This is a genomic window from Paludisphaera borealis (genome assembly GCF_001956985.1).
Lineage (GTDB): Bacteria > Planctomycetota > Planctomycetia > Isosphaerales > Isosphaeraceae > Paludisphaera > Paludisphaera borealis.
This window is the reverse complement of record NZ_CP019082.1, coordinates 2,649,226-2,706,896: the sequence shown is the minus strand read 5'-3', so window position 1 is coordinate 2,706,896 and position 57,671 is coordinate 2,649,226. Positions and strand designations below refer to the sequence as shown.

Genomic DNA, 57,671 nt, shown 5'->3' with positions numbered 1-57,671 from the left:
GCGCGTCGACCACGACGGCGCTTCCGATCCGCCGCCGGAACTCAAGCAGTCGGTCGTTTCGGACTTCGAATGCGAGACGACCGAGGTAGGCATGCACGTGGCCGAGGGGCGGCTGTTCTCGCACTACTCTCTGAGGGACGACGAGGGGAAGGAGCTTCTCCGGGTGATGTACGGCCGGTCGGGCCGGGTGGTCGTCACGTGGGGCGAGAGCTTTCCCGTCAAAGCGGCCTGCTCAGCCACGCCGGGTGGTCATTACTCCATGGACGTCGTGAGCGGTGAATCTTGCTACCGGCTCGTGGTCCGACCTCACGCCGCGTCCGGCTTCACGGTCTCCGGTGGTCCCGACGGCATTCGCGACGGCCTCGGGGTCACCCCGGAAGGCAAGCTCGTTCACGGCCCGACGGTCCTTGATTGACCATGAACGCAATCGGAGTCGCGATGGACTCGGAACCGTTTGCAGATCTTCTGGACCGCCACGCCGACGCTCTGGTGCTCTTCGCACGCCAGTTTTGCGACGCGCCGGAGGACGTGGTCCAGGAAGCCTTTTTGAAGCTCGCGGGCCTGAGCCGGATGCCGGACAACCCGGCCGCCTGGCTGTTTCGAGTGGTTCGCAACGGGGCCGTCGACGCGTCGTTGGCGGCCGGCAGGCGACGGCGGTATGAGCGGGAAGCCGCGGTTCGCTCGACCCCCTGGTTCGATCCGGCGGCCGATTCCGGGCCGGACGACGTCGACCCGGCGCGCGCCGAGCGCGAGCTGGCCGCCTTGCCGATCGAGGACCGCGAAGTGATCGTCGCCCATCTCTGGGGCGGATTGACGTTCGAGCAGATCGCCGAGGTCCTGGGGACGTCGTCGAGTTCGGCCCATCGCCTTTACGCCCGGGGGCTGTCGGCCTTGAGAGAACGATTGGGGGTAACATGCCGGAAGACGCGCGCGATCCCGAAATGACCGATCTCGAGCGCGCCCTCTCGGCGCTCCAACCGACGAAGGGGCGGCTCGACCGAGATCGCCTGATGTTCGAGGCGGGCCGGCGGTCGGCGATCGTCCCGAGCCGCCCGCGCTGGGCGTGGCCGGCGGTCGCGGCGTCGCTGGCGGCGGTGGTCCTGGGCCAGACGGTCGCCCTTGGGCGTCGTCCCGAGCCGCGCGTCGTCGACCGCCTGGTGTACATTCCGCGGCCCGCCGTCGCGCCGGTGGACGTGGCTGAGCCGGTGGTGATCCTGACTCGGAACCCGGGCGCGGCGTCGAGCGCTCTTCTCGACCCGCCCGCGAGCAGCCCGCTCCTGCAGCTTAGCCGCCAGGTCGAGCGGTTCGGGCTCGAAGGTCTGCCCGACCCGCCCCCGTTGTTGACCCTTTCCGTGGGGCGTGAGGCCAACTCGGGATTCGTCCCGAACGCGCCCGACGTGCTTCGACGTTACGAGCTGGACAAGGTCCTTGATCTGGGAGGCCCGTTATGACGAGACGTTTGGTTTTGATCGTGACCACCCTCGCCGCCGCGCTCGGCGCGCGAGCGAGGGCTCAGGAGGAACAACCGCCAACGGTTCTCTCCGTCCGGCCGGCGAAGGCGCCCGTTCCGGCGCTTCGATACCGACTGCTACCCGACGCGAGCAAGCTAATCCCGGGCAACGCCGCGATCTTCTACCATCGCGCGATCGAGGGCCTGCTTCGCGCGGACTTGGCTAGCCGGACACAAAAGCTGTCGGCCACGCCGCCGCCGCCCGACGAGATGGGCGAAGTCCGGGTGATTCTGAACTCGCAGCGCTCGATTCTCCACGAGATCGAGCAAGGGGCGCTTCGCGAGGCCTGCGATTGGGAGTTTCGCCGCCGCGAGGAGGGTTTCTCGCTCGACATCAGCGAGATCCAGCAGACCCGCTCGCTGGCGCGCCTGGTCGCGCTCCAGGTCCAGTTCGACATCGCGGAAGGGCGGATCGATTCCGCGATCCACTGGATCCAGACGGGCCTCTCCCTGGCCCGGCACGTCGGCGAGAGCCAGTTCTACATCCAATCGCTGGTGGCGGCGGCGATCACCGAGGAAATGGCGAAATCGATCGAAGCGCTGATCCAGGCGCCGGGGTGTCCGAACCTGTACTGGGCGCTCGCGGCCCTGCCGCGGCCGTTCCTCGACCTGACGTCCGCGACCGAGGGTGAGCGTTACTTCCTCGAACGCGAGTTCCCCCGGCTCCGAGGAGCCGACGAGGCCGTCTGGTCGCTCGAACAGGCGCGAGCGTTCGGCGACGAGCTGGAGCGGAAAGGAGGTTTGCTCCTGGGCAGGTGGACCTTCCCCAAGAGCACGTTGACGCAGCCGACGGTCGACGACCTCGCTCAGCATCTGATTATCGCCGGCCTTGTGGCTCGGGCTTATCCCGAAGCCAAGCGGGCGCTCGTCGCGTCGGGGATGACTTCCGAGCGGGTCGAGGCCATGCCGGCGATCCAGGCCGTCGCGATCCATTCGTATCGGAACTTCGAAGAAAAGCGCGACGACCTGTTCAAATGGGCGAATCTGCCGTATTCACAGGGGCATCGGGGGATGGCGGAGGCCGAGAAGAACGCCTTCGCCGGCGCGCCGATCGGCATTCCGTTCGTCTCGATCCTGCCGGGCATTCGATCCGTTTTCAACGTGCCGGTGCGGATCGATCGGCGGTTCGCAGCGATCCAGACCATCGAGGCCGTCCGCCAGTACGCGGCGTCCCACGACGGCTCGCCGCCGCCGTCTCTGGCAGCCCTGACCGAAACTCCCGCGCCGCTCGATCCGGTGACGGGAAGGGTCTTCGACTACGCGGTGAACGGCCCAACCGTCAGCCTCACCGCCCCACCGCCGCCGGGCCTGGAACGGGTTTCGCAATACGTCGTCCACTATGAAATCAAGCTCGCTCGCTAGTTGAACGCCTTTCTCGCGAAGTCACCCTCTCAGGAGATTGCGATGTTTCGGAAGTTCGTATCGATCGGTTTCCTGCTTGCATTCGGAGTCTTCGACGCCCGGGCGGCCGACTCGCGGGCCGAGGCGATCGCGCCGTTCCTCGACGCCGACGTGGTGGTGGTCTGTCGGATCAACATCGAGAAGTTCGACGTTGATACGTTCGCCGGACGACTGGTGGAAGATCAGGCGTCGGCCGCGCTGCTCACGAAGAATTTCGGCCCGTGGCTGGCGGCGTTGCGGAAGGCGGGGGCGCGGGATCTGTATCTGCTCGCGACCCTGGAGGACCTGCCGCCGGCCGGGTCGTCGCCCCCCTCGGCCGTGGTGCCGCTCCCGCCCGGAGTCGACGCCGCGGCGGTGGGCAAGCTGCTCTGCGGCGGGGGCGACGTGGCGGCCCCGTACGCCTGGCCGACCTGCGCCACGGTCGGTCAGGCCGTCTTCGCCGGTTCGAACGAGGCGGTCGAGCGCGTGGGCCGGTTGAAGCCGGTCGCCCGGCCGGAGCTGGCTGAGGCGCTGGCCGCGGCTAAGGGCTCGGCGGCCGAGATCGTCCTGATGCCGTCGGCCGACGCGCGGCGGGTGCTCGAGGAGATGGTCCCGAACCTGCCGGCGGAGTTGGGCGGCGGCCCCGTGACCTCGCTCACGAAGGGGATTCGGTGGGGCGTTCTCAGTCTCAACGACGAGCCGCAGCCTGGACTTCGGCTGATGGTCCAGGCCCACGACGCCGCGGCGGCGAAGACGCTCGCGCAACTGGCCAAGAGCCTCGATCAAATGCTTCGTCAGTCGCCCGCCGTCGCCCGCTTCATCCCCGACATCGGGAAGATATCCGACCGCTTCGCCTCCGAGGTGAATGAAGACCGCATCACGGTCTCGGCCGACGCCAAGGCGGTCGGGATGTGGGCGGGCGCGATGTTGAAGTCCGCAAGGCAAGGGGCGACGAGCGCGCAGTGCAAGAACAACCTCAAGCAGATCGGCCTGGCCATGCATAATTACGTCGCGGCGCATGGAACCTTCCCGCCGGCGTTCGTCGCCGACAAGGAGGGCAAACCACTGTTGAGCTGGCGCGTGTTGATCCTTCCCTATCTTGATGAGAACGAACTCTACAAGGAGTTCCACCTCGACGAAGCCTGGGACAGCCCGCACAACAAGACGCTGATCGGCCGGATGCCGAAGGTCTACTCATGCCCCAGCGAACTCGGGAAGAAGCTCGAAGCCGGCAAGACGACTTACGCCACGCCCCGGGGGCCCAGGACGATCTTCCCCGGTTCGAGCGGGGTGAAGCTCAGCGCGATCACCGACGGCACCTCATTGACGATCCTGACGATCGACCTGCCCGCCGACCAGGCCGTGACGTGGACCAAGCCCGACGACTGGGAGGTGCCGGCCAAAATCGACCCCAAGGCCCTGCTCAGCCGTCACCTGCGAGGGTCGAACGTCGGTTTCGCCGACGGCTCGGTGCGCTTCCTGGTCGAGACGATCAGCCCACTGATCTTGCAGGCGGTGTTCACGATGAACGGCGGCGAGGTCGTCGGCAACGAGGCGTTCTGACCGGGAGCGGAGACGTCCTCACTCGTTCAGGTAGGCTTCATGTTCGAGGCCCTTGATGTACGCCAGGGCCTCGTCCAGATTCTCGACGACGACGCCGGTCGCGCGGCCGGCGTCGTCCAGTTCGCGCAAGAGCTTGAGGTCTTCGAGGAATTCGGAGGCGTCAAGCTCTTTGCGCTGGCGGGCGTTCAGCGCGCGCCCGGTCCCCGCGCCAAGGTCCATGTGGTGCTCGACCAGCCAGAGCGTCCGCTCGGTGACGGCGCCTCGGAGGGCCTCGACGGCCGCGGCGACGTGGTTGCGCGGGTCGATCGCCTTGCCGACGTCGTGGAGCAGGGCGGCCAGCAGGAACTCCTCGTCGTACGGCCGGGCCTCGCGGGCGAGGTGGAACACCTGGAGGCTGTGGTAGAGGGCGTCCCCCTCGGGATGGAGCTTGGGGTTCTGCTTGACCGCCTCCAGCGGGGCGAGTCGCAGCCGGTACACCGCGAACCGATCCAGGCTTGCCGCCAGGGCGACGGGTTCTTCCTCGTCGTCGGGCTCGGGCTGTTCGTCCTCGGATTCGTCGTCGTCGGCCTGGGCGGCTCGCACCTTGCCGACCACGACGACTTGCTCGCGGACCTCGTCGTCGGACGGGAGGTCGCCGGGCCGGACGCTATGGCCGAGCACGGCCGCCGCCTTGCGCTTGGCGGAGTAATAGTCGCTCTCGGTCGCGGCCTCAAGCCGGCCGAGCGGGTTGGCCGCGTCGTCGCCGGGGAAGACGTCGAGGAGCCGTTTCGCCGCTTCCAGGGCGATCTGCTGGCGGAGCCGCGGGGAGCCGGCGCCGGCCTTGAACTTCTTGCGGAACTTGTCGTGCATGGGGTTCGGTCGTCGAGCGATCGGTTGGGCGAGCGGAATCAAACGGGTCTAGCGTACAGCTCTTTGAATTCTAGCCGTTCCGCTCGAATCGACGCCAGGCGGGAACTGCGACCGCGCCCGTCGGGCTCGCGACGAGCTTGTGGGGACGCGGTCGTCAGAGTTGGAAGGTTCGCGATTACGCGCTGAAGGCGGTCAGCTTGGCGATCAAGGCGTCGAGGATCGCCTTGAGCTTCTCACCGACGCCCGGCAGTTCGAGGGTCTTGTCGACCAGGGTTTTGAACGTCCCCAGGTTTTCGGCCGTCGCTTTCTTGACGGCGTCCTTGGCGGCGTCGGGGAGCTTCTCCCAGACGGCCTTGGCGGCGTCGATCTTGGCGTCGAGGCCGGTGAGCGTCGGCGCGGCGGCCTCGGCGGTTGCTGCGTCCTTGACGGACGCCAACGCCTGTGTGGCCGACGTGTAGACGTTGCCCAGGCTCTTGGTCACCTCGTCGGCGGTCGGAATGGCGACCTCCACGTCCGCCGGGGCGGGTATTTTGGGCTCGATCGGCGTGGGGACCGGGGCCGCCTTCTTGGCCTCGGGCTCACCGACCGGAGGTGCCTCGGCCGCCTGGTTGCCAAGGAAGTACCAGGCGCCGATGCCGAGCAGGACGAGGCCCGCCAGCGGCAGCAGCCAGTTGGGAATTCCCGGCGCTTCGGCATGAGGCGCCGACGCCGGGACGGCGGCCAGCGAGAAGCCCGGCGGCAGCGCGCCGGAGATGTTCGCCTTCTGGTCGGCGAAGAAGCCGCTCAGGCTCGCCGGCGTGAGGGCTTTACCCTTCAATTGCGCCGCGATCACGCTCAGGATCAACGGCGCCAGGTAGCTCAAGAGGCCCTTGAGGGCCACGGCGCCGACGCCCGAGAACTTGGTCAGCACGTTGATGAGCGCCGGAAGGTTGCCGCCGACGAGCGAGCCGAGGATGTCGCCCCCCTGGTCCCGGATTTTGCCGTGGTCGCCCTGGGTGACTTCCGTCCGCAGCCTTGTGAGTGAGTCGGCGTCGAAGTTACGCAGCGCCGAGATCAGTTTGTCGGCCCCTTGCCCGCTCGACACCAGGCCGGCCAGGACCGAGAGCAGCGAGGGGACCGCGACGGCGGCCGCGGCTCGCGTCTTCTCCTCGCTCTCGCCGATCGACGCGCCCAGCTTGCCGAGCACGTCGCCAGTCAATTGGTCTTTGATCAGATTGACGATGTTCACCGTTGATGACTCCTGATCGAAGGTCGAACTGTGGATCGTCCGCAGAGTCGCAGAAACCGCGCCGAAACTCCCGATCTTTTCGTATTTGCGACCTCAATAGAATGATCCGAAATCATCGGGGGTCAAGCCGGCGCCCGCGTTACGACCAGGAAGAATGGGTGAAGCCCGTGCACGTCGGCGAGGATGCGTGATGTGCTCACGAATTGACGAGCTGACGTTCCGAGAGCGATTCCTCGGCCAGACGATGGACCGCGCGGAGGTCGAGTTTGCCGCTGCCGAGCATCGGAATGGCCGAGACCTTGAAGAAGTGGTCGCGTCTCGGGATGAAGAGGTTGGGGAGCCCTAGCTCGCCGAGCTTGCGGAGCGCCTCGTCGACTTTCGCTTCGTCGAGCGTGTGCAGGACGGCGAGCTTCTCGCCTTTCTTGAGGTCGCCGACGGCGGTCACGGCGAAGACCTGAGTGTCGGCCTTCACGGCGTCCTGAAGGGCCTCTTCGATGCGTCCATGGGGCACCATCTCGCCGCCGATCTTCGAGAACCGCGAGAGCCGGCCGGTGATCTTCAAGAAGCCGTCCTCGCTCAGGAGGCCGAGATCGCCGCTGTTGTACCAGCCGTCGTGGAAGGCCTGTTGGGTCAGGTCGTCACGGCCGAGGTAGCCCCGCATGACGTTCGGCCCTTTGACAAGGATCAGTCCCTCCGTATCGGCGCCGAGGGGCTCGAACGTCGCGGGCGAAACGATCTGGATCGACACGCCGGGGAGCGGCTGGCCGACGAACCCCCGTTTCGAACCCGGCTGGAACGTTCCGGGGGCGCGGTAGTCGAACGTGTTGACCGCCACCACCGGCGCGCATTCCGTGAGTCCGTAGCCTTCCATCGGTCGGACTCCGAAGGCGTCCTCGAACGCGACGTACAGCGAATCCGGCAGCTTCTCGGCCCCGGCGAGCACCAACCGCAGTGAACCGAACTGCGCAGGCGTGCAGCGACGCAGATACAGGTGCAAGAACGTGGGGGTGGCCATCAGGACCGTGACCGAGTACCGCTCGACCAGAGCGCCGACGCCGTTGGCGTCGAGGGGGCTGGGGTGGAACGCCGAGCCCATGCCGGTGTCGGCGGCGAACCAGAACATGGTGTAACCGAACGAGTGGAAGAACGGCAGGATTGCGGCCAGGCGGTCGTTGGGCAGGACGCGGTACGCCTGGCGGATCGACTCGATGTCGGCGACGATGTTGTAGTGCGTGAGCACGACCCCTTGGGATCGCCGGTGCTTCCGCTGCTGAAGATGATCGTCGCCGCGTCGTCGATCGACGGCGCCCGGTCCGCGCCGGCGTAGCGTTCGAGGAGCCGGATCGGAGCCAGGATCGCGAGGGCCAGGGCTTTCAGCTTGTCGACTCGCGTGATCCCGGCCGATTCGTCCTCGGCGTAGATCAGCTCGACTCCCTCGGGGGCCTCGATCTTGGCCTTATCAAGAAACTTGCGGCTGGTGACGATCGTCTTCAGTCCAGCCTGACGGGCGGCCGATTCCATGCCCGCGCGGCCGGTGGTGAAGTTGAGGTTCACCGCCGTCTTGCCCGCCATCGACGCCGCCAGGTTGACGATCGCCCCGCCCATGCTGGCCGGAAGCATGATCCCGACGTTCGTCTGTCCCTGCCATCGCCCTCGGAGCCGCCGCGCCATGGCCAGGGTGGCGACGAGCGCCTTGCCGAACGAGAGCGACGGCTTCTGAAGCTCGGCCAGGGCGAGCCGCCCGGAGTTGCGGCGCGCCTGGCGGATGAACTCGTGATGGAGCGGTCGCGATTCCCCTTTGCGAAGGCTTCTGGCGTCGGTATCGAGCCCTCGAATCGCCTGCCGCATGTCGAAGAGGGTCGCGGTCGAGGGCAGGGGGGGCCGATCGAGACGGTGACCGGGAACGGAATCCGCTCAGGGAGCCGCCGGCCGCTGACCGGGGCGAAGATGCTGCGGCCGATCCGGTCGAGATGGACCGGAATGATCGGCGTCGTGCGCCCCTTGACGATCCGCTGAAGCCCGCGCTGAAAGGGCGCCATCAGCCCCGTCCGGGTGAGCTGCCCCTCGGGGAAGATGCAGACCAGCTCTCCCGCGTCGAGCGCCTTGCCGGCCTCGCGAAACGCCTGGAGGATCATCCGCGGGCCGTCGGTCGACGTGATCGGGATCGCCCGCATGGCGCGAAGGACCCACCCCATGAACGGCTTCTGGAAGTATTCGGCATAGATCACGAACCGGACCGGCCGATCGGTCGACGCCATGATGAACAGGCCGTCGACGAACGAGACGTGGTTGGGGACGAGCAGGGCGTGGCCCTCGCGGGGGATGTTCTCGCGTCCGATCACCCGGACCCGGTAGATCGTGTTCCCCAGCGTGAGGATCACGAACCGGAGGAAGGCCTCGGGGACGAGGGAAAGCGCCCAGACGAAGCCGACGGCGAGCCCGGCCCCCATCGCGAAAACACGCCTTGGGCCGAGACCTCGGCCTTGGCCAGCCCGAGCGCGACCACCGAGCCGATGAGCATCCCCGTGTAAACCAGCACGTTCGTGAAGGCGATCACCGCCCCTCGGCGGTCGGCCGGCGCGCGCCACTGGATGATCGCGTTCAGCGGCACCAGCAAGAGCCCGGCGAACAGGCCGAGCACGCCGAGCACGAGCATCGTGCCTGCCAATCCCGGCCCCCAGGCGGCGAAGACCAAGGCGCTCAGGGCCATCCCGAACGCCCCCAGCGGGATCAGACCGTACTCGACGTTCGCGGCCGACAGCCTGGCGGCCAGCAGGCAGCCGGCGCCGATGCCGATCCCCAGTGCGGCCAGCGGCAGGCCCGACATCCAGCCTTCGAGTTCCAGGACGATCGTCGCATAAGGCATGATCGGGACCGGAACCAGGCTGGCTATGCTCCAGACGATCACCTGGCCGATCACGGCCAGCCGCAACACGCGGTCGGCGCGAATGGCGTCGTAGGCCATCCGCACCGTGGCCGCCAATCCTCCCTCGGCTCGGGCGGGGGGCACGTCGGGGATCGCCAAGCTCGCCGCAATCCCGGCGACGGAGCAGAGGATCAGAAGCATTCCCGCGTGCCACGGCTCGCTTTTGGTCATCCAGAACAAGACGCCGCCCCCTACGATCCCGCCTATGATCGCCAGGTTCGTACAGGTTTCGAGGAAGCCATTGCCCTTCGAGAGCTGGTCGTGGGGCAGAAGTTCCGGCAGGATGCCGTACTTGGCCGGGCTGAAAAGCGCGGCCTGGACCCCGAGCAGGCTCAGGACCGCGAGCGCCGTCATCCCCCCGGCCGGGTGCCATTTCAGGGCCGCGGTGCCGAGCACCATCAAGGCCAGTTCGAACGCCTTCATCGAGACGATCACCGACTTCTTGCTGACCCGGTCGGCCAGGAGTCCCGCCGGCAGCGAGATCGCCATGAGCGGGATCATCAGCACGATCTGCGCGATCGCGGTCTTCCGCTGGGCGGCGGCCTCCTTCGCGCTCGCCCCGTCGGCCTCGCCGGCCGCCGCCGCGATGGCGAGCATGATCACGAGTTGCTTCCAGGCGTTGTCGTTGAACGCGCCGAGGAACTGCGCTGTCAGCAGGCCGCCCAGGGCGCGAAACCCGCCCGGTTTCTCCGGGCCGCCTGCTTCAATTCGAGTTTCTGCGGCGGCATTCATCGACGCGGCTCCTGGTGGATGATATGCGACGGCGACGCGGCGAGGCGTCGTTCACGACCGAACGGATCGGCAGAGGATGCCCGACGCCCGGATTATGATCAAGTCCGAGTCGGAAGTGACAGGCCAGGGCCGAATTCCGGGCGGACCGGGTGTGTTCCCGTGTTTCTTCGCGGGCCGTCCGGCGATACGCTGGTCTATCGTAGCGAGGCGTAAGTCCGCGACGGCGGTCCAGGGTGGCACGGGTTCGTACTCGACCCCGTGGACGCTCGCCACGGCTTGCCCCTCGGGTTCGGACGAGCCGAACCCGTGCCACCCATCGGTTCGCCTTCTGGATCTGGCTTCTGCGGGGATCATCGTTCAATGCGAGTGCTCATCACCGGGGGCGCCGGGTTCATCGGATCGCACCTGGCCGACGCGTATGTGGAACGGGGCGACGAGGTCTTCATCCTCGACGACCTCTCAACCGGAAGCATCGACAACATCCGCCACCTCCGCGCGCATCCGCGGTTCCACTACACGATCGAGAGCGTCCACCACGCCCCCACGGTCGCCGAGCTGGTCGACCAGTGCGACGTCGTTTTCCACCTCGCTGCGGCCGTCGGCGTGAAGCTGATCGTCGAGAGCCCGGTGCGGACCATCGAAACCAACGTCCACGGCACCGAAGTCGTCCTGGCCCAGGCGAACAAGAAGAAGAAAAAGGTGCTCATCGCCTCGACTTCCGAGGTGTACGGACTCAGCGAGGACGTCCCGTTTCGCGAGGACGGCAACCTTGTTCTTGGCGCAACCACCAAGGGTCGTTGGAGTTACGCTTGTTCGAAGGCGATCGACGAGTTCCTGGCGCTCGCCTACTGGAAGGAGCGCAAGCTGCCGACGGTGCTGGTCCGGTTGTTCAACACCGTGGGACCGCGTCAGACGGGGCAGTACGGCATGGTCGTGCCGACGTTCGTCAAGCAGGCCCTGAGCGGCCGGCCGCTCACGATCCACGGCGACGGCTCGCAGTCGCGCTGCTTCACCGACGTCGGCGACGTGGTCTCGGCCCTGATCGGCCTGATGGATCATCCCGGCGCGGTCGGCGAGGTCTTCAACGTCGGGTCGAGCGAGGAAGTCACCATCCAGCGGCTGGCCGAGCGAGTTCGGAGCCTGACCGGGTCGGCCTCCGAGATCGTCCATATTCCTTATGAGAAGGCGTACGGCGAAGGGTTCGAGGACATGCCGCGGCGGGTCCCTTGCCTGGACAAGATCCACGCCCTGATCGGCTACCGGCCGCGGAAGTCGCTCGACCAGATCCTCGCCGGGGTGATCGATTTCTTCCGCGATGCGCCGACCTGCTCGACCCGTTCCGAGCCGCTCCCGGAGTGACTCGGAATTTCGGCGGGCGCTCCGTCGACAAGGGGTTTCGGAAGATCCGCGCGACCGGCACAATGGATTCCGACGGCGACGTGAGGCGTTCGCCGCGGCCGATCGCGGCTTGCGTCGCGGGGCCGAAGGTTTTACAACGTGTCGAACGCGTCGTGCGAGGGTCTGGACGAGCCCGGTTCGCGAGGGCTGCGTCCGAAGTCCGCCGAGACGGCCCTGGCGCGGGGACAGGCGAGCTCCATTTGGATTTGAGGAAGGATCGGATGAGCGATCAGAATCTGGCCGCGCGCACGCGCTCGGCCCTCGAAGCCGGCGAAGGCATTCTGCGGCTGGCCCCCACGTGGGTTCCCCGATCGTTCTTGATGCCGGGCGGCCGGCTCAAGCTTTCGCGCGAGGATCTGTACGCGCTGGGCACCCACCGGGGCGGTATCGACGAGCGCTGGTTCTCCTCGACGACGGCCGCCGCCAACGAAGGCGCGCCGCCCGATGAAGGCATGAGCTACGTCGTCCACGAGGGCGAGAAGTTCACGCTCAAGGACGCGATCGGCCACCACGGCGCCGAGTCGATCGGCGCCAAGATGTGGGACAAGTACAAGCGGTGGCCGGTCTACAGCAAGTTCTTCGACAACCTCGGCCCGATCCCGCACCACATGCACCAGAGCCAGAAGCAGGCCGAGCTGCTCGGCCTCGAAGGCAAGCCCGAGAGCTACTACTTCCCCCCCCAGCTCAACTGGACCGGCAACAACTTCCCGTACACGTTCTTCGGCCTTGAGCCGGGGACGAAGAAGGAAGACCTCCGCAAGTGCCTGGAGCGCTGGAACCAGGGCGACAACGGCATCCTCGACCTCTCCAAGGCTTACCGCTTGAAGCCCGGCACCGGCTGGCTCGTCCCCCCGACGTGCTCCACGCCCCCGGGTCGCTCGTGACGTACGAGCCGCAGTGGGGCTCCGACGTCTTCGGCATGTACCAGTCGATGGTCGAAGGCCGGCGCGTTCCCTGGGAGCTGCTGGTCAAGGACGTTCCCGAGCAGTACCACCACGACCTCGACTACCTGGTCGAACAGCTCGACTGGGAGAAGAACGTCGACCCCGAGTTCAAGAACAACAACTACCTGGAGCCGATCGTCCGCACCGGCGGCGCCCAGGAAGGCTTCTTCGACAAGTGGATCGTCTACGGCACGGTCGACGGCCAGCAGTTGTTCTCCGCCTGCGAGCTGACGGTCCTCCCCGGCAAGTCGGCGACGATCAAGGACCCCGGCGCGTACGGCCTGATCGTCACGCAGGGCAGCGGCTCGATCGGCAAGCTCGACCTCGATAGCCCGAACTTCATCCGCTTCGGTGAAATCACGAAGGACGAAGTCTTCGTCACCCACAAGCGGGCCAACGAGGGCGTGACCTTCAAGAACACCGGCAGCGAGCCGTTCGTCAGCCTCCGCTACTTCGGCCCCGACACCCATCCCGACCTGCCCAAGGTGGGCGCTCACCGGAAGTCCGGCTGAGCGAGGGCGCGAAGGCGTATCCGCAATCCGGCGGGGACCGGCCGCAACTTCGAGGCCGGTCCCTCGCCCGATGCCCCTGCCGAGGGTCGTAAGATGCCGTGTTCCTGGACTCTTCACACACTCGACGTGCCCTTCGCCGCGTTCATGGAGTTCCCGAATTTCTGGACCTGGATGACGTTCACGAATTTGCTCGTCCTCGTCGTGAGCGTCGACAAACTGGGGCGGAAGCTCGACCGGATCATGAAGCACCTGGGCCTCGAAGAGGAGCCGCCTAAGCCCGCTCCCGCGCCCACCGCCTTGCAAAGCTGGGCGAAACCGCGGAACGAGGCGTTCCAGATGCACGCGAGGGCATGGGGAGCCGAAACGAGGCGAGTCGCCTTGCAAGTTTGGGCCCATCCCAGGCTGAGGCCGTTGAGCAGGCTCGTCGAGGCGGGAATCGTCAGGACCGGGCGGTTCATTGACCGCCTCCTGTATCGGACCCCTCCCGGCAAGAGCCCGGCGCAAGACGAAGTGTGAATGGGCTCCCTCGCAGCAGACCGCCGTCGACCCCCGAAGGACTCTTCGCCATGCACTCACAAGGCTGGTACGAGCCGGACGACTTCGATGACGAGTTCGACGGCGACGACTTTCGAGGCGGCCTCAAGTCGGCGCTTTCGCCGGGGGAAGACTTGCTCTGGTCGGCCCGGCCCGGCCTGCCGAGGATTCGCAAGATCGCGGTGATCCCCGCCCTTTTCGTGGCCGTCATTACGGGCCTCTCGGGGGTGTCGCTGGCGGCGATGCTGGGGATCTTCGAGCAGCCGCTCGCCAGCCCGCTCGTGTTGATCACGGCCTTGTGCCTGGCGCCCGCTGTTCTGGGAGGGTTCATCCTCTTCGACCTGGTCCGGAGGATGATCGCCTGGGCCGGTTCGCGATGGCGGCTCGCCCGGACGATCTACGCCGTGACCGACCAGCGCGCCATCATCGCCCAAGTGGGCTCGACGGCCGGCGAGCTGCAGTTGTTCTCGTTCCTGCCCGGCATGCTCGACGGCACGACGCGGTTCGAGTATCCCGACGGCTCGGGCGACGTCTATTTCGAGGGCCTCGGGAGGCTCGCGCGCGGCCCCGTCGGCTTCTTCGGAATTCGAGCCGTCCGCCGGGTCGACGAACTGGTCCGCGAGACCCTGATCGACCCGTTTCCGCACTGGTAAGGTAAGCAACCGGCGTCAACGTCGACGCCGTACCCGATTTCTTCTCTCACGATCCCGACACCCGAGGTGGATTCGATGACCGCAAGCCATACACATAATTTTCCGAAGCTGCACAACGCGGCGTGGCCGGGCGTGGTTGGGAAGGGGAGCGACGGCGGCGATCCCTGCATCGAGCTCGACACGATGCTCGACCTGACCGCGGCGGCCGAGTTCGACGGCGTCAAGTTCGACGGCTTCGACCTGTTCCTGTTCGCCCCCCACGTCGACATCGACGCCGACGACGACGCGATCAAGACCCTCGCCGACAAGGCGTCGAAGCGCGGGCTGGCGATCGGTTCGGTCGTCGCGCCGGTCTGGCCGCCGACCGGCGGCGGGTCGGCGATGGACGAGGGCGAGGGGCGGAAGAAGTTCCTCGAACAGGTGCGCAAAGGCTGTCGGATTGCCAAGCGGCTCCGCGAGCTGGGCGTCCGACCCAACGGCGTGGTCCGGATCGACTCGGCGTGCAGCCCCGCCGACTGGTCGGCCGACCCGATCGGCAATCAGAAGAAGATCGCCGAGACCTTCAAGCAGGCCGGCGCGATCGCCCGCGACCACGGCGAGAAGCTCGCCGCCGAAGGGGAAATCTGCTGGGCCGGGATGCATTCGTGGAAGCGGATGGTCGACCTGCTGGAGCGCGTCGGCGAGCCCGACACCGTTGGCTTTCAGGCGGACATGGCCCACACGCTGCTCTACACGCTCGGCGAGAACGCTCCGGAGGACCGCATCCTTCCCGAGAATTTCGACTGGAAGGACCGGCACACGCTCGACGAAGCCCTCCGCACGCTGACCGACGCGCTCCGGCCGTGGACGCTCGATTTCCACGTCGCCCAGAACGACGCCACCGTCTTCGGCTCGGGCTCGCACGACCACACCGGCCGGCATTGCCTGGCGAACGACCCCAACGGCAAGCTCGACATCCCACACCACGCCGGATTCTGGCTCCGCGACGACTCGGGACGGCTCACCAAGGCGTTCCGGCACATCTGCTGGGACGGCTGCATGTTCCCCAACGCCGTGATGATGGAGCCCCAGACTTGGACCGACATCCTCGCCGCGATGGTCGGCGTCCGCGACGCCCACGGCTGGACCGAATAACATAAGCAACGCGATCGAAGATCAACAAAAACAATAGGTGAGAACATGGCGCAGAAGAAACCGCTGAACATCGGATTGATCGGTTACGGCTTCATGGGCCGGACGCACTCGAACGCGTACAAGCGCGTGAACGACTTCTTCGACCTCGAATACCGGCCGGTGCTGAAGGCGGTCTGCGGTCGCGACCCGGCCGGCGTGCAAGCGTTCGCCGACAACTGGGGGTACGAGTCGGTCGAGACCGACTGGCGGAAGGTGATCGAGCGCAAGGATATCGACGCGGTCGACATTTGCACGCCCAACAACACGCATGCCGAGATCGCGATCGCGGCAGCCAAGGCGGGCAAGACGATCCTCTGTGAGAAGCCGCTGGCGATGGACCTGGTGCAGGGGCAGGCGATGGTCGACGCCGTCGAGAAGGCCGGCGTCGCCAACACGGTCTGGTACAACTACCGTCGCGTGCCGGCCGTGTCGCTGGCCAAGAAACTGATCGACGAGGGCCGGCTGGGGCGGATCTTCCACTACCGGGCCGAGTTCCTCCAGGACTGGACGATCTCGTCGGACCTCCCCCAAGGGGGCGCGGGACTGTGGCGGCTCGACGCCGCGGCGGCCGGATCGGGCGTCACCGGCGACCTGCTGGCCCATTGCATCGACACGGCTCTCTGGCTCAACGGCACCATCAACACGGTCTCGGCGATGACCGAGACGTTCATCAAGGAGCGGAAGCACAACCTGACCGGCAAGGTGGAGCCGGTGGGGATCGACGACGCGTGCGCGTTCCTCTGCCGGTTCGACAACGGCTCGCTCGGCCTGTTCGAATCGACCCGCTACGCGCGCGGCCACAAGGCCCTCTACACCTTCGAGATCAACGGCGAGAAGGCCTCGATCAAGTGGGACCTTCACGACCTGCACCGGCTGGAGTTCTTCGACCACGCCGACGACTCGCTGATCCGGGGCTGGCACTCGGTCCACGTCACCGACGGCGACATGCCGTACATGAAGAACTGGTGGGTGCCGGGCCTTCAGATCGGCTATGAGCACACGTTCGTGCATCAGGTCGCCGACTTCCTCGCGGATCTCGCCGCGGGGCGTTCGACCGCGCCGACGTTCCGCGACGCCCTGGTCACGCAGGCCGTCTGTGACGCGGTGCTCGATTCGGCCGAGCACAAGAAGTGGGAGACGGTCGTGCCGGTTTGAACACGAGACGAACTGAGACGCCGCCGCGCCGATCTCCCCGGCCGGCGGTTTTCTAGCATCGAATCAAGGATCAACGAAGATGAAAATCGGCATGAACCTGCTGCTCTGGACCGACCACGTCAGCGCGGCCCAGGACGCGATCCTCGACACGATCAAGGAACTCGGCTACGACGCCGTCGAGATCCCGATCTTCAACACGAGTGATCTGAAAGACTACGCCCGGCTCGGCAAGCGGCTGCAAAGCCTCGGGCTCTCGGCCACGGCCGTGACCGTGATGGGGCCCGACATCAACCCGATCTCGCCCGACGCCAAGATCCGCGCCGCGGCCGTCGCTTACCTCGACCGGGTCCTCGAATGCGGCCAGCAGTTCGGTTGTGAAATCCTCTGCGGTCCGCTGCACTCGACCATCGGCGTCTTCTCCGGGACCGGCCCGACCGAGACCGAATTCCAGCACGGCGTCGAGACCCTCCAAGAGGCCGCCCAGAAGGCGGAGGCTCGGGGGATCAAGCTGGCGATCGAGTACCTGAATCGGTTCGAGAACTACTTCCTGACGACGGCCGCCCAGACCTCGCGGTTCATCAAGGCGGTGAACCACCCGTCGTGCAAGATGATGTACGACAGCTTCCACGCGCACATCGAGGAGAAGGACCAGGCCAAGGCGATCGCCTCGTGCGCGGCCGACACGATCCACGTCCACATCTCCGAGAACGACCGCGGCACGCCGGGCACCGGACAGGTCCACTGGGACTCGTTCTTCGGCGGCCTCAAGCAGTCGGGCTACGACGGCTACATGACGATTGAAGCCTTCGGCACGGCCTTGCCGGCCCTCGCCGCCGCCACCCGCGTCTGGCGCGATCTGTTCCCGGACGCCTCGGGCCTCTGCCGCGAGGGCCTGGGCTTCATCAAGAAGAGCATCCGGTAAGACTCACGAAACTGCTCATCCCAGGGAGTCTCCACGAATGGGTTTGCGATCTCGGCAGCGTCTCGTCACATCGCTTTCGGCTTTCGCCGTCCTCGCCCTCGCGGCCCACGGCACCGCCTGGAGAGCCCCGGGCGGCCCGCCGCCCCAGACGCCGCAAACGCCGCGCGTGGGGACTCCCACTTCGAACCCGCAGGTTCGGCCCAATGGTCATGCCGTGGCGGTCGATCCCTCGATCATCGTCGTCGACGACGGCGACACGGTTGTCATTCGCTGGCCAGGCGGGGACGTGGAAACCGTGCGCATCCTAGGCATCGACTCGCCCGAGACCCGCCACGTCGAGCACAACATCCCGTTTGATCAGCCGTTCGGCCTCGAAGCGAGGGCCTTCGCGCAGGGGGCGTTCGCGACCGCGACGACCGTCGAACTCGTCCGGGCAAGCATGCTCGACTCATACGAACGTACGCTCGGCTACTTGATCCTCAACGGCAAGAACTACTCGACCTTGATCGTCAAGGCGCGGCTGGCCGAGGAATCGGTGACGCATTACGGCGACAATGGGCTCCCGCAGCAGGCCGCCGAGGTGCTAGCGGCTGCGAAGGCCGCGGGACCGCTGCCGTTCGAACCTCCGTACGTCTTCCGAAAGCGGATGCGAATCCTCTCGGAATCACAGAAGGCCGCTCCCGGCGAACCTCATCCCTGACCGCCGAGGTCCGTTGGCGACGGCACGCGAACCTCGTCGCTGAGGGCCGCCTCCAGTAGTAGGGGAGACCTCACGGGAGGAACGGACGATGAGCGTCGCAATCGTGGGATGGAAAGGCGAGCGGGTTCGACTGACGCCGCTCGACCGCTCGCTTCATCTTGAGAATGCACTTCGATGGCTCAACGACCCAGTCGTAACAGCGGCGCTCAAATTTCACTTCGGATTCACCCGGAAGCAGGAAGAGGCGTTCTTCGACAGGGCCGAGCTGCCGGGCGATCGTGACTTTCACTGGGCGATTCTCGACGAGTCCGAAACGCACATCGGGTTCATCGGGCTGCACGGGGTCCACTGGACGAACCGATGCGCCCTCGGCGGTCTGATGCTGGGTGAACAATCAGCCTGAGGGCGGGGCTATGGGACGGATGCGGTCCGGGTTCGCACCCGGTTCGCTTTCGACCAACTCGGCCTTCAGCGGATCGACGGCCACACCATCAATCCGGCCATGAGGCGCGTTTACGAGAAGTGCGGCTATCGTCATGAAGGCACGGCGCGGCGGAGGATCTACCGCGACGGGACCTGGCACGACATGGAGCACTATGGCATTCTCAGGGAAGACTGGGATGCGCTCCACTCGCCTTGATCCGGGCCGATCGAGAGAGCGTGACCCGTCCCGAGCCCAGAGCCCCGAAAGCTTCGATCCATGCCCGTGATTCCCGACACGTACACGACGCTCTCGGCCATGATCACCCCCGCACTCTTCATGACCGCGAATGGGTCGCTGATCATCTCGACCTCGAACCGGATGTCGCGGGTCGTCGACCGCATCCGCCAGCTCAATCTCGAGGCCGACGAGCTGTGCCGGGGGGCGTCAGGGCTCGACTTCCTCGACGATCGGCTCGAACACGTCACGGTCCAGCTCAACCGGATGATGACGCGCAGCGATCTGATCCGGCTCGCCCTCACGCTGCTGTACTTGGCGATGGCGATGTATGTCGGCACCAGCCTGACGATGGCCCTCGACGCGCTCGTCGGCGGCTACTTAATCGCCGTGCCGACGAGTTTGGCGATTATCGGCGTCAGCCTGATGCTCGCCGCCTGCGTGCAACTGACCCGCGAGGCGCGCGTCGCCTTGCGCAACAACCGCCTCGAAATTCTCTTTTACCAGAAGCTCCGCAACCAGCGCGGCTGCCCGCCGGCGTCTGAGAAACAGACGCCGGGCGGTTGACCGGTTCCGTCAGACGCCGACCTTCTTGCCGCTCCGCTCGGAGCGTTTGCGGCCGTCCTCGCTGAGCACCTTCTTGCGGAGTCGGATCTTCGAGGGGGTGATCTCGACCAGCTCGTCGGTCTCGATGTACTCGAGGGCGATTTCGAGGGTGAGCACGCGGGGGGGCTTGAGCAGGACGTTCTTGTCGGAGCCCGAGGCCCGCATGTTGGTCAGCTTCTTCTCCTTGCAGGGGTTGACGACCATATCATCGCTACGGGCGTTCTCGGCGATGATCATGCCTTCGTAGATGTCGTCGCCGGGAGCGACGAACATGGTCCCGCGCTGCTGGAGGTTGTCGAGGGAGAAGGCGACGGCTGGGCCGCGCGCCATGCTGATCATGACGCCGTTGCTGCGCGACGGAATGTCGCCTCTGAGCACCCGGTACTCAAGGTAGCTGTGGTGCATGATCGCCTCGCCCTGGGTGGCGCTCATGAGCCGGTTTCGGAGACCGATGAGGCCACGCGCGGGGATCGCGAATTCGATGTGCGCGTAGGCCCCCTTCATGTCCATCTTGCTCATTTCGCCGCGACGCGCGCCGACCAGTTCCATGACTGGTCCGATGTGGCTGTGGGGCACGTCGACCACCAGGAACTCGTACGGCTCGTGATCGACGCCGTCGATCTTCTTGACGATGACCTCGGGCTTTCCGACGGCCAGTTCGAACCCTTCGCGGCGCATGGTCTCGATCAGCACCGAGAGATGCAAAAGACCGCGGCCCGAGACCTTGTAGGCGTCGAGGTCCTCAGCCGGTTCGACCCTCAGCGCGACGTTCGATTCCAGCTCGCGATCGAAGCGGTCCTTGAGGTGGCGAGTGGTGAGGAATTTGCCCTCGCCGGTGAGCGGCGAGTCGTTGACGGTGAACAGCATGCTCAGAGTCGGCTCGCCGACTTCGATGCGGGGCAGGGGATCGGTCCGCTCGATCGCGGCGATGGTGTCGCCGATCTCGACGGTGGAGAGCCCGACGATCGCGACGATGTCGCCGGCCTCGGCCTCCTCGACGTCGACGCGGCCCAGCTTGTCGAACACCAGGACGCCGTCGATCGAGCCCGGAACCACGACCCCGCCGGCTTTCAGCAGGTTCGCCCGCTGCCCGCGCCGGACCGTCCCGGAGAAGATCCGGCCGATGGCGATCCGGCCGACGTACTCGGAAAAGTCGAGCGTGGTGCAGAGCATCGCGAACGGCGCGTCGGGATCGACCACCGGCCCCGGCACCTTTTCGAGGATCAGATCGAACAGGGGCCGCATGTCCCCCTCGGTGGCCTTCGGGTCGTTCGAGGCGAAGCCGCTCCGCCCGGAGGCGAAGATGTACGAGAAGTCGGACTGCTCGTCGCTGGCACCGAGTTCGACGAAGGTGTCGAAGATCTCGTTCAGAACCTCGTCGGGCCGCGCGTCGGGGCGGTCGACCTTGTTGATCACGACGATCGGGCTGATGTGGCACTCGAACGCCTTGCGGAGCACGAACTTGGTCTGGGGCATCGGCCCCTCGAACGCGTCGACCAGCACGAGCGCGCCGTCGGCCATCTGGAGCGTCCGCTCGACCTCGCCGCCGAAGTCGGCGTGACCCGGCGTGTCGATCAGGTTAATCTTCGAGTGGCCGTAGTTGATCGCGATGTTCTTTGCGAGGATCGTGATCCCGCGCTCGCGCTCGATGTCGTTGGAGTCGAGAATCCGCTCGCCCACGAGCTGCGAGGCGCGAAACTGGCCCGACTGACGGAGCATCGAGTCGACCAACGTGGTTTTGCCATGGTCGACGTGGGCGATGATTGCCACGTTCCGGATGTCGTCCCGTCTCTTCATCTTAGGTTGATCTCGTCTCGCACAAATTCCAGGCGCGGATATTGCGTCCGCATGGTTCTCGTGGCGATTTGGGTCCATAATCCGGTCGCGGAATAAATACGTAGGTACAGGATTCTATACCGGCGCGACCGAAATCGGCAAGTCCGGATGACGTGTTGGATTGCCTGCCCGAGTCGGGTGAGGCCCGGAATTGGGAGTTGGATCGTTGCATCATCTCGAAGTCTCCGAACTGTTTGCGATGTTGGTCGTGATGCTGGTCGCCGCCAAGATCGTCGGCGAGTTGGCTCAACGAATCGGCCAGCCGGCAGTCCTGGGCGAATTGATCGCGGGAATCCTCGTCGGCCGGTCGGTCCTGGGCCTGGTCGACCCGCACGTCGAGACTATCCACATGCTTTCCGAGCTGGGGGTGGTGATCCTGCTGCTGGCGATCGGCCTGGAAACCGACTTGCGGGCGATGATGCGTGTGGGCGGCACGTCATTGGCGGTCGCCGTGATCGGCGTCGTGCTGCCGTTCGGGCTGGGCTACGCCGCCTGTCGGCTGCTGGGGCTCGACGGCCTGACGTCGATCATGGCGGGGGCGACCCTGACCGCGACGAGCGTGGGGATCACCGCGCGAGTGCTCTCGGATCTCGGCCGGCTTCGCGACGTCGAGGGCCAGATCATACTCGGCGCGGCGGTGATCGACGACATCCTCGGCCTGGTGATCCTGACGGTCGTCGGCGGTATGGTCGGGGGGGGCAGCGTCAGCGTCGGGGCCGTCGCCTGGACCACCGGAGCGGCTTTCGGTTTTCTGGCTGTTACGCTCGTCGTGGGACATCTGGTCTTGCCCTGGCTCGTTCGCCTGGCGAGCCGGATCAACCTTCCCGGCACGCCGACGATCTTCGCGCTGACGTTGGCCCTGGGCCTGGCTTGGCTGGCCGAAAAGTCGGGCTCGGCGCTCATCATCGGCGCGTTCGCCGCCGGGGTGCTGCTGGCGAAGACTCCTCGGGCGCACGAGATCGAGAAGGGGATCACGACTCTCGGTCATTTCTTCGTCCCACTGTTCTTCGTGGCCGTGGGCGCTTCGGTCGATCTGTCTGCCCTGAACCCGCTTGACTCCGACAGCCGGTGGGCGCTGGTCGTGGGCGGGGCGTTGATCGTCTGCGGCGTGGTCGGCAAGCTGGCGGCGGGCTATGCGCCGTTCTGGTTCCGAGGCGACAAACGCGTCGTCGGCGTCGGCATGATCCCGCGCGGCGAGGTGGGCCTGATCTTCGCCCAGATGGGGCTCGACCAGGGGGTTTTCGACGCCGGAATGTTCGGCGGCGTCACCCTGATGGTGATCGTCACGACGTTCCTCGCCCCGCCGCTGCTGAAGCTGCTTTTGACCAGCAAGAACGGTGGGCGTATCCACGAGGAACCCGAGGGCATCGAAGACCTCGTAACCGAAGCCTGAGGCATCGGGGCAGCCTGCGATCGATCAGAGCAGGGGCGAGACCAGTCGCAAGACGCTCTCGGCGATCTCGCGGCTCGCCCCTCGCTTGGGTTCGTAGACCGTGCTGCCCGCCATGAGGCGCTCGGCCCACCGCGCGGTCTCGCCGACGCTCTCGGCCGAGAAGATGTACAGGGCCACCTCGTAGTTCAAGAACAGGCTGCGGTTGTCCATGTTAGGCGAGCCGATCGCGACCAGCTTGTCGTCGAAGATCACAGCCTTGGCGTGGAGCATGGTCGGGCGATAAAGCAAGACGCTCGCGCCCGCCTCGTGCAGCTCGCGAAGATACCCTTCGCGGGCCACGTCGGTGATCGGGTGGTTCGACTTCCAGGGGACGATCAGCCGGACGTCGACTCCGCGCCGCGCCGCCAGGGCGAGCCCGCGCACGAGCATCTCGTCGGGGACGAAATACGGCGTGAGGATCCAGATCCGTTCCCGGGCGAAGAAGACGAGCGAGAGCAACGACTCGAACAGCGGGTCGCCCTCAACGTCCGGACCGCTGGCCACGACCTGCACGACGGAGTTCCCGGGACGATGCGACAGCGTCGCCGGCGCGTGGTTGTGGGATGGTTCGAGGGGACGCGGAAACTGCATCGCGAGGTCTTCTCCGGTGGCGAACTTCCAGTCCGAGAAGAACAGCCACTCCAGGTCGTCGACCGTCGGCCCCTCGACCATGACCGCCAGGTCGCGCCACCGCGCGGGGTCGGCCAGGGGGCCGATGTACGACGCCGTTAGGTTCATGCCGCCGGCGAAGGCCAACCGGTGATCGGCTACCGCGATCTTGCGGTGGTTGCGGAGGTTCGCCCGGCCGCGAAATGGGATGTGAAACACCGGCATGAAGTACGCCACTTGGCCGCCGGCCTTGATCAACGGGGCCAGCGCCCGGCGGGGCAGCCACCATGATCCGACGTCGTCGATCAGCAGGCGGACCGTCACGCCCGACTCGGCCTTTCGGGTCAACATCTCGATCAGCGCGCGGCCGACCTCGTCGTTGCTCAGGACGAAGGTCATGATGAAGAGGGTCGACTGCGCGCCCTCGATCATCTCGACGAGTCGAGCGTACGCTTCTTCCCCGGTCTCGACGATCTCGACGCGATTGCCCTGGCTTTCCTCGGGAACGCCGTAGGATCGGAGCAGCCGCTGGGTGTCGAAGTCGATCAGGTCGGCCTTCTTGGGAGTCCCCGGCGCATAGACGCGCTGCTTCCGCGCGGCCATCCGCTTCATCTTCCGTCCGCCGAACAGGATGTAGAACGGTACGCCGATGTAGGGGATCAGCACGATGGCCAGCAGCCAGGCCAGGGTACTGCTCGGCGACCGCTTCTGGCGGATCAAGTGGGCGATGAAGACAATCGCGAGGCCGAAGCCGAGCAGGGTCGTCAGCTCGGTGACGACCCAGTAGAAAGCCGTGTTCAGAAACTCGCGCACCTTGGATCGAGCCCCCAGACATGGGATTGCGGCGAGGCCGGCTCAGCGCTGGACTCGGCCCGAGCCGTCGCCGCCGAGCAAGGCTTCGATCTCGCTCCGTCCGACCCGATTGTAATCGCCGAAGATCGAGTGCTTGAGGCAGCTCGCGGCGGCCGCGAATTCGACGATCTGCTGCGGCGTCCGCTTGAGGCCGCTCGAGTGGATGAACCCCGCCCCGAACGCGTCCCCCGCTCCGACTCGATCGACGACGTCGATCTCGTACCGTCGGCTGAAGCAAGCCTGGCCGTCCTTGTAGAACAGCCCCGACCAGCCGTTGCGCGAGGCCGAGAAGCTCTCGCGGAGCGCGATCGCGACCCCCTTCAAGCCGAACTTCTTGGTCAGAGCGGCGGCGACTTCGATATAGCGGTCATGGTCGATTCGGCCCTGTTCGATCTCGGCGCCCTCGGCCTTGATGCCGAAGACCTTCTCGGCGTCTTCCTCGTTGGCGATGCAGTAGTCGACCATCGGCATCAACTGGCTCATGGTCGCCTGCGCCTGGGCGGGGCTCCAGAGCTTCTTACGGTAGTTGAGGTCGCAACTTACGGTCACTCCGAGCGCCCGGGCGGCCTTGAGCGCGTCGCGGGTCGCCTGGGCCGCGGCGTCGGACAACGCCGGGGTGATGCCGGTGAAGTGAAACCAGTCATTGCCCGCGAGCAGGGCCGGCCAGTCGATCTCGGATGGATCGAGCGTCGTTATGGCGCTGCCGGCCCGGTCGTAGGTGACGGTCGTCCCTCGCTGCGACGCCCCCGCCTCCAGGTAATAGACGCCGATCCGGTCGCCCCCCCGGAGGATCGCGCGGGTGTTCACCCCCAGGCCGCGCAGCTCCTGGATGCACGCCTCGGCGATGTCGTTCTTCGGAAGCCGGGTGACGAACGTCGCCTCGTCCCCCAGGATCGCCAGCGACACGGCCACGTTGGCTTCGGCGCCGCCGAAGGTCATCTCAAGGGCGCGGGCCTGGTTGAACCGTTCGCGCCTCGGCGTCGTCAATCGCAGCATGACCTCGCCAAACGTCGTTACTCGCATATCTGTTAAACCTCGAACCACGGATGGAAGCCGATTCCGCCTCAAGGATAACATCCTTCCGTGGTCGGACCAGATGTGGGTCGTGGACGTCGGTCCCCCGCCGGAGCCGGAGGTCATCCTGACGACCCCGAAATTGGCTTCGTTCGCGCCGAAACCGCCCCCTCCCGCCACGCCGTCTCCCGCCCCGACTCTGCCGATTCATCCCCCCGATCGATCCCGGCCCGCCACTCGCGAATTGGCTTCGTTCGCGCCGATCTTCTCGAACCATCGACGGGTTTCTGGGTGCGTAAGGTCTTTGTGGTAAAAGATGTGCGTTCTGAAGCGTCCGTTCTGGATTTGGCTTCGTTCGCGCTCGATCTCGCACTCTCAAAGCCCAGCGTCCGGCCTTCATCGCGTCGCCGGATTGGGTTCGATCGCGCGTTTTCGCCCTCGCCGTCGAGTCGCGCCCACCCTCAAACGACTTGTCAAAGAGCCCGTCGGCCGACACCCCTCCATTATGAATATACGACGGGCGAAGCCTCCCTGAATCAAGTCGGCCGTGAATCCTCGGCGCCCCGATACCGGATTCGACGGCCAGATCGTGCGAGCTGGGAACGCCGATGAATGGGGACTTACGAGACGGCTCCCGACTCCTTTGATTGCTCCCACGAGCTAGGGCGGTTTGCAGTCGAGTCGCACACAATAATCAAACCAGGCTGTCGCAAGCATGCCTTCTCCCCTTGCGGGAGAAGGTGGCCGGAACGGCCGGATGAGGGGTGAATCATCGGGATTCCTCGGACGCCTCGGCGATCGAAGCCCCCTCATCCGCCCCTGCGGGGCACCTTCTCCCGCAAGGGGAGAAGGGAGTTCGGCCCCAGCCTGTGTGCACTCCAAAGGTAAACCGAGCCAAGGTCGATCACGCGATGATTACGGGAGGCTTGTCGAGACCGTCGGGAAATTGTTCCTCGCCCGCGATTCTGGCGTCGTAGTGATCGCCGATGTCGCCGCGCGCCGAGGGCATGTGGGCCGCGACCTTGGCTGAGATCACCCGAGGGACAGGCCCGGCGATGATCAGCTTCACGGGGTCCTTGACCCGGATGATGCTCCCGGGCGGGACGAAGAACGACAGTTCGCGGTGGTGGTGGGTTTCTCGCACGAACGCCCGGACGGCGGGGATGCGAATCTTGCCGCCGCGCACTTCGAGAGTGCCCACGACCTCTTCTTCGCCGGTAGACATGATCCGACCTCCCCTATCCCGATGTGACGATCAACGGTGTCAGACGGATTCAGCTTACACGGGCGAGATCCTGTTTCGAAGGGCCTCGTCGAGAACTTCGGCAATCGCCCTTGCCCGATCCCCGTCCTCTTTTGCCTCCCACTCGTCCAGGCCGGCTTTCCCGGCCCCACCTGAAGTAAGCATCTATACTGGCGAACACTCCTTGTCGGACAGGTGGTGGCCCAAGCTACCGACTAGCGACCCGTGCTCGGCTCGATGGCTTCGCTCGCGTATTCGTCCTTAGCCAGCGGGGCGAGGGACGTCAGGAACGGCTCCTGACCCCTTTGATTCGCTCGGGCGCTCATGTCGTGTGTCGTCAACAAATATGAACAACGCCGCCTCCACAAGGATCGCTCAAAACAACGCCGCGAAGGATTGCCTGCAAAATCCTGATTTGCTAGTCTGCGATTGATCTGGATTTGCGTGGAATCCAGAAAGGTTGAGTATCCACATGAGGTGATGCCATGAAAGCGATGCGAGTGTGCGTCTCCGCAGGATTGGCTGCCGGCGCGGTCTTGCTGTCGACACTCCCGGCTTGTGCTGCGAACATCACTGTCCTCAACACGACCAGCGCCAACGGCTACCGGTTCACCAACTTCGATGGTCCGAGTCCGGGCACGCTCCCGGGCACGGGGACCAACATCAATGGGATTTCCAATTCCGGCGAGGTCGTCGGGTTCGCGATCGCCAACAATGGGGCCCTAAACAACTTCACCGCGAATCCTCTGACGTCCACGACGGCCAACTTGCTGAACATCGGCGGATCAACGACCGCCATGGCGCTCGGGATCAACTCCGCGGGCACGGTCGTCGGCAGCGACGGCAACGGCAACGCCTTCTACCTCTCCGGCAGCACGCTGACCACGTTCATTCCCAACGGAGGGACGACCGCGACCGCCTTCGGAATCAACGACAACGGCACGATCGTCGGCCAATACATCAAGGGCGACTCGCCGGGGTTCATCACGACGAGCGCCATCGCCAACATCACGGTCAACGCCCCTTCGGGGCCGAACGTCGTCAACGCTCAAGGTATCAACAGCCAGGGATTGGTGGTGGGCTTCTACCTCGGCGTCGACGGACAGGTCCACGGTTTCTCGGCGAAGGAAAGCAACGCGATCGGCGACACGCTCACCGGCACCGCGATCGCCGACCCGACGATCCCCGCAGTCCCGGGCGAACCCGGCGCCACGTTCGTATTCTCCCAGATCCTCGGGATCAACGACCACGGCATCGCCGTGGGCTACTACGGCGACTCGACCACGAGCCAGCACGGCTTCCTCTACAACACCAATACAGGTAAGTACACTTTCCTGGATAATCCGGATGCGGCGTTCAGCAGCGGTGTGGTCGTCACCCAGATCACGGGGATCAACAATTCGGGCGAGATCACCGGTTTCTACTCCGGCGCCAACGGCGTCTTTCACGGCTTCGTCGCAACCGTCGTTCCAGAACCCGGTTCGGTGGTCCTCCTGGGCATTGGCCTGACAGCCGTCGCCGGCTACACCCGCCGTCGCAGACCCGTGGGACCAACCCCCACGAAGCTCTGATCCGCGGACTCCATTCTGTCGCGGTCTGCTCACGCGGCTCCAAGTAGTCATGAAAAGGCCGTCACGCTCATCCCTTGCCCCCGACCAAAAGATAGGGACATGGCGCTTTGTTGACGTCTGGCCGCGAATAAAATCGCCATGTCCCTGCTCTGTAGAAAACCCGTAGTCGCACAATCATGACGTTATGGGTAATGGCCCGAAGGACGATCTCGCGGCACTGGGTCGGATGCTTCCGCGCGCGGAGGGCCGAGCCCAAGCGCCGCTTGAGCATCGAGTTCACCGTCTCCACCTGCCACCGTTGACCGTACTTGCGTTTGAGCCCGGCGAAACGCTGTTTCATCACCCGCCGCCACCAGCCCGTGGGGGGCTTGTCGGTCGGCCGGCCCCGCTTCGGCGGGATGATCGTCCGCACGCCGTGCGACCGGACGGCCCGGTGGACCCGTTCGGCGTCGAAGTCGGCGTCGGCCAGCAGCGTGTCGATCCGGGCGCGGCGCACGGCCTGGGTCCAGGCCCGGCCGAACTGCACCAGATCCGACGCCGGGCCACGCCCCGGGACCGCCGAGAGGATCATATGGCTCCGGCAGTCGACCACGAAGACGACCTTGGGATAGTGCGCGTAAGTCCTGGCGGGGTCGGAGTCTCCGGCGGAGCGACGCTTGGCGTAGTAGCGGCTGACGTGCCGCGACTCCATCCCCGTGCCGTCGACGGCCGCCAACGGGACGCGGCGCTTCAGCGTGCCGTCCTCCCTCGCACGATCGAGCACGGCGTCGAACATCCGGCGGCCGGGGACCGAGGCCAGCAACCGCTGTGCGGCCTTCTGAAACGTGGTGAAGTGCGGGACGACCGTCAGCCCGATCCGGTCCCGGAGGTCGGCCTGGTCCGCCAGATGCGCCGCCAACCCGCGGTAGTCGAGGCGGAGGAACTCCTTGAGCACCAGGCAGGCCAGAAGTTGAGGCTGGGTGAACTTCTTGGGGCTGAACTGGTGGCGGTGCGCCGGAAGGGCGCGACAAGCCGCCTCGTAGGCGACCTGGAACACCCGCAGTGGTGATTTGCTCGTAGTCACATGTCATTCTACGACCGCCAGTGGACGACGGTTCACGGGTTTTCTACAGAGCACCATGTCCCTGTTTTCTTCCGCGTCTACGGTGAGAGCCGCTTGGTACGGGCATGACCTCCGACCCGCCACGCCGGAACCCAGGGGTTATTCACCGCCAACACCCAATACGAGAATTTCACCGAAATATCGGACGAGGAATTCGAGGCCGTTTCCGGCTGGCAGGCGCCCTGGAAGAAAGCAGCTGAGTGACAGGGCGATCCTTTCGGGACCGGGGAAAGGGGACGGAGCGAATTCTTCCCTTTTTGCCTCCCCTTTTGCCCGTCGGTGGGGATGGTCGGGGGGCCTCTCGACTCACTTCGGTTCGGGCGAGCCATCCACCAGCGCCTTGGCGCCGTTGATCACCTTGTCCCACTGCAACGCGGGGCCGGGATCGGTCTTGTTGTCCTGCACGTGGAAGTGCCCGAGCACGCCCTGATAGCGGTTGTACTCCTCGGGCGGCAGAGTGTGGTTGACGACCTGGCCTGAGGTGTCCCGGGGGGCCTGGAGCTTGATCTTGGGGAAGACTTGCGAAAGCGTCGCGGTCAACTTGATCAGGGAGTCATATTGTTCGGGCGTGAGGTCGTACTGCTCCAGTTTGCCGCCCTGGACGACCCCCACGACCGGCTCGTCTTTCGAGGGCCGCAGGCTCGCCTGGGGGTTGTGCAGTCGCGCCTGGGCCAGGCCGCCGGGCGGGGTGACGCGGGTGTGGCCGTCCGGACCCTTCGCGTACCACTTCGAGAGCGGGTTCGGCCGACCCACCGGATAGGCACCGATGTTCGCGATCTCGATCCCCACCGACCGCGAGTTCGCCTTGGTGGCGTGCCATGCGGCTTCCTTCAGGTCCATCGTCTGATAGATCGTGCCGTCGAGGTCGAGCATGAACTGCACGCTCAGGCCGCGCTGGTCATGCAAGACCTGGAAACAACTGCGGCTGGTGCCGCGCGCGTCGAAATGCAGCACGAACTGGTCCACCACCTCCTGAAGTTGAGGCAGCGTCCAGCCCTTCTCGTGCACCGACTCCAGCAGGGAGGGGGCGACGTTGTGCTTTCTCAGCCCGAACCGCACCGGGCTCTTGAGTCCGGCCTTCTGAGACTCCTCCCAGCCGGCCTGCTCCCGAGGCACGAATCGGCGGTCGACTCGATAGGCGTCGTATCCGCCCGGGTCGATCCAGAGGACCACCGGGGCCGTCGTGTGGATCAACTGCCCGCAAACCACGATCTCGTCGCCCCGACGCCCTAGCTTCTCCCCCGGCCTCGGGCCGTCCGCCCGAGCCGGAAGCCCCGCCACGACCAGCGCCGTCAGGGCCGTCAGCCAGAGAATGGGTCGCGCCCCATTGTATCGGAACATGCTCGCCTCCTGAAAACCTTGATGTACAGTCCAGGGGGATTCAAAGGAGACGGAGCGAATGAATCCCCCCCGAACCCAGCAACACCGATGGACGCTATTTCCACCTCGAAGCTAACATGCGAGCCGGCGCGGCGTCAGAGGGCTATCGTCGGTCGGCTTGGTTACAATGGAGGGCCGTTTCGCTGGATCGAACCCCCTGAGAGTCGCCCCATGACATCATTTCTCGCTCGCGCCGGTTTGTTGACGACCTGCCTGCTGCTGGGTTCCTGGAACGACACGACCGCACAGACGCCGGAGACGCCGGGGCTGATGCGGGCGACGCCTGAAATGCTCGTCGCGCCTCGGACGCAGCCGGCGGAGGGCTTTTCGGCGGACGGTGTCGAGGCGGTCTTTTACGACGGTCCGCCGTGGAAAGGAAAGCCGACGCGCGTCTTCGCCTGGATCGGCGTCCCCAAGTTGCAGCCCGGCGAGAAGGCCCCGGGGATCGTCCTGGTCCACGGCGGCGGCGGTACGGCCTTCGAATCGTGGGTGCGGCTCTGGGTGGGGCGGGGGTACGCCGCGATCGCGATGGACACCTGCGGAGCCGTGCCGAAGGGATCATACGGTAAGTGGGAGCGCCACGAGGCGGGCGGACCTCCGGGCTACGACTTCACCACGTCGATGGAGCCCGTCGCCGACCAGTGGCCTTACCACGCGGTCGCCGACGTCCTTCTGGCCCACTCGCTGCTGCGATCGCGACCGGAAGTCGATGCCGATCGGATCGGCGTCACGGGGATTTCGTGGGGTGGATACCTCACCTGCATCGTCTCGGGGCTCGACGATCGCTTCAAGTTCGCCGCGCCGGTCTACGGGTGCGGGTTCCTCGGCGACAACTCGGTGTGGAAGCCCGAGTTGGAGAAGCTGGGTGAACGCGGCCAGCGGTGGCTGGCGCTCTGGGACCCGTCGCATTACCTTCCGCTCGGCAAGGCGCCCAAGCTCTGGGTGACCGGCACGAACGATTTCGCCTACCCGCTCGATTCGCTCCGGAAGTCGTATCGCGCGGCGGGCGGCTCGTCGACTCTCTGCGTCCGCCTCCGCATGCCGCACGGTCATGGACCTGCCGGCGAGAACCCCGAAGAAATCCACGCATTCGCCGATTCGATCCTCAAGGGAGGCAAGCCGCTCGTCGAGGTCTCCACGGTCGTTCGCGACGGCTCGACGATCCGCGCCGCGTTCGCCGGCCAGGACCTCGTCGCCAGCGCCCAACTGCTCTACACCAAGGCCGACGGCTCCTGGCCCGACCGGCTCTGGGAAACCGCCGAGGCGCGCGTCGACCAGGCCGCCAGGACCATCGACGGCCAGCTCCCAACCGGTGCCACGGCCTATTTCTTGAACCTGATCGATCCACAGGGCCGGGTCGTCAGCACGCAACTCCGCATGGTCGAGAAGACCGACAGATGAAGCCGGACGAATCCCGACGTCGTTCAATTCTTTCTCCCACCGGCATGGTGTTTGCGGTTCTATCAATCGAGAAACAAAACGACGTCCGTTTTGCGGGCGACGGTCCATTCATGCCAAAGGAGAACACCATGTCCGAGTCATTCACCGACAAAGCCAAAGACGCCGCTCACAAGGTCGCCGAGAAGGCCAAAGCGGTCGGCCACGAGGCGTCTGAGAAGGCCCACGAAGTGGGCCACAAGATTTCCGAGAAGGCCCACGAGGTCGGTCACAAGATCGACGAGAAGGCCCATGAACTCGGTCACAAAGCCGGCGAGAAGGCCGGTGAAGCCAAGGAATGGGTCAAGGAGAAAACCCACCAGGCCGGCGAGAAGGTCGAACAAGCCGGTGAGAACATCAAGAAGAAGTCGTAACTCGATTTCGACCGCGCCACCTTGACGCCGCGGTCGCGTCCCCGTCCTATCATGCAGGTTCCCGAGCCGGCCGCGCGAGCGATTCGCGCGGCCGGCTCGTTGTCGTTGATGGTATCGAACGCCGAGGCGGCGCGGCGTCCTCGCCCTGGGAAGGCTGCTTCCTCTCCAGGGGCTGCGCGCTTCGCCCGGGACCGGGTATCCTTGATCCCCGACCGGCCGCGAATTCTGGGCGGACTCGCGACCGTTTCTCATTGGACGAGACGAAAGGATCAGAACATGTCAGCGATCGACACCGGCGTCGACCGGATCGCCGTCGTCGGCTGCGGCGTCATCGGCGCGAGCTGGGCGGCCCACTATCTCGCGCGAGGTTTCGACGTCGCCGCGACCGATCCCGCGCCGGACGCGGAGAAGCGGTTGCGAGAGGTCGTCGAGCGCGCCTGGCCCGTACTCGAGCGGATCGGACTGGCCGATGGAGCCTCCAAGGAGCGGCTCCGATTCGAGCCCGATCTCGCCTCGGCTGTGAAAGGCGCCGACTTCGTCCAGGAGAACGGCCCGGAGCGACTCAACGTCAAGCGCGACCTGATCGCGCGGATCGACGCCGGGATCAGGGACGACGTCCTGATCGCTTCAAGCACCTCCGGCATTCTGATCAGCGAGTTCCAAGACGCCGCTCTCCGTCCCGAGCGGGTGCTGCTCGGCCACCCGTTCAATCCACCCCATCTGATTCCGCTCGTGGAAGTCGTGGGGGGCAAACTGACGTCGCCCGAGGCGATCGACCGCGCGATGAGATTCTACGCGGCGGTCGGCAAGAAGCCGATCCACATTCGCCGCGAGATGAAGGGCCACGTCGCCAACCGCCTGCAAGCGGCGCTCTGGCGCGAGGCGTTCTATCTCGTCGATCAGGGTGTGGCGACGGTCGCTGACATCGATGCGGCGATCGCCCACGGCCCCGGCCTCCGGTGGGCCTTGCTCGGTCCGTTTCTGAACCTGCATCTCTCCGGCGGCGAGGGGGGCATCGCCCACGTCATCGACCACCTCGGCCCTCCGATGGAAGATTGGTGGCGCGACCTCGGCGACCTCACTTTCACCGAAGCCGTCAAGGCGGAAGCCGTCGAAGGCGTGGACGACGAGCTCAAATGCCGCTCTTTGCCCGCCATGATCCGCCAGCGCGACGACGTCCTGCTGGCGCTCCTCGCCCTGAAGGCGAAGGCCGATCAGCTCCCTTAACCAGCCGTCCTACCGAAGTGGAGACGAAGGGGATCGAACCCTCAACCTCCTGGTTGCAAACCAGGCGCTCTCCCAATTGAGCTACGTCCCCGTGGGGTGACGGCGTGCGGCCGTCGTCGTCGCGGTTGATCATAACGTGAGGCGCGGGTGTTGGCTAGTTCGGCTCGGAGAGGTGGTGGTCAGTAGCCGCTCATCCACTCCTGGATCTCCTGATTCGCGCGGTCGCGAGTGGGGTGGGGGATGGCTTGCCACGAGACCATTCCCGCGCCGGGGCTGGAGAGTTCTTGGACCCATTGCTGAATCACCTGGGGCGACTGGCTCACCATCGCGGCGTGGCGGACGATCCCGATCGGCAGCGGTTGTTCGAACATCACGGCGTAATAGGGCATCGGATCGTAGCCCTTTTGCCGCGACAGTTTGCGAAGGTAGGCGTCAATGGTCTTATCCATCTTCGCAAGGTCTTCGCCGAACGCCTCGCGGAACTGGCGGACGTGGTCGTCGGGCGTCTTCGGTTCGAGCGGAGAGGTCTGGCCCATGACGCTCAAGAACCGCGTGAACTCGGGCCCGCGCTTCATCGCCAGGTAGTGGGTGACGGCCCAGGCCAAAGCGTAGTCGGTGGGCGTCATATCGGACTTCCGCAGCATCGCTTCGACCATCGGTTGGCCCGGCTTTCGAAGACGCGACCGGAGCCGGTCGTCCGGTCCTTTCATCGAAAGGGAGAGAGGATCGTCCAGTTCGCGGAGGGTCGCCATGTGCAGGCTGTTGATCTGGCCGAGGCCGTCCCAGGTTGGAGCGCCTTTTCGCGAGCTCAAGGGCGCGGCGCAGTATTCGGCCAGGCCCTCCACCAGCCAGAGCGGCCAGGCGCTGAGGCGGGGCTGGACGCCGATGTTTTGAAGGATTTGATGCGTTCCTTCATGAGCCACCGTTTGGGTCGTGAGCAGGGCGCTGATCTCGGGCTCGACGCCCTCCCGCTCCGAGGTTTCGAAGAGGAAGATGCGGTTGGAGAAGATCTCGAAGTACGCCCGGACGTCGGCGTCGACGGGGCGGTGGGCGCGGAAGTCGCTCTCGTGGCGGAAGATCACGGCCACCAGGGGGAACTCGGCCTCGTGGACGGGCACGTCATGCTTGTGGAACGCTTCGATCAGCCGTTTGTACAAGTCTTCGAGCAGCTTGCCGGTGTTCGTGGCGAACGGCCTCGACGACTGGTAGAGGATGACGTAATGAGGCGTCCGATGGACCTGGAACGTTGCGAACGGGCCGGTCTGGGCGCGGCGCTCCATCTCGTCGCCCGAGATGGGGGAGAAGGGCTCCACCGAGGGGACGACCATTGACGGAATCCCGAGCCGGCCGTCGGGCAGGACGACGACCGTCTTGCCGTCGCGGTGGCCGTGCAGCCGCGCCACGACGGGCCGACCGTCGTCGCCGCGGATCGAGAACCGAGGCACGCCCTTGGACGAGCAGGCGGCCGAAAGCGCTTCGGGCGAGGGCGCTCCGAAATCCGGAGGCGTGAGCACGGGGACGGCCCCGGCGCGATCGCGAGGGGCGTGGGGGTCGGCCTCGGCGTTGACTCGAATCGGGCTGAAACCAATCCGTTCCACAAAGAACCGCGCGGCCTCGACGTCGTCCGCCAGGTTCCAGGGGCCGGTCGCGATCAGCATCGCCAGAGAGCGCGCGGCACCGATCCTCGATCGACCGTCCGGCAACAGACGATTGCCGACCTGCAAGCCTCGCGAGAGCGGCTGGATCAACCTGGTCAGAGCGTTTCGCCTCAAGGAACAGTCGTTTGACGGTGGGGTTTCAAGATCCCCGGCCGGGCCGCGATACAGTCGGCTGGGAGGAATCAGCAGAGCGGCGCTGGCTGTTCGCTCCATCGCCGAGGAATTCGCGGTGATCAGGGTTTCGCCGAACCAGACGACGAGAAGCGCCAGCACCGTGAGCAAGCAAGCCAGCCGTGGCGAGGTCGCGCGAGCCGTCGGCGAAGGCTGAGCGGGGATGGGGGGCAGCGTTTCGAGGATCGTCCGGCAGCGCGGGCAGGCCCGTCGCTTGGCGATCTCGGGAGAGCGGACGCGGATGGCCGTACCGCAACCGCCGCAGGTTGTCACCATCGGTTCCATGGCCGTTGGTCTCGCAACGCGCGGATCTGAACGAATTCGGCGAAAGGGATGAAATTGAGTGTAGCACTCCGTCGAGGCGACGGAAAGCCGGTCTCCCTGGTCGTTGCCGATTTCGATCACGCGTCGAGCCGGCGGGCCGGCGACGGCCGCGGCCGACGAGAGTGTGGCTTGGGTGTTGGGGACGAGTTATAGTGCGCCCTGAACGGCGCCCGTATCGAGACGAATCGGGTCGTGGGCGGGGTGGACGCCGACGACTCCGTGGCTTTTCACATCGAGAGACCGGCGATGTATGACCTTGTCGTGATGGGTGAAGGCGCAGGAGGGCTGCGCGCGGCCACGGCCGCCGCCGGAGTCGGCGCCAAGGTGGCCTTGATCGAGAAGCGGCGGCCGGATGGGACGCCGGCTTCCGGGGCCGTCGCGAGCAAGGCCCTTGTGCAAGCGGCTCGCCAGTTCCGTCGGGTCCGCGAGGCCGGATCGTTCGGAATCGAAATGGGGACGCCGTCAGTCGATTTCGCCAAAGTCATGAGCCGGGTCCGCGAAGTCGCCGGGGCGATCTCCGCGCGCGACGCGGAGCGGATTTCGCGCGCGCCGAACATCGACCTGTTCCAGGGAACAGCCGCGTTCGACTCCTACGACACGGTGGTCGTCGACGGCGGCAAGCACGTCGTTGGGCGTCGGTTCGTGATCGCCACCGGCTCACGGCCGTCGATCCCGAACGTCAAGGGCTTGAAGGAGGTCGGCTGCCTCGACGCGCAGAGCCTCTGGAACCTCGCCAAGGTTCCCAAGAGCCTCGTCGTGATCGGCGCGGGGCCGGTCGGGCTTGAACTGGCCCAGGTCTTCGCTCGGTTCGGCGCCAGGGTCACGGTGCTGGCCGACTCCTCGCAGGTCTTGCCTGGCGAGGAAGCCGAAGCCGCCGAGCTGGTCGAGCGCGCGCTCGCCGCCGAGGGGGTGACGATCAAGACCGGGGTGACGCTCGTGAGCGTCGAGCGCCGGGGCGATCAGAAGGCCTGCATCTACAAGAACGCGGCGGGCGGACCGAAGGCCGAGGCGCTCGGCGCCGAGATCTTGGCGGCCTCGGGACGGTTGGCGAACGTCGAAGGCCTGAATCTGGACGCGGTCGGCGTCCACGCCGATCCTCAGCACGGGGTCGTCGTCGACGACTTTCTCCAGACCGACGCCCTCCGGATCTTCGCCGTCGGCGACGTGCTGCTCCGGCACAATTACGCTCACTCGGCCGAGCGCGAGGCCGAGGTGGTGTTCGAGAACGCGATCCTCCGCCGTCGTCGGAAGATCAGGTACGACACGCTGCCGAGGGCCACGTTCATCGACCCCGAGGTCGCCGCCGTTGGTCTCACCGCGACCCAGGCCGCCGCCGAAGGACGGCCGCACCGCTTGATCCGGGTCGAGTACGCCGATAACGATCGGGCGTGGATCGACGGCCGGACCGTGGGCTTCGCGAAGGTCGTGGTCACGCCGTCGGGCAAGGTGCTGGGGGCCACGATCGTCGGCGAGGAGGCGAGCCTCGTCATCCAGGAACTCGCGCTGGCGATCGGCTCGGGAATCAGCCTCGCGCGAGTCGCCGAGGCCGTCCCGATCTACCCGACTTACGCCGGCATCGTCAAGCGGGCCGCCGACCAGTTCCGGGCCTCGCGGTTCGAACGCGGATTCTTGCGGTCGGCGATCCGACTGTTCTACGGGTTCGAGCCACGATCCGCGAAGGATGACGATGTTCCGGCCGCGCCCGCGAGCGAACCGGCCGGAGCCGCGGCCGTGGGACACAGCCACGACCAAGGCCATTGAATCGAGCGTCTTCGGCGTCCGTCAGGCGAGGATCGGCTTGATCACCTTGCCGTGGACGTCGGTGAGGCGGAAGTCACGGCCCTGGAACCGGTAGGTCAGTCGCGTGTGGTCGACGCCCAGCAGGTGGAGCATCGTGGCGTTGAGGTCGTAGATCTCGACCGGGTCCTTGGTGATGTTGTACGAGAAGTCGTCGGTCTCGCCGTAGGTCATGCCCGGCTTGATCCCGCCGCCGGCCATCCAGATGGTGAAGCAGCGCGGGTGATGGTCGCGGCCGTAGTCGGTCGCCGTGAGCGTCCCCTGCGAGTAGATCGTGCGGCCGAACTCGCCGCCCCAGACGACGAGCGTGTCGTCGAGCAACCCACGCTGTTTCAGGTCCATGAGCAAGGCGGCGGAGGCCTGGTCGGTGTCGCGGCACTGCGAGCGGATCTGCTCGGGCAGGTTGGTGTGCTGGTCCCATCCCATGTGGTACAGCTGGATGAACCGCACCCCGCGCTCGGCGAGTCGGCGGGCCAGCAGGCAGTTGGCGGCGTAGCTGCCCGGCTTCTGGACGTCGGGCCCGTACAGGTCGACGATCGACTTCGGCTCGCTGGCCAGGTCGGTCAGCTCGGGGACCGACGACTGCATCCGGTAGGCCAGCTCGTACTGTGCGATCCGGGTGAGGACCTCGGGATCGCCGGTCCGGTCGTGGTGGAAGGTGTTCAGCTCGCCGAGGTCGTCGAGCATCTGGCGGCGAAGCTGGGTCGAGCAGCCCGAGGGGTTGGCGAGGTAGAGCACCGGGTCTTTGCCGCTCCGGAGCTTGACGCCCTGGTACTTACTGGGAAGGAACCCGCTGCCCCAGAGCCGATCATAAAGCGGCTGGTCGGTCCTCCCGCGAGAGAGCAGGACGACGAACGACGGCAGGTCGTCGTTCAGGCTCCCGAGGCCGTAAGCGACCCACGAGCCCATGCTGGGCCGGCCGGCGAGCTGCGACCCGGTCTGGACAAACGTGACGGCCGGGTCGTGGTTGATGGCTTCGGTCTGGACCGATCGGATGATGCAGATGTCATCGACGATCTTGGCCGTGTGGGGCAACAGCTCGCTGAGCCAGGCGCCGCTCTCGCCGTGCTGGGCGAAATTAAAAATAGACGGCGCGACCGGCAGGTTCTTCTGGCCGGACGTCATGGTCGTGATCCGCTGCCCTTTCCGGATCGACTCGGGCAGCTCGACGCCGCGCTTCTCGCGGATCGCCGGCTTGTGGTCGAACAGGTCGAGCTGCGACGGCGCGCCCGACTGGAACAGGTAAATCACCCGCTTGGCTTTGGCGGGGAAATGGGGGAGCCCGGGCAACGCGCCGGCCCCGGCGCCGGGGTTCGGCAAGCCGGGTTTCGCGGCGTCGGCCCCGGCGGCGTCGAGGCCCAGCAGCGAGCCGAGGGCCATCGACCCGAGGCCCATCCCCGAGCGTCGGAGAAACAGCCGGCGGTTGAGTTCCTGAGCGATCTGAAGCTCGTCCACGATACGCACTCCTCGGTTCGTTCGGCTCACTCGAGCGTGATCGTTTCGTCCAGGTTGAGGATGACGCTGGCGGTCGCCGTGTAGGCGGCGAGCTCGGCCGGGTCGATCGCGGCGGCCGCCGGCCGGTCGCCTTCCTGAATGTATTTGGCCGCTGCCTCGCGATCGGCCCGGAACCTGGCGAGATAGCCTTCGAGCCCTCGGCTGAGGACGCGCTGCTCGGTCTCGCTGGGCTCGCGCGAGACGGCCCGGCGGAACGCGAAGGCGATCCGATCGTCGGGCGTCGAGCCGCCGAGGGTGATCATCAGCTCGGCGAGGCTGCGGGAGGCCTCGACGTAGGTGACGTCATTGAGGAGTTCGAGCGCCTGCAAGGGGGTGTTCGTCCGCGCCCGCTTCACCTGGCAGATCTCGCGGCTGGGAGCGTCGAAGGTGGCCATCAGGGGATGGGGGACCGTCCGCTTTCGGTAAATGTAGACGCTGCGGCGGTAGAGGTTCGCTCCCTTGTCCTGGACGTAAGGGGCTTCGCCGGCCCCGCCGGCCAGTTCTTCCCAGAGGCCCGCCGGCTGGTAGGGCTTGACCGAGGGACCGCCGAACTGGGTCGACAGCAGGCCGGCGACCGCCAGCACGTTGTCGCGGACGACCTCGGCCGGAAGCCGGAATCTCGGCCCGCGCGCCAGGAGCCGGTTCTCCGGATCGCGCTGAACGAGCTCGGAGGGCGTCTTCGAGACCTGCCGGTAGGTCGCGCTGGTGACGATCAGGCGGTGCATCCCCTTCACGTCCCAGCCGGTCCGCACGAACTCGGTCGCCAGCCAGTCGAGCAGCTCGGGGTGCGACGGGGCCTCGCTTTGGAGCCCGAAGTTCTCGGCCGTCTTCACCAGTCCGTTGCCGAAGTGGTGCTGCCAGATCCGATTGACGGCCACGCGCGAAGTCAGTGGGTTTTCGGCCGAGGCCATCCAGCGCGCCAGGCCCAGACGGTTGGTCGGCTGAGACGAGGGCAGGGGGCCCAGGCACTCGGGGACGCCCGATCCCAGTTTAGTCGTCGTGTCGGGCTGGTCGTACTGACCGCGCTTGAGGAGGTGGTTCGGCCTCGGCGTCGGCGCGTCTTCCATGATCATCACGGTCGGGATCTGCTGATCGTAGTCGGCCTTCGCCTTGCGAGCCTGCGCCAGCTTCTCGACGAGCGGCGGCAACTCGCGATCGACGTGGCCCCGGAAGTACCGTGCGATCACGTCCTTCTGTGCTCGCGTTCGATTCGCCTCGGCGGCCTGGGCGATTTCGAGAATCGGCCGATCGAAGAGAACGCGAACATCGTCGGCCGACAGGTTGCGGCGATAGATCCGCAGATCGGCCAGCTCGCCCTTCAGCGCGAGACCCGTCGCCCTCGTGCCGATGCGGAGCGGCTCCTGGTTGACGAGCGTTCCCTTGAGCTGATCGGCCTGGACTTCCAGGGTCGCGGGGCGGCCGTCGAGGTAGATCTTGAGGCCGGCGGCCTTGCCCGAGCCGTCGTGGCTGACGACGACGTGCGACCAGACGTCGCGGGGCAGGGTCTCCTTGGTGGTGACCTTCAGGGCGTCGGCGGGCCACGCGTGGACCATGTGGACCTGCACCTTGGCGTCCTGGATCAAGAGGTCGTAGCCGCGGTGGCCTCCGGCGTCGTCCATCTTGCTGAGGCAGGCACCGTCGCCGAGCGGCCGGACCCAGACGCCGATCGTGAACGGGTCGACGCGGTCGAGGCTGACGCCCGGCTTCGTTTCCACGTACGAGTCGGCCTGGCCGTCGAGTGCCAAAGCGCGGGAACCCGGGCCGTCGGTCCACCTGGGCGCGCCCTTGCCGCGATATGTGGCGTTCGCCGTCTCACCCGTCGATCCCTGGATCGCCAGGTCGCCGTTCAGCGCTGACCGAAGCGACCAGTCGACCGAATCGCCGGGGAGCGGCTTGCCGTGTTGCTGTTCTTCCCACGCCTTGCGGTTGGCGTCGACCTTCGCCTCCGCCCCCTTGTGGGCCGATTCGGCCGCGGCGATCGCCGCTTCCAGTTCCTTGACCCGCTCCTGGTCGTGAGTGGAAGGGACGGCGATCAGCGGCGGGACGTTGCCTCTGGTTTCCGTATAGACGCCCTTCTCGTTGACGTTGTTGAAGAAGCCGACGAACTCGTAGAACTCCTTCTGCGAGAGCGGATCGTACTTGTGATCGTGGCATCGGGCGCAGCCCATCGTCAGGCCGAGGAAGACGGTCGCCGTGGTCTCGACGCGGTCGATGGCGTTCTCGATCCGCCATTCCTCCTCGATCGAGCCGGCCTCGGTGACGGTGCGATTGTTGCGGTTGAAGCCGGTGGCGATCTTCTGAGGCAAGGTGGGCGACGGGAGCAGATCGCCGGCGATCTGATCGATGGTGAAGGCGTCGAACGGCTGGTTGCTGTTGAACGCCGCGACGGCCCAGTCGCGCCAGGGCCACATGGTGCGGGCGAAGTCGTTTTGATACCCGTTCGTGTCGGCGTAACGGGCGCCGTCGAGCCAGTCCATCGCCATCCGCTCGCCGTACTGCGGCGAGGCCAGCAGGCGGTCGACGACCTTCTCGTAGGCGTCGGGCGAACGGTCGGCCCGGAACGCATCGACCTCGGCGGGGGTCGGCGGCAGCCCGGTCAGGTCGAGCGCAAGGCGGCGGATCAGGGTGGCGCGTTCGGCTTCTTTGGCGGGCTCCAGCCCCTCGTGTTCGAGCCGGGCGACGATGAAACGGTCGATCGTGTTGCGGACCAGCTCGGGACGACGGACGGTGGGGGGCTCGGGGCGCTTGGGCGTCTCGAACGCCCAGTGCTTGCCCCAGTTCGCCCCCTGGTCGACCCACTTGGTGAGTGTCTCCACCTGCTGCTGCGTCAGCTTCTTGCCCGATTTCGCGGGGGGCATCCGCTCGTCCGGGTCGTCGGACGTGAGCCGGCTGATGAACTCGCTGGCGGCGCTCTTGCCGGGCTCGATGATCGGCTCGTTCTTCCGCAGCGCGCTCTCCTTGAGATCGAGCCGCAGGTCGGCCTTCCGCGCATTGGCGTCCGGACCGTGGCAGAGCAGACAATTGTTGGAAAGGATCGGCAGCACGTCGCGGCTGAAGTCGATCGAAGGCTGCTCGGCGCGCGCCAACGAGGTGCAGATGAACGCGGCCAGCAGGCCGACGCACCACGCTCCCAGGACCGATCGACTTCTCCACCCCGGCGCGGCACCGCCCCGGCTCGCTCGTCGCGACCAATCCATGCTCATTCTCTCCCCGGACGGATTCAAGGGAACCGGACCAACGTCGCACGACCGGTTCTATAGAGTCAGAGTCATTATGGCCGGATGCCTCTTGTTTAACAACCGCGCCCGGTCACGAGCCGGCGGGCTTCTGCTTCTTGGCGACCCGCCGGGCGAAGCGGTGGACGTCGACCACCCGGCGTTTGTGGAGTCCCTTGGCGACCGGCTCGACCTCGTCGTAGGCCTCGATCTGGAACGTGATCGTCGGGCCGTCGACGTGGATCACCCGGGCGCGGCATGTCACCTTGCCGCCGATCGGGCTGGGCGCGAGATGCTCGATCTCAACGACCGCGCCGACGCTCCGCTCGTTCTCTTCCAGGCAGGTCGCCAGCGCGTCGCGCGCCACGAATTCGAGATACGCCACCAGCCACGGGGTCGCCAGAACGTGAGGCATTCCGCCGTCGGCGAAATTGATGCAGTTTTCCTCCGTCACCTCAATGACCATCTCGCCCGTAAGGCCCAGTCTGGGTGCGTGTTTCACAGCCCTCGCCCTTTTTTCTTGACGGAACCCGCAAGTTATTGATAATGATTATTGATAGCTGCGTCGGGAATACGATATAAGAGATTCGGATTCTTGACACGCCCACTGAAACCGCGAGATGATGCGTTTCACGAATTCAGGGGTCTCCCGCTCGCTATGGGCCGGGGATTGAGGCGAGCGTTCCCTCGAAGTTTGGGGGGTTGAAATCGATGGCGGCACCGTCCCTTGCTGGCAAACCGCGTAAGGTCATTCCCAAGATTTTGGCCGTGATCCACGCGGACGGCTGCACGGGATGCGAGGCCTGTCTTGAGGTCTGCCCGGTCGACTGCATCTACAAGGTGCCGGGCGAAGAGCATCCCACGCTGCAAACATTCTGCGACATCGACCTGGACCGCTGCATCGGCTGCAAGCACTGCGCCCAGGTTTGCCCCTGGGACGCGATCGACATGGTGGACACGATCGACGTAGCGTACCACGTGGCGGTCAAGGGGGGCCCTCCCCAGTATCTGGACGAGCAGTGGGATGCGCTCGTCGACCAGGCGCAGCGGAACGCCGAGGGACTGCTGGCCAAGAAGAAGTAACCTACCTCCCAGGGGCCGCGAACCGGCCCCTTGTTCTTTTCGCCGTGGGACGTCGACGTCGATCCGGAGCGACGCGGTCGTCGCGCGCGCCGGCGCGTTCGTGATCGGTCCGCGCGCCGAGCCGATTTATTAAATTTGAAGCATCCTCGTTTTTCTAGCGGAGTCTGGTTCATGCAACCTTTGAAGAGACTGTGGACGCTGACGGTACCCGGCCTCCTGCTTTTAAGTGGGGCGGTCGTCGTGGAGCGCGCGATCAATGCGTCGCCGCTCGTCGCGACGGTCCAGGACGAGCCCAACAAGCCGGCCGATGAAGATCCCGCGAGCCCCCCCGAATTCTTCTGGCAGCGCTCGGACCCGAGCCTGATCCAGGACGAGCCGCTCACGGTGGTGGTCCCCAAGGGCTTGCCGCCGCTGACCCCTAAGGTCGTTGTGCCGGCTCACAATCCGCTCACCAAGGGCAAGTACGAGTTGGGCCGTCAGCTTTACTTCGACCCCCGGCTCTCGGGCAACGGCGAGGTGAGCTGCGCGACCTGCCACAACCCCGACAAGGGCTGGTCCGACGGCGGCAAGGTCTCGACCGGAATTCACGGCCAGACCGGCAACCGCAGCGCCCCAACGGTCTTCAACACCGCGTACGGCAAGAGCATGTTCTGGGACGGCCGGTCGCCCTCGCTCGAAGGTCAGGCCCAGGGGCCGATCGTCAACCCGATCGAAATGGGGATGCCGAAGCACGAGAACGTCGTGCGTAAAATCCGCGAGATTCCCGGCTACAACCAGCAGTTCGAGAAGGTCTTCGGCACGAAGCCGACGCTCGACGGCATCGCCAAGGCGATCGCCACCTTCGAGCGGGTCGCCGCCCTGTCGGGGAACTCGAAGTTCGACAAGTACAACGGCGGCGAGAACGACGCCCTCTCCGAGAGCGAGAAGCGCGGGATGGTGCTGTTCGGTCTCCGGCTCAACGCCGACGACGAGTTCGCCCCGGGCGTCGAACTTCAGAAGGCCAAGTGCACTCTCTGCCACGTCGGCGCGAACTTCACGGACGAGCAGTACCACAACCTGGGAATCGGCTGGAACGAAGAGAAGCAGAAATTCGACGATCCCGGCCGCTGGGCCCCGGAGCCGATTGGCCAGAAGTCGGACGCCTCGCTCGGTGCCTTCAAGACGCCGACGGTCCGCAACGCCGCCCTGACCGGGCCGTACATGCACGACGGCAGCCTGAAGACCCTCGAAGACGTTGTCGAGCACTACAACAAGGGGGGCACGCCCAACCCGTCGCTCGACGTCGATATGAAGCCGCTCAAGCTGACCCCTCAGGAATCGGCCGACGTCGTCGCCTTCATGAAGGCCCTGACCGGTGAGGTCAAGACCACTGCCGAACTGCTGCCGACCCTGCCGTCCGACGCAGACGGCAAGGTCCCCGATCCCCGCGCCGCGCTCTCGACGCCCAAGAAGAAGGCCGTCCAGGCCGAGCCGCACGCAGCTCGCTGAGTGATCGTCGCGGACTGCGAATGATCAATCCCGAGAGAGCCCGGAGACCTCGCATCGCGTGGGTCTCCGGGCCCACTTTTTTTGGGGAGCCGTCAGGGCGGTTCGTCATGGTACGATGAACGCGGACCGCTCCAACTCCCAACGGAGACCCCTCGTTGCGGGGGTCGAAAATCCCCGATGAAACACGATCCCGTCTTCCCGAAAACCGTCCTGTTCGGCTGTCTGGCCGTCCTGTTGTTGATCTGTTTTCATCGGGTCTTGTTGAATGACCACCAGTTCGCCTATCGCGATTCGGCCCACTACTATTACCCGCTCTACCAACGCGTGCAGCTCGACTGGAACGAGGGGCGCTGGCCGCTCTGGGAGCCTGAGGAGAACTCGGGCATGCCGCTGCTCGGCAACCCCACCGCGGCGGTGCTTTATCCGGGCAAGGTGATCTACGCGGTGCTTCCGTACGCGTGGGGGGCGCGGATCTACATCCTCGCCCACGTGGCTCTGGCGTTCGCGGCGATGGTCGCGCTGATGCGGTCGTGGCGTGCGAGCTGGACCGCGGCGGGCCTGAGCGCCTTGGCCTACACGTTCTCCGGGCCGATTTTGTTTCAATACTGCAACATCATCTATCTGGTGGGAGCGGCGTGGCTCCCCTTGGGGGTGCTGGCCGCCGATCGCTGGATTCGACTGGGGAGTCGCCGGGCGCTGCTGGGGCTCGCGTTCGTCCTGGCGATGCAGACACTGGGCGGCGATCCCCAGGCGTCATACCTGCTCGGCCTGTGCGCCTGCGGGTATGCGGTCGGCGTCGCCTGGACGGGCGGTCGCGGGCTGGCCGAGGAGGAGTCGGCCGACGCGGTCGCGGAGCCGGCGTCGGGGCGGAAGTGGGGCCGCTGGTGGAACTATCCGCTGATCGCCGCCGGTCTGATCGTCTGGATCGTGGTCACTCTGGAACTCGCCCGGACCTTCCCGGGCTTCCGACCGCCGAGGCCGCCCGAGAAGCCGACCCCTCCCTTGCCTTGGATGCGCTGGGCGCCGCTGGCGGCCTCGATCGCCTGGGGGCTTGTATTGATCTTCTTCCTCGTGCGACGGCGGAAGGCGAATCGCGACGCGGCTCTCGAACGGCTTGGCTTCGGGCTGGCGGCTGCGGCGGCCCTGGCTCTCGCATTGACGGCCGCGCAGCTCTTGCCGGTCGTCGAGTTCACCCAGCGGACGAGCCGGGCGGCCGAGGAAGGTCCGCACGACATCTACCCGTTCAGCGTCGAGCCGCATCGGTTGGTCGAGATGTTATGGCCCAACGTCTTCGGCACCTACTTCAGCCGCAACGCCTGCTGGGCGGACCTGATCCAGCTTTCGACCGTGCGGGGCAAGATCTGGGCGCCGACGCTCTACATGGGTTGCTTCATCGTGGTCCTCGCCCTCCGCGCCTTCTCCATCCGACGCGGGGCGTCGTGGCGAGTCTGGCTCTCGGTCGTCGTCGTGGTCACGCTGCTGGGAAGCTTCGGCCAGTACACGAGCCCGATCTGGGCGGCGCGGCTGATCGAGAGGTCGACGGGGGTCAGTTGGCCGGGAATCGGCGCGCTCGACCCTCCCGACGTCAATCCGCTGCGGATGGACCGCCTCCTCCGCGACGGCGACGGCGGCATCTACTGGGCGCTCAGCAACCTGTTGCCGGGCTTCCGGCAGTTTCGCTTCCCCAGCAAGTTGATGACGTTTTCGATGCTGGGACTCGCCGCGCTCGCCGGCTTCGGCTGGGACGATTTCTGTCGCGGTCGTGGACGACGGCGCGGGACGATCGCGCTGGCCGCCTGTCTGCTGACGCTCACCGTCGGCGTCCTGGCCGCCTGGCAGTTCGAGCGGCCGGCGATCCTTCGGTCGTTCGAAAAAGCGACTCTGACCTCCAGTTTCGGGCCCTTCGATCCGATCGCGGCGTACGGCGAGACGACGCAGAGCCTGGTCCAGGCCGCGCTGGTGCTTGCGATCGGCGTTGTGGTCCTGGCGACGGCCGGCCGCCGGCCCCGGCTCGCGAGTTTCGCGGCCCTCGCGCTGGTCTCGGCCGACCTCGCGGTCGCCAACCACCGGCTGATCGCCACGGTCCCCCAGTCGCTCTTCGAAGCCGAGCCCGAGGTGATCAAGATCATCAAGGAGGCTGAGCGCAAGAATCCGTCGGACGGTCCCTACCGCATCCATCGGATGCCGGTCTGGGATCCCCCGATCTGGAACCGTGAGGCGTCGAGCGACCGTGTGCGCGACTTCATGCAGTGGGAGCACGCCACGATCCAGCCGAAGTACGGCATCAATCTCGGGGTCGAGTACACCCACACGATGGGCGTCGCCGAGTTGTACGACTACGAGTGGTATTTCGGCCCGTTCCCCCGCAAAGCGAGCGTCGAGTTCGCCAAGTACATCAACGTCGAGCCCGGCCACTCGATCGCCTACTATCCCAGACGCTCGTTCGACATGTGGAACACCCGCTATTTCGTCGTGCCGTCGCATCCCGGGAACTGGACCCACGAGTATCGCGGATTCGCGTCGTTCCTCCCCGAGTCCGAGGCGATCCACCCCCCGCCCATGGTGGAGCGGACCCCCGAGGCCGAGAAACGCGCCCGGGATTGGGTCGAGAATCACGACTACCAGATCCTCCGCAACAAGAAGATGTTCCCCCGCGCCTGGGTCGTGCACAAAGCCCGGTCGCTGCCCGCGATGGAGGGAACCGCGCGCGTCGGCCGAGCCGGCCCCATGCAGGAGATCCTCTACGGCGGCGACCCGATCTGGAACGACCCGACGATGAACATCTTCGACCCGCTCGAACTCGCCTGGATCGAGAACGACGATCGCGAGGCGCTTGATGGGTTTACACGCGGGTATCCACCACGTTCGTCCGAAAAGGTCGAGGTCGTATATCCGCACGGGGCGCGCGTCGAGATGACGGCGACGCTCGACAAACCGGGGGTCGTCGTCCTGGCCGACGTCTATTATCCCGGCTGGAAGCTGACGATCGACGGCGCTCCCGCGCCGATCTACCGGGTCAACCGGATGATGCGCGGGGCGGCCGTCAAGGCCGGCGTTTCCAAGCTCGTTTACACCTATGAGCCGGCCTCGTTCCGCCTGGGAGGGTTCATCACCCTCGCCGGGCTGGGCGTATCGGCCCTTCTCGTGGCCTTCGTCGCATGGCGGCCCCGTACGCCGCTGCCGTGGTCGCCCGTCGACCCAGACCCCGAAGCCCCAACGCCGGCCGAGGCCGGCTGAACGCAAGGAGATTGAGGCCATGTCCGTCGGAATCACCCGCAGGTCGGCGATGCTCGTGGGCTGGAGCCTGGTCCTGGCGACGGCCGCGACGGCCCAAGGTCCGAGGCAACCCAAAGTCGCGCCGGGCCCCAGCGAGCCGGACTGGGTGGTCGTCCTGAGCGAACGCTACGGGCTGTCGATGTTCGACGACCTGCTCAACCCGCTGACGACGACGGCCGCCGAGACCCGGGGCCTGTTCCGCAAGGCCGGGCCGGGGCCGGTGAGCTACACGCCGGTGATCGCCCTGGGACTGCCGTCGCGGACGCGAGGGGGATGGTATCGGTCGGCGGCGGCCGAGAGCCCCAGGAAGACGGGCCTTTGGACGTACACGTTCAAGAACACGACCGCCGACCTGAAGCAGGAGACCAACCTGCCACCGCCGCTCGAAGACGGGTCGAGCGTCCGGTTCGACCCGGGCGATCAACCGTTCGGCGTCTGGGTCGCGAACGACGGCTTGCCCGACGGCGGCGTCTTCAGCGAACCGAGCGTCGTCGCTCGCGTCAACGCTCGCCTGGCGGCCCAACCGTACAAGGCGATGATCTATCCCAACCACGACAAGGCGACCGGCAAGAAGATCCCCAACAGCTACATCATCGGCTGGGAGTATTCGACCAACGACGACTTCCAGGACGTCGTCTGCCGACTCGATAACGTGATCCTGATTGACGCCGCCGGGAAGCCCGGCGAGGCCAAGCCCTGACGAGCCTCGCCCCGCCGCGCGGCCCGTCAGTCCTTCTTCGCGGCCGCCTCCTTGGGCTGCTCCTTCGGGGCGTCGGCCGCGGGCTTCGGGGCGGGAGCAGGGGCCGAAGGCTTCTCGGCCGCGGGGGCCGGCTCCGAAGGCTTGTCAGTCGGAGCGGCCGGCGCTGCGGGCTTGTCGGTCGCGGCGGCGGCCGCCTGGGCTTCCTTTTCCTTCGTCGAGGGGGGGACGGGTTTGCCGAGCTTTTCGAGGTAGTAGGCGACGATCGGCCGGACCACGAGGTCGGGGGTCAAGGTCAGGGTGTTAGTGTAGTGCTCGGCGGCGCGTGTGGGCTCGCCCGATTCAAGCAAGCACTGGGCCAGTTCGTATTCCCACGCGGCCTGTCTTCGGATCATGCCCGGCAGCGAGAGGGCGTCGTTCGCAACGCCCAGCACGTCGCCCCGCGTCAGTTTCTGGCCGGTGCCCAGGGCTTTCATGCTGCGGTCGAGCCGCAGCCGGGGGATGGCGCGTTCCTGCCACAGCGAGGCGGCCGAGACGTAATTGCCGAGCAGCAGGTAGACCTGGCCCTGGCGGAACGTCGAGGTCCCCGGCTCGCCGAGGTTCGGGTCTTCGGCGACGCCCGACGAGAGCTGTTCGAGGGCGCGATCGGGCTGGCCGGTGCTGCAATAGAGGTCGACGAGCTGCGGCTTGACGATCGCCGGGCTCATGCTGCTGCGGTCGGCTTCCTCGAACTCGATGATGGCGAGCCCCGGCGCGCCCTGGCTGACGGCGAACCGTCCCTTCTCGATCGGACCCGCCTGCCGCTCGATTTGCAGCTCGCTGAGCGCGTCCTTGATCTGGTTGACGCGCTGGTCAAGCTGGTCGAGCTGCCGCTGATACTGCAAGCGACCCTCGTCCGTGAGGTCGCCCGGCTTGGCAAGGTCGAGCGCGGCTTGGAGCCGCTCCTGCGCCAGGTCGAGATACCCCAACTGGAGAAACACGTCGACCAGCTCGAAATGGACGCTGAGCAATTCGCGACGGGCCGGCTCGGTCTTCGGCGGGGGCGTCGTCTGGATCGCATAATTGAGGGCCGTAATGCGCTGTCGCATCCGGGTGCCGAGAACCTCGGAATTGACGACCAATCTGCTGATCTGGTCCTGGTTTTCCGGCGTCAAGGGGATGCCGGCGAGCAGTGCGGTTTCTTGAAGGGTCAGGAGCCGGTAGGCGCGGGCCAGCACGCGGTACGCGGTGGTATCGTCGGGGTTGCGGGCCAGCGCGGTGCGCGCCTCGCGGATCGCCAGCAGGCAGCGGGCGGGATCGGGCATCGTCGCCTGGTCGAGGATAGGGGCGGCGCCTTCCAGCCACCGTAGGGCGGCGTCGATCCGCGCCTGGGGGGCGGTAAGGGCCCGGCTCTGGAAGACGTCGTCGATCCAGTTCACCGGAGTCGGCGGCCGATCGGCCGAGGGCAACGGGCTCACGACCTTGTAAGCGCGCAGGTCGGGCTCAAGCCGGTTGGCCTTGAAGGCCGTCAGATCGGGCTCGGGCGCGTCGCTCCGTCCAAACATGACGACGCGGCCGTCGTCGTAGAACGGAATCCAGTACGGGCTCTGCATCAGCTTGCGGTAGGTGTTCCTGGCTTTCGACGAATCGATCATCACCGCTGTGATGTTGTACTTGTCGAAGGCCGGCTTCCAGACGTCGGGATCGTCGTCGCGGAGCGCGTTCATCAGAATATGATGCTCCGCCATCAGGTCGGTCGGGAACAGGTTCCGGCGGTTGTCGACGAAGGTCTTCCGCGCGGGGCCGGCCTTCCAGATCAGGGCGTCGCCCTGAGCGAGCGTCCAGTTGAAGACGTTGCCCGTGACGTCGTCGCGGGAGGCGAGGTACTCGGCGGCCTCGAACGAGAAATCGTTGGGATCGAAGCCGAACCCGAACCGAGGTTCGCCGGGCGACTTGCCGTAACCGGTGATCGCGATGCTGACGAAATAGAAAAGCCCGGCGAGCGTCACGAGCCGGCCTCCCGTCGACCACGCGGCCCAGCCGTTCCCCAGCTTGCCCCGGACGCCGAACCGGCTCTGATACCATTCCTGGCCGTTAATCGCCGCGACCGCGGCCAGGACGACCGCGAACTCGGCGCTCAGCCGCATGTAAATACCCCAGCCGACCGCCGCGACGACGTAAGGCAGGAACCGGCTCCACGAGAATCGGGCCGAGTTCAGCAGGAAGGTCGCCAGGCCCGCGGCCACCGTGATCAGGTAGTACAGCGTCAGCAAATACCAACTGTCGGGAAACTGGGTCCGGATCGTCGGGCCGAAGTACGAGAGCTGGTCGGCGGTCGGGGGCGGCCCCCCCTTGTCGAACAGGTGGAACAGCGGCTCGATCGTGGCCAAGTAAATCTTGTAGATCGACGGATTGGCGAGGCAGACGGCCGCGCACAGCAGCATGGCGACGACGCCGGCCATCGGCGTGATCGGAACTCGCTTCCGAGGGGCGTCGCCCTCGTCGACCGCCGTCGACCGGGCCGGAGGCTCGATCAACGTCGCGGCCGCGCCGCCGTCGAGGATCCGGCCCACCACCGCGGCGCCCAGAATCAACAGGCCGAGCAGGAACGACTCATCGACGTTCGCCCAGATCAAGAAGACGGGGATCAGGCCGTAGAGCGCCCCTTGCCGCCCCTCGCCGAAAGCCCGATAGAGCAGCAGCATTTCGATCGCCAGCAGGAGCAAGCCCCACGTCGAGGGCCCGACGACCCCCGGCTGCGCGATGCCCCCCAGGACCACCCCCAAGGGCCCGACCATCGCCCCCAGGGCCAGGGCCGTGCAAACCGCCGTCCACCAGAGGCCCGGCCCCTTGCGGCGGATCTTCAAGAGCGCCAGGGCCGTCGCCAACCGAGCCAGGGCCGTGAGGCCGACCAGGGTTCCGGTCGCGATCTGCTCGGCCGACGCCCGGTTGGCCGTCGGGTCGTTGGGGTCGGTCGGCACCAGGTCGTAGGCGAGCTTGTAGATCGCCGCGTGGCTCACCTGGAACAGCCAGGGGATGTTGACCCACCGCTGGCCTTCCTCGGTGTAGGAGAACACGTCGGCCGGCGCGGGCGACGACTGGTTGAGGATGTACTGGCCCTGCTTCAGGTTCGCCCAGAGGGGCGAATAGTTGGTCCGAGAGGCGGTGACGACGAACGCCAGCAACAGCGCCGCGCCCATCACGTACCAGTCGTAGTAGGCGTTCCACTCCGAAACCCGTTCCGGCGTCCACGGTTCCGGCTCCGGTTCCACGTCGACTGACTCGGTGGTCTCCAGGTCGGCCGAGGCGGCCGCGACGGTCGAATCGGCGAGGACGTCGGTCTCTCGTCCCCTTTTCGGAACGGGCGAAGAGGCATCAGGTTGTGTCATTAGACTCAGCCGGGGGATAATTTTCGAATGAGAGCAAAACGGACCAGTGGCTCGCTCGCTGGCGAACGAGGAGAGGAGTTCATGCTAGAAGGCCGTTGGCGATACGGTCAAGGGGGCTGGCAATCTGGATACGTCGTGGGTCGTTGACTTCCCACTGTCCCGCCCTAAAATGCGTAGGTTCCATGAATCAAGTGCGAGGCTCGCTCGGTCTTCTCGAACCTAATTTCGACTCTGGACCCACACCGGCGCTGATGAAGTTCCTCACCGCGATACCCGTGCACAATGAAGAAAAGTACCTGGAGGACGTCCTTCGGGAGGTCTTGCGGTACGCGGGCGACGTCCTGGTCGTCGACGACGGCTCGACCGACCGGACGGCCGAACTGCTCGGGCGTTTTCCAACGATCCAGGTCGCTCGCCACCCGACCAACCTGGGATATGGAGCGGGGCTGCGAACGGCGTTCGCTCGCACGCTCGAAGGCGGTTACGACGGGCTGGTGACGCTCGACTGCGACGGCCAGCACGAGCCGTCGCGAATTCCCGAGATGGCGGCCAAGCTCGTCGAGACCGGCGCCGACATCGTTTCGGGCAGCCGATACCTCCAGATCTTCGACCCGTCGCAGCAACCCCCCGAGGAGCGGCGGCGGATCAACGTCGAGGTCACCCGCTGGCTGAACGAATGCCTGGGCCTGAACCTGACCGACGCCTTCTGCGGCTTCAAGGCGTATCGCGGCGAGGCCCTGAGGGGCTTTGAGATCACCGACCTCGGCTACGCCATGCCGCTCCAGGTCTGGGTGCAGGCCGTCGCCAACGGCCTGAAGATCGTCGAGACGCCCGTGCCGCTCATCTACCTTGACGAGTCGCGGGCGTTCGGGGGCTCGCTCGACGACTCGAACTTCCGGCTCAACCACTACCGGCGCGTGTTTCAGGAGGCGCTCCAGCGAGCCGGGCTCGAAGTCGCCGGAGGATGTAGCGGATGAAAGCGCATCGCCTGCGGGCACCATCGACCGACGGCGCCCTGCTGGCGACGCCCCCTCTCGACGAGGCCGGATCGCAGGTCGACGCCAACGTCCGCCGCCTGGCGACGTGGGATCACGACTTTCAGGGTCGGCGATCGTCGTGGCTCCGCGACCTCGTCCGTCGCGAAGTCGCCGACGAGGCCCGTCGCTTCCTCCTGACGAACGGCGTCGAACCCCCAGAGACCGCCGCTTCCGGGCCGCTGGTCGTCACGGGCCATCAGCCCGAGCTGTTCCACCCCGGCGTGTGGGTCAAGAACTTCGCCGCCTCAGCGATCGCGGCCCGGCAACGGGGCGTCGGCCTCAACCTGATCGTCGACGACGACATCCCCAAATCGTCGTCGATCCGCGTCCCCCACGCCGAGGGGGGCCGGATCTCCGCCCACCGGCTCGAATTCGACCGCTGGGAGGGCGAAGCCCCCTATGAAGACCTGCCGGTCCACGACGAGGCCGTCTTCGCCTCGTTCGGAGCGCGGGTGGTCGAGCGGCTCGGCGGCCTGGTCGGCGATCCGCTGATCGAAGACCTCTGGCCGCGCGTCGCCGCGCGTCGCGAGGGGGGGCTGCCGCTCGGCCTTCGCCTGGCCCTGGCCCGGCGTGACGTCGAGGCGTCCTGGGGCGTGTCGAACCTGGAGATCCCGATCAGCCGGCTCTGCCAGACCGAGGGGTTCGCCTGGTTCGCCTGCCACCTCCTGGCCCACCTGCCGCGCTATCAGGATGTCTACAACGACGCGCTCCGCGAGTACCGGGCGGTCTACGGCATCCGGAGCAAGAACCATCCCGTCTCGGCCTTGCAGAAGCAGGGCGAATGGCTTGAAGCTCCGTTCTGGGTGTGGCGGGCCGCCCGTCCGCGCCGTCGGCCGCTGCAGGTGCGCCAGGGCAGGACGAAAATGGATCTGCGGATCGCCGGCGAGGACGAACCGTTCCTCCAGCTTCCGCTGTCGGCCGATCGCGAAGCCTGTTGCGCCGTCGAACGCTTCCGCGAGCTTTCCGAAAGTCAGATCCGACTCCGGACGCGGGCGCTGACGACGACGATGTTCAGCCGTTGCCTGCTTGGCGACCTGTTCATCCACGGCATCGGCGGAGCCAAGTACGACGAACTGGGCGACGCCATAACCAGCCGGTTCCTCGGCTTCGAGCCTCCCGGCTTTCTGACCCTTTCCATGACCGCATGGCTCGGCCTCGCGGAACATTCCACCTCTCCGGCCGCCCTCGCGGCGATCGACCGCTCAATCCGGAGCCTGATCTATAATCCGGATCGCCATCTCTCCGAACCCTGGAATGAGGACCAGCGTAGATTAATCCAGTCGAAGCGCGCGGTGATCGAACGCGAGGCCGTCGCGCATCCGCAACGGATCGCTCGGTTTCGAGAGATCCGGGAGATCAACGAGGCGCTTCAGCCGTCGGTAGCCGGACGACTTGCGTCGCTTCGCGACGACCGCCGGCGGGTTGTTCAGGACCTGGAAGCCAACCGGGTCGCCCACAGTCGGGAGTTCTCCTTCGTGCTATACCCGCGCGAGCGGATGCGAGCGTTGATGGGTGGCGTCGAGCAGGCTATCCGGGAAGGCTCGTCCGACGCGGTCAAGCTCGCCCTGGGGGCATGACTGTTCCCGCTGCGCCGATTCCGCCTTGGAAAATGCGTCGGTTCCCTCTTCTTTTTACGGCGGAAGCCGATTCCAGGCCGTACAATATGAGCAAGGCGCCGTGTCATGAGTAGCGTTGGATCTTCCTGTTCCACCGTAGACAGTCCTCGCCCACCTCGGCGCGTCCCCAAGATGGTCGACTCGATGAAAGCGTCCACGCCGGGGACCCGGCTCCCATTCCGTCGCGGATCGGTCGAGTACTGCCTGGGGACCGAGGCTGATCATGAAGCCGTCTACCAGACGCTGTTGCACGTCTTCCACGGCCCCGACCGCGAAGCCTACCTGGGAGCATTGAACGATCCCGCCTATCGCCCTGACCAGCGATTGCTTGTCAAGGTGGATGGCCGGGTCGTCAGCCACGTGCATCTGACCGAGCGCGAGATCCGCTATGGGTCGGTGAAGCTGACGATGAACGGAGTGATGTGGGTCGGCACGCTCCCGGAATACCGTGGCCTGGGGTTCGCCCAGAACCTGATGCGGCTCGCCGATGAGCGATCGCGGGCGACCGGCGCGGTGGTCCAGGCGCTGACGACGGGCATGCCGCAGTTCTATCGGCCGCTGGGATGGGGTGTTTGCGGACGCCAGACCTACGGCCTGACGTTGAGCCGCAACCTTCCCCAGGTGTCGGACGGCGTCGTCGAGGGCAAGGGAGGGGGCTGGCACGTCCGGCCCTGGCGGCAGGTCGAACTCGGCGATCTGATGCGGCTTTACGACGTCCAGTACGAGTCGACGACCGGCTCGGTGTTCCGGTCCGAGGAATACTGGCGGTGGCTGATCGGCCGGCGGTACGCGCACGTCATCTGGGTCGCCTGTCAGGGCGAGGCGGTCCGGGGGTATGCGTTCGTCAAGGACCACCGGGTTCTGGAGACGGCGTTCGACCCCGCCCACCCGCAGGCCCTGCGCGCCTTGCTGGGTCGCATCCGGGCCGAAGCTCTGGAACGAGCCTATCCCGAGGTGATCGTCCACGCCCCCGTCGACCACCCCGTCCTCGACGTCTATCGGACGACCTCCGGGCGGGTGTTCGATCAGGACTCGGTCGACGGCCAGGTCTCGATGTACCACGTCCCCGACGTCGGCCGGTTCTTGAAAGCCATCCTCCCCGAACTGAACCTGCGGGCGAGCCACGCGGGGATCGCCTCGCCCCTCGAACTGGGGGTCACGGCCGGAGATCAGCGCTGGTTGATCCACATCGAGGGGAAGAGCTCGCGCGTCGAGCCTGACAAATTGAGCCGGCGGCACCTGACCCTGAGCCCGGCGTCGTTCGTTCGGCTGGTGATGGGGCACACCGGAGTCGACGCCGCCGCCGCCGAGGAGAACTTCTCGGCGTCCACCGCGACCGCCCTCGACGCGGCGCGGATTCTGTTCCCGGTCCAACCGATCTGGCGGAGCCCGCTCGACTCGGCGACGGCCTGAGCCTGAGCCCTGAAAGACCCGGCCGCCGGCCGGTCGGGTCTTTTAGAGCGAGATGCTTTGCATTTGCGCCTGGCGTCGCGTGAAGTAGCGCTTGACCGGCGGCGAGTTCAAGTAGATCGAGAGCGCGGCGTAGAGGAAGATCAGCACGATCCCCAAGGTGATTCGCTGCTGGTCGAGCCGGTCGACGAGGGGTTTGATCTCCCATTCGCTCAGGTCGGGCGCGTCGTCGACCTGGTGGGTGTCGGCGACCCGGACCATCACCTGCTCCTTCTCCAGAAAGTTGGCCTCGAAGATCGGCACGGCGATCAGGGCGATGATGTTGACGATCACCCCCAGGGTGAGCGCCAGGATCAGGTTCTTGACCGATTTGCCGCGAAGGAACTGGACGGCCCCGTAGATCCCGTACCCGGCGACGACCCCCAGCGCCATCCAGCCGTACTGGTACATTCCCGGCTCCACCCGCACCGACTGGATCAGGGCGAGGATGGCCAGGACGACGCCGGCCAGCCCGCAGAGCATGCCGGGAATGGCGATGTGCAAGGGGGGGCCGGATGGGGGGGGAGGGGCGGCCGGGGCGAAGTCGTCGTCCAGGCCGAAGTGCTTGCCGGTCTCTTGGTCGGTCCCGCAAGACGAGCACAGCGACATCCCCACCGGGACCACGCCGCCGCATCGCGTGCAGCGTCGGGCGTGGGCCCGCGCCGCGGCACCGGTCGGCTTCTTCCTTCTGGGGGCGTCGTCCTTGAAGAGAGCGGCGACGTCGCCGGCCTGGCCTCGCGAGCCCGCGCCGACGCTTTTCTCGGCGTCCGCCGACAGCAGCGGCAGGTCGAAGGCGTCGCGGAGGTCGCCCTCGGCGGTGGGCAGCGGCAGGTCGTCGAGGCTGGCGGGCCGCTTCGGCAACTCGTAGGTGGAGGTCGCCGCGGCGTCGACTTCGCCCGGCCGGGTCGAGGCCGAGCTCGCGTCCTGCTCGGTGATGACGAACCGCTTGGCGCATTTGGGGCATTTCAACCGCTTGCCCGGCTCGATGTGCGCGGGCAGGTTGAGAATGGCCCCACATTGCTGGCAGATGATGGTGCGCGGCATGGTTCGGTCGCCTGTCGCTTCGACTTGCTGGTTCACGATCCGGCTGGTTCTCGATACGCCGACGACGCCGCAAGAGTTCAGGGAAAAGCGAGCGGACGACGCCCCGACGCACGCGCTCGGGCCGATCAAAGGCATTTTATCTTACTAACGTCCGAACGAAAGGAATCTTACCGAAAACCGCCGTCGCGGCGGAGGAACCGGGCTCAGACTCGGCGGAATCCGCTCCACCCGACCAACCGCCCCGACTTTCGGCTCGGGCTCTCCTGTTTCTGGGCACGGGTGTTCACGGAATTCTCTGTAAATTTTCATAATTGGACGCCCTTGGGGGAGGCCGCCGGCTCGCAGGCCTGGCGGGTGACCTCGTGGCGATAGTCGAAGGTCCGCTGAATTCGGGACCTGATGAACCGCCCGGCGACGAGTTCGCCGAGCGCGCC

At 66.2% G+C, this 57,671-nt stretch carries 42 protein-coding genes, 1 tRNA gene and 4 pseudogenes (2 of these 47 only partly in view); 28 read left to right on the top strand and 19 right to left on the bottom strand.

The genetic code is table 11. The features are described from left to right. The 5 genes in view from BSF38_RS10535 to BSF38_RS10515 are tightly spaced (at most 42 nt apart) and all read left to right on the top strand, a layout consistent with a single transcriptional unit that may run on beyond the window. Positions 1-415: the 3' portion of a hypothetical protein gene (locus tag BSF38_RS10535; protein WP_145952062.1), read on the top strand. 101 nt of this gene lie to the left of the window's left edge; the window shows 415 of its 516 coding nt (coding positions 102-516); its start codon lies off the left edge, out of view; it ends in the stop codon at positions 413-415. Positions 416-438: 23 nt separating this feature from the next. Beyond that, the gene (locus BSF38_RS10530; RefSeq protein WP_083713848.1) at positions 439-945 is read left to right on the top strand and encodes an RNA polymerase sigma factor; all 507 of its coding nucleotides are present in this window, start codon (positions 439-441) and stop codon (positions 943-945) included. Then, positions 915-1,451: a hypothetical protein gene (locus tag BSF38_RS10525; RefSeq protein WP_076345401.1), complete on the top strand. Its 537-nt coding sequence runs from the start codon at positions 915-917 to the stop codon at positions 1,449-1,451. Before BSF38_RS10530 ends, BSF38_RS10525 begins: the two co-directional genes overlap by 31 nt. Continuing rightward, on the top strand, positions 1,448-2,872 hold the full coding sequence (locus BSF38_RS10520; RefSeq protein WP_076345399.1) for a hypothetical protein: 1,425 nt from the start codon (positions 1,448-1,450) through the stop codon (positions 2,870-2,872). Before BSF38_RS10525 ends, BSF38_RS10520 begins: the two co-directional genes overlap by 4 nt. Positions 2,873-2,914: 42 nt before the next feature. Then, positions 2,915-4,453: a DUF1559 domain-containing protein gene (locus BSF38_RS10515; protein WP_076345397.1), complete on the top strand. Its 1,539-nt coding sequence runs from the start codon at positions 2,915-2,917 to the stop codon at positions 4,451-4,453. An 18-nt stretch (positions 4,454-4,471) separates the two neighbouring features. Here the strand turns inward: BSF38_RS10515 and BSF38_RS10510 are convergent, their stop codons facing one another. The 5 genes and pseudogenes from BSF38_RS10510 to BSF38_RS31995 form a co-directional block, all read right to left on the bottom strand. Next, on the bottom strand, positions 4,472-5,302 hold the full coding sequence (locus BSF38_RS10510; RefSeq protein WP_076345395.1) for an HD domain-containing protein: 831 nt from the start codon (positions 5,300-5,302) through the stop codon (positions 4,472-4,474). Positions 5,303-5,477: 175 nt separating this feature from the next. After that, positions 5,478-6,530, bottom strand: a complete 1,053-nt coding sequence (locus BSF38_RS10505; RefSeq protein WP_076345393.1) for a DUF937 domain-containing protein — start codon at positions 6,528-6,530, stop codon at positions 5,478-5,480. A 196-nt stretch (positions 6,531-6,726) separates the two neighbouring features. Then, positions 6,727-8,378 (bottom strand): annotated as a pseudogene (locus tag BSF38_RS32005) (AMP-binding protein). A gap of 182 nt (positions 8,379-8,560) precedes the next feature. Then, positions 8,561-8,980 (bottom strand): annotated as a pseudogene (locus BSF38_RS32000) (1-acyl-sn-glycerol-3-phosphate acyltransferase); the annotation flags it as partial. Further along, positions 8,908-10,188 (bottom strand): MFS transporter, encoded by a 1,281-nt coding sequence (locus tag BSF38_RS31995; RefSeq protein WP_237170835.1) that lies wholly within the window; start codon positions 10,186-10,188, stop codon positions 8,908-8,910. The pseudogene BSF38_RS32000 and the gene BSF38_RS31995, both read right to left, overlap by 73 nt. Before the next feature lie 360 nt (positions 10,189-10,548). Here BSF38_RS31995 and BSF38_RS10495 point away from each other — a divergent pair, with 360 nt between their 5' ends. The 10 genes and pseudogenes from BSF38_RS10495 (at position 10,549) to BSF38_RS10450 (ending at position 19,404) form a co-directional block, all read left to right on the top strand. Next, positions 10,549-11,547, top strand: a complete 999-nt coding sequence (locus BSF38_RS10495; RefSeq protein ID WP_076345391.1) for a GDP-mannose 4,6-dehydratase — start codon at positions 10,549-10,551, stop codon at positions 11,545-11,547. A gap of 260 nt (positions 11,548-11,807) precedes the next feature. Then, positions 11,808-13,042 (top strand): annotated as a pseudogene (locus BSF38_RS32650) (hypothetical protein). A gap of 93 nt (positions 13,043-13,135) precedes the next feature. Then, positions 13,136-13,558: a hypothetical protein gene (locus BSF38_RS10485; protein ID WP_145952060.1), complete on the top strand. Its 423-nt coding sequence runs from the start codon at positions 13,136-13,138 to the stop codon at positions 13,556-13,558. 50 nt (positions 13,559-13,608) lie between these two features. Beyond that, complete coding sequence (locus BSF38_RS10480; RefSeq protein WP_076345387.1) at positions 13,609-14,229, top strand: hypothetical protein; 621 nt, start codon at positions 13,609-13,611, stop codon at positions 14,227-14,229. A 75-nt stretch (positions 14,230-14,304) separates the two neighbouring features. After that, positions 14,305-15,363, top strand: coding sequence for a sugar phosphate isomerase/epimerase family protein (locus tag BSF38_RS10475; protein WP_076350744.1), 1,059 nt, complete (start codon positions 14,305-14,307; stop codon positions 15,361-15,363). A gap of 45 nt (positions 15,364-15,408) precedes the next feature. Then, the gene (locus BSF38_RS10470) at positions 15,409-16,557 is read left to right on the top strand and encodes a Gfo/Idh/MocA family protein (protein WP_076345385.1); all 1,149 of its coding nucleotides are present in this window, start codon (positions 15,409-15,411) and stop codon (positions 16,555-16,557) included. 79 nt (positions 16,558-16,636) lie between these two features. Then, a complete protein-coding gene (locus tag BSF38_RS10465; RefSeq protein ID WP_076345383.1) occupies positions 16,637-17,479 on the top strand; it encodes a sugar phosphate isomerase/epimerase family protein in 843 nt (280 codons plus the stop codon). Between the two features lie 37 nt (positions 17,480-17,516). Further along, the gene (locus BSF38_RS10460) at positions 17,517-18,179 is read left to right on the top strand and encodes a thermonuclease family protein (protein WP_083712858.1); all 663 of its coding nucleotides are present in this window, start codon (positions 17,517-17,519) and stop codon (positions 18,177-18,179) included. A gap of 88 nt (positions 18,180-18,267) precedes the next feature. Then, positions 18,268-18,819 (top strand): annotated as a pseudogene (locus tag BSF38_RS32500) (GNAT family N-acetyltransferase). Positions 18,820-18,879: 60 nt separating this feature from the next. Continuing rightward, entirely contained in the window at positions 18,880-19,404 is a 525-nt protein-coding gene (locus tag BSF38_RS10450; protein WP_076345377.1) for a DUF2721 domain-containing protein, read from the top strand. A gap of 9 nt (positions 19,405-19,413) precedes the next feature. On the opposite strand, the gene typA is transcribed toward BSF38_RS10450, so the two are convergent. Continuing rightward, a complete protein-coding gene (gene typA / locus BSF38_RS10445; RefSeq protein ID WP_076345375.1) occupies positions 19,414-21,240 on the bottom strand; it encodes a translational GTPase TypA in 1,827 nt (608 codons plus the stop codon). 205 nt (positions 21,241-21,445) lie between these two features. On the opposite strand from typA, the gene BSF38_RS10440 reads away from it, so the two are divergent. Next, on the top strand, positions 21,446-22,672 hold the full coding sequence (locus BSF38_RS10440; protein ID WP_237170832.1) for a cation:proton antiporter: 1,227 nt from the start codon (positions 21,446-21,448) through the stop codon (positions 22,670-22,672). Positions 22,673-22,696: 24 nt separating this feature from the next. Here the strand turns inward: BSF38_RS10440 and cls are convergent, their stop codons facing one another. The 3 genes from cls to BSF38_RS10425 all read right to left on the bottom strand — a co-directional run bounded on the left by cls (position 22,697) and on the right by BSF38_RS10425 (position 26,411). Beyond that, positions 22,697-24,133, bottom strand: coding sequence for a cardiolipin synthase (gene cls, locus BSF38_RS10435; RefSeq protein WP_083712857.1), 1,437 nt, complete (start codon positions 24,131-24,133; stop codon positions 22,697-22,699). A gap of 42 nt (positions 24,134-24,175) precedes the next feature. Next, the gene (locus BSF38_RS10430; protein ID WP_076345373.1) at positions 24,176-25,195 is read right to left on the bottom strand and encodes a sugar kinase; all 1,020 of its coding nucleotides are present in this window, start codon (positions 25,193-25,195) and stop codon (positions 24,176-24,178) included. 895 nt (positions 25,196-26,090) lie between these two features. Then, positions 26,091-26,411 (bottom strand): hypothetical protein, encoded by a 321-nt coding sequence (locus BSF38_RS10425; protein WP_076345371.1) that lies wholly within the window; start codon positions 26,409-26,411, stop codon positions 26,091-26,093. A gap of 503 nt (positions 26,412-26,914) precedes the next feature. Here BSF38_RS10425 and BSF38_RS10420 point away from each other — a divergent pair. Beyond that, entirely contained in the window at positions 26,915-28,000 is a 1,086-nt protein-coding gene (locus BSF38_RS10420; protein ID WP_083712856.1) for a PEP-CTERM sorting domain-containing protein, read from the top strand. A 67-nt stretch (positions 28,001-28,067) separates the two neighbouring features. Here BSF38_RS10420 and BSF38_RS10415 read toward each other — a convergent pair whose 3' ends face one another. Both BSF38_RS10415 and BSF38_RS10410 read right to left on the bottom strand, forming a co-directional pair. Next, positions 28,068-29,063, bottom strand: coding sequence for an IS5 family transposase (locus tag BSF38_RS10415; protein ID WP_145952058.1), 996 nt, complete (start codon positions 29,061-29,063; stop codon positions 28,068-28,070). Between the two features lie 345 nt (positions 29,064-29,408). Then, positions 29,409-30,443, bottom strand: a complete 1,035-nt coding sequence (locus tag BSF38_RS10410; RefSeq protein WP_076345365.1) for an N-acetylmuramoyl-L-alanine amidase — start codon at positions 30,441-30,443, stop codon at positions 29,409-29,411. 210 nt (positions 30,444-30,653) lie between these two features. Between BSF38_RS10410 and BSF38_RS10405 the strand changes: the two genes are divergently transcribed. From BSF38_RS10405 to BSF38_RS10395, 3 genes are all read left to right on the top strand, one after another. Then, positions 30,654-31,883: an alpha/beta hydrolase family protein gene (locus BSF38_RS10405; protein WP_076345363.1), complete on the top strand. Its 1,230-nt coding sequence runs from the start codon at positions 30,654-30,656 to the stop codon at positions 31,881-31,883. Beyond that, positions 31,880-32,293: a hypothetical protein gene (locus BSF38_RS10400; protein ID WP_145952057.1), complete on the top strand. Its 414-nt coding sequence runs from the start codon at positions 31,880-31,882 to the stop codon at positions 32,291-32,293. The genes BSF38_RS10405 and BSF38_RS10400 overlap by 4 nt, the downstream gene beginning before the upstream one ends. Before the next feature lie 276 nt (positions 32,294-32,569). After that, the gene (locus BSF38_RS10395; protein ID WP_076345359.1) at positions 32,570-33,520 is read left to right on the top strand and encodes a 3-hydroxyacyl-CoA dehydrogenase NAD-binding domain-containing protein; all 951 of its coding nucleotides are present in this window, start codon (positions 32,570-32,572) and stop codon (positions 33,518-33,520) included. 18 nt (positions 33,521-33,538) lie between these two features. Here BSF38_RS10395 and BSF38_RS10390 read toward each other — a convergent pair. Both BSF38_RS10390 and BSF38_RS10385 read right to left on the bottom strand, forming a co-directional pair. Continuing rightward, positions 33,539-33,611: transfer RNA gene (locus tag BSF38_RS10390), tRNA-Ala, on the bottom strand. Between the two features lie 88 nt (positions 33,612-33,699). After that, positions 33,700-35,634, bottom strand: a complete 1,935-nt coding sequence (locus tag BSF38_RS10385; protein ID WP_076345357.1) for a DUF1570 domain-containing protein — start codon at positions 35,632-35,634, stop codon at positions 33,700-33,702. A 285-nt stretch (positions 35,635-35,919) separates the two neighbouring features. On the opposite strand from BSF38_RS10385, the gene BSF38_RS10380 reads away from it, so the two are divergent. Continuing rightward, the gene (locus BSF38_RS10380; RefSeq protein ID WP_145952056.1) at positions 35,920-37,434 is read left to right on the top strand and encodes a dihydrolipoyl dehydrogenase family protein; all 1,515 of its coding nucleotides are present in this window, start codon (positions 35,920-35,922) and stop codon (positions 37,432-37,434) included. A gap of 21 nt (positions 37,435-37,455) precedes the next feature. Here the strand turns inward: BSF38_RS10380 and BSF38_RS10375 are convergent, their stop codons facing one another. The 3 genes from BSF38_RS10375 to BSF38_RS10365 all read right to left on the bottom strand — a co-directional run bounded on the left by BSF38_RS10375 (position 37,456) and on the right by BSF38_RS10365 (position 42,681). Beyond that, on the bottom strand, positions 37,456-38,865 hold the full coding sequence (locus BSF38_RS10375; RefSeq protein WP_076350741.1) for a DUF1501 domain-containing protein: 1,410 nt from the start codon (positions 38,863-38,865) through the stop codon (positions 37,456-37,458). A gap of 86 nt (positions 38,866-38,951) precedes the next feature. Continuing rightward, positions 38,952-42,161: a DUF1553 domain-containing protein gene (locus BSF38_RS10370; RefSeq protein ID WP_168189360.1), complete on the bottom strand. Its 3,210-nt coding sequence runs from the start codon at positions 42,159-42,161 to the stop codon at positions 38,952-38,954. Positions 42,162-42,273: 112 nt separating this feature from the next. Continuing rightward, on the bottom strand, positions 42,274-42,681 hold the full coding sequence (locus tag BSF38_RS10365; protein ID WP_237170831.1) for a thioesterase family protein: 408 nt from the start codon (positions 42,679-42,681) through the stop codon (positions 42,274-42,276). A gap of 266 nt (positions 42,682-42,947) precedes the next feature. On the opposite strand from BSF38_RS10365, the gene BSF38_RS10360 reads away from it, so the two are divergent. The 4 genes from BSF38_RS10360 to BSF38_RS10345 all read left to right on the top strand — a co-directional run bounded on the left by BSF38_RS10360 (position 42,948) and on the right by BSF38_RS10345 (position 48,726). Beyond that, on the top strand, positions 42,948-43,262 hold the full coding sequence (locus BSF38_RS10360; RefSeq protein ID WP_237170830.1) for an NADH-quinone oxidoreductase subunit I: 315 nt from the start codon (positions 42,948-42,950) through the stop codon (positions 43,260-43,262). A 171-nt stretch (positions 43,263-43,433) separates the two neighbouring features. Then, positions 43,434-44,750 carry a cytochrome-c peroxidase gene (locus BSF38_RS10355; protein WP_076345351.1) on the top strand — a complete coding sequence of 439 codons (1,317 nt, stop codon included), beginning with the start codon at positions 43,434-43,436 and terminating at the stop codon, positions 44,748-44,750. A 177-nt stretch (positions 44,751-44,927) separates the two neighbouring features. Continuing rightward, entirely contained in the window at positions 44,928-47,987 is a 3,060-nt protein-coding gene (locus BSF38_RS10350) for a glycosyltransferase family protein (protein WP_076345349.1), read from the top strand. 19 nt (positions 47,988-48,006) lie between these two features. Beyond that, positions 48,007-48,726: a hypothetical protein gene (locus BSF38_RS10345; RefSeq protein WP_083712853.1), complete on the top strand. Its 720-nt coding sequence runs from the start codon at positions 48,007-48,009 to the stop codon at positions 48,724-48,726. Positions 48,727-48,752: 26 nt separating this feature from the next. On the opposite strand, the gene BSF38_RS10340 is transcribed toward BSF38_RS10345, so the two are convergent. Next, a complete protein-coding gene (locus BSF38_RS10340) occupies positions 48,753-51,974 on the bottom strand; it encodes a tetratricopeptide repeat protein (protein ID WP_210405708.1) in 3,222 nt (1,073 codons plus the stop codon). A 368-nt stretch (positions 51,975-52,342) separates the two neighbouring features. Here BSF38_RS10340 and BSF38_RS10335 point away from each other — a divergent pair, with 368 nt between their 5' ends. The 3 genes from BSF38_RS10335 to BSF38_RS10325 all read left to right on the top strand — a co-directional run bounded on the left by BSF38_RS10335 (position 52,343) and on the right by BSF38_RS10325 (position 56,157). Next, on the top strand, positions 52,343-53,068 hold the full coding sequence (locus BSF38_RS10335) for a glycosyltransferase family 2 protein (protein ID WP_076345345.1): 726 nt from the start codon (positions 52,343-52,345) through the stop codon (positions 53,066-53,068). Beyond that, positions 53,065-54,705, top strand: a complete 1,641-nt coding sequence (locus tag BSF38_RS10330) for a hypothetical protein (protein WP_076345343.1) — start codon at positions 53,065-53,067, stop codon at positions 54,703-54,705. Before BSF38_RS10335 ends, BSF38_RS10330 begins: the two co-directional genes overlap by 4 nt. Positions 54,706-54,888: 183 nt before the next feature. Then, the gene (locus tag BSF38_RS10325) at positions 54,889-56,157 is read left to right on the top strand and encodes a GNAT family N-acetyltransferase (protein ID WP_237170828.1); all 1,269 of its coding nucleotides are present in this window, start codon (positions 54,889-54,891) and stop codon (positions 56,155-56,157) included. A gap of 42 nt (positions 56,158-56,199) precedes the next feature. On the opposite strand, the gene BSF38_RS10320 is transcribed toward BSF38_RS10325, so the two are convergent. After that, complete coding sequence (locus tag BSF38_RS10320; RefSeq protein ID WP_076345339.1) at positions 56,200-57,237, bottom strand: Sec23/Sec24 zinc finger-containing protein; 1,038 nt, start codon at positions 57,235-57,237, stop codon at positions 56,200-56,202. 305 nt (positions 57,238-57,542) lie between these two features. Then, positions 57,543-57,671 carry the 3' portion of an SRPBCC family protein gene (locus BSF38_RS10315; RefSeq protein ID WP_076350737.1) on the bottom strand. The gene runs 348 nt beyond the window's last position, so the window shows 129 of its 477 coding nt (coding positions 349-477); the start codon falls outside the window, past its right edge; the stop codon is at positions 57,543-57,545.

Excerpts from the sequence above, each read along its gene's own strand:
- BSF38_RS10385 (WP_076345357.1), bottom strand. The coding sequence starts at position 35,634 with ATGGAACCGATGGTGACAACCTGCGGCGGTTGCGGTACGGCCATCCGC.
- BSF38_RS10465 (WP_076345383.1), top strand. The coding sequence starts at position 16,637 with ATGAAAATCGGCATGAACCTGCTGCTCTGGACCGACCACGTCAGCGCG.
- BSF38_RS10350 (WP_076345349.1), top strand. The coding sequence starts at position 44,928 with ATGAAACACGATCCCGTCTTCCCGAAAACCGTCCTGTTCGGCTGTCTG.
- BSF38_RS10485 (WP_145952060.1), top strand. The coding sequence starts at position 13,136 with ATGCCGTGTTCCTGGACTCTTCACACACTCGACGTGCCCTTCGCCGCG.
- BSF38_RS10450 (WP_076345377.1), top strand. The coding sequence starts at position 18,880 with ATGCCCGTGATTCCCGACACGTACACGACGCTCTCGGCCATGATCACC.
- BSF38_RS31995 (WP_237170835.1), bottom strand. The coding sequence starts at position 10,188 with ATGAATGCCGCCGCAGAAACTCGAATTGAAGCAGGCGGCCCGGAGAAA.
- BSF38_RS10375 (WP_076350741.1), bottom strand. The coding sequence starts at position 38,865 with ATGGGCCTCGGGTCGATGGCCCTCGGCTCGCTGCTGGGCCTCGACGCC.
- BSF38_RS10380 (WP_145952056.1), top strand. The coding sequence starts at position 35,920 with ATGTATGACCTTGTCGTGATGGGTGAAGGCGCAGGAGGGCTGCGCGCG.
- BSF38_RS10330 (WP_076345343.1), top strand. The coding sequence starts at position 53,065 with ATGAAAGCGCATCGCCTGCGGGCACCATCGACCGACGGCGCCCTGCTG.
- BSF38_RS10320 (WP_076345339.1), bottom strand. The coding sequence starts at position 57,237 with ATGCCGCGCACCATCATCTGCCAGCAATGTGGGGCCATTCTCAACCTG.
- BSF38_RS10510 (WP_076345395.1), bottom strand. The coding sequence starts at position 5,302 with ATGCACGACAAGTTCCGCAAGAAGTTCAAGGCCGGCGCCGGCTCCCCG.
- BSF38_RS10525 (WP_076345401.1), top strand. The coding sequence starts at position 915 with ATGCCGGAAGACGCGCGCGATCCCGAAATGACCGATCTCGAGCGCGCC.
- BSF38_RS10395 (WP_076345359.1), top strand. The coding sequence starts at position 32,570 with ATGTCAGCGATCGACACCGGCGTCGACCGGATCGCCGTCGTCGGCTGC.
- BSF38_RS10345 (WP_083712853.1), top strand. The coding sequence starts at position 48,007 with ATGTCCGTCGGAATCACCCGCAGGTCGGCGATGCTCGTGGGCTGGAGC.
- BSF38_RS10470 (WP_076345385.1), top strand. The coding sequence starts at position 15,409 with ATGGCGCAGAAGAAACCGCTGAACATCGGATTGATCGGTTACGGCTTC.
- BSF38_RS10530 (WP_083713848.1), top strand. The coding sequence starts at position 439 with ATGGACTCGGAACCGTTTGCAGATCTTCTGGACCGCCACGCCGACGCT.
- BSF38_RS10325 (WP_237170828.1), top strand. The coding sequence starts at position 54,889 with ATGAAAGCGTCCACGCCGGGGACCCGGCTCCCATTCCGTCGCGGATCG.
- typA (WP_076345375.1), bottom strand. The coding sequence starts at position 21,240 with ATGAAGAGACGGGACGACATCCGGAACGTGGCAATCATCGCCCACGTC.
- BSF38_RS10475 (WP_076350744.1), top strand. The coding sequence starts at position 14,305 with ATGACCGCAAGCCATACACATAATTTTCCGAAGCTGCACAACGCGGCG.
- BSF38_RS10460 (WP_083712858.1), top strand. The coding sequence starts at position 17,517 with ATGGGTTTGCGATCTCGGCAGCGTCTCGTCACATCGCTTTCGGCTTTC.
- BSF38_RS10520 (WP_076345399.1), top strand. The coding sequence starts at position 1,448 with ATGACGAGACGTTTGGTTTTGATCGTGACCACCCTCGCCGCCGCGCTC.
- BSF38_RS10430 (WP_076345373.1), bottom strand. The coding sequence starts at position 25,195 with ATGCGAGTAACGACGTTTGGCGAGGTCATGCTGCGATTGACGACGCCG.
- BSF38_RS10405 (WP_076345363.1), top strand. The coding sequence starts at position 30,654 with ATGACATCATTTCTCGCTCGCGCCGGTTTGTTGACGACCTGCCTGCTG.
- BSF38_RS10420 (WP_083712856.1), top strand. The coding sequence starts at position 26,915 with ATGAAAGCGATGCGAGTGTGCGTCTCCGCAGGATTGGCTGCCGGCGCG.
- BSF38_RS10335 (WP_076345345.1), top strand. The coding sequence starts at position 52,343 with ATGAAGTTCCTCACCGCGATACCCGTGCACAATGAAGAAAAGTACCTG.
- BSF38_RS10410 (WP_076345365.1), bottom strand. The coding sequence starts at position 30,443 with ATGTTCCGATACAATGGGGCGCGACCCATTCTCTGGCTGACGGCCCTG.
- BSF38_RS10425 (WP_076345371.1), bottom strand. The coding sequence starts at position 26,411 with ATGTCTACCGGCGAAGAAGAGGTCGTGGGCACTCTCGAAGTGCGCGGC.
- BSF38_RS10495 (WP_076345391.1), top strand. The coding sequence starts at position 10,549 with ATGCGAGTGCTCATCACCGGGGGCGCCGGGTTCATCGGATCGCACCTG.
- BSF38_RS10480 (WP_076345387.1), top strand. The coding sequence starts at position 13,609 with ATGCACTCACAAGGCTGGTACGAGCCGGACGACTTCGATGACGAGTTC.
- BSF38_RS10370 (WP_168189360.1), bottom strand. The coding sequence starts at position 42,161 with ATGGATTGGTCGCGACGAGCGAGCCGGGGCGGTGCCGCGCCGGGGTGG.
- BSF38_RS10515 (WP_076345397.1), top strand. The coding sequence starts at position 2,915 with ATGTTTCGGAAGTTCGTATCGATCGGTTTCCTGCTTGCATTCGGAGTC.
- BSF38_RS10400 (WP_145952057.1), top strand. The coding sequence starts at position 31,880 with ATGAAGCCGGACGAATCCCGACGTCGTTCAATTCTTTCTCCCACCGGC.
- BSF38_RS10355 (WP_076345351.1), top strand. The coding sequence starts at position 43,434 with ATGCAACCTTTGAAGAGACTGTGGACGCTGACGGTACCCGGCCTCCTG.